The sequence below is a fragment of the Desulfoconvexum algidum genome (assembly GCF_055382125.1).
This window is the reverse complement of sequence record NZ_AP042394.1, coordinates 1,095,338-1,153,008: the sequence shown is the minus strand read 5'-3', so window position 1 is coordinate 1,153,008 and position 57,671 is coordinate 1,095,338. Positions and strand designations below refer to the sequence as shown.

Below are 57,671 nucleotides of genomic sequence, written 5' to 3'. Positions count from 1 at the left end.
TCTGTTCACCCTTTTTTTTATAGCTACCATAGATACTTGTTTTATCGGTATCCCAAGTTGTAAAAATGGTTTGTTCAAGGATATTATTTGTATTTACACCTTGTTTTATAAGGATCTTTGCGACATTTAGGTTAATCCCTTCAATACTATAAGAAGTAGTGACATATCGAAGAAGTTCTTTACATTTTGTTAAATCCGCTTTATCTGAAAGAAAAAGCGCTATTTGCTCTGATGTTATGTGGGCATTTTTTCTATTCTTTTTATTCATTCTTTTAGGAGCAAAGGCGCTAATCAAATCTGAACAACTCAACTTATTAAATATATCGGGTTCAAAATCACCATTCAGATACATAAGTTGAAATGATTTAAAATCTTTACCAACGACATTATTAAATGATCTGTCCGTTATTGCTGAGAAAAGAGCCTTATCACTAATAAATGCCCCCTCTGCAATTAGTTTGGCAACTTTATGATAATTATTGAAATCTTTGTATTTATTATATTTATCAATTCGAACTTGTTTTACCAGTTCCTCGTCCAATTCCGTTTGAGTCTTTGTGGTCGGTTTACCGAGAGGTATTCGCTTTGCTGTATACAGCTGTTTAGGTATTACCCCGTCAAGCGGAGAACTAGCATATAACACAGGTACATACAATATGCTGCCCAGAGTAATTAGGAAACAAGCTATCCTTGAAATATGTATTTTCATATCTTTCCTTGTCATTTTTATTGGTATGTTGCTGATTTAATTTATTAGTACTACAGAACGTCTAACATTCATTTTGAAAAAGGATTCAATGTCCCTCCTGAGCTTTTAGACCTTGGCCACTTGCTCAGCAGTCAGATCATGTGGATCAGTTGCCACGTAAAACGTTGAACCTGCGATCTTATACCCAACGACTCGAACTGGTGTTTTTGATTGGTTCACAGGTTTAACATTTTGTTTGCCGCATTAAAAGCAAGACAACCAAAACCAGACGTGAGGAACATGAGATCAAACCTGGCAACTACATTTTCTATGATGCTGCCTATGCTAAATATAGACGTATGGTTCAAATCTTTGGTACTCTTATCACTTACCTGTTGCTGGCAATCCATTGCCGCAAAAGCTTCAATGAGAAGGTTACCATCAGAAGAGGTCGACAACTGCGAACGGCAATCTTGAATGGGCTTTTCACTGGCGAGGAGAATCCCTCTCCAAGTTCAAACCGGGACAATATTGTCAAAGATCGAAAAAGCACCAAGCACGCAAAAACCTAACCGGTAACTACTGAATTTTAGCGATAATAATGACAATAGAGGATAATTAAGTGTTAATTGTGATGAAAACGTGTGAAAGAATAGAGGTTTCGACGAACCCGGCAAGCCCCATCAGGTCCACGGTCCCCTCTGTGTGTTCCCTACGTTCAAACACCCCCCAGCTGTTTTATCTTGTCATGGGTGAGGCAGAGGCAGACAATGCCGCTGCACTCCAGGATCAGCATGGCCATCTGCTCCTTTGTGATGGTCTCGGCAGGGAAAATGAGATCCCCCTCGTTTTCGCGGTCCTCATCATCCACGAAAAGCACGCCCTTGCCAGATACTAGGGCGGCCATAGCACGCTCCACCCGTTCAATTGAATTGCCGAACTTGGAAATAGACACTTGATTCATACAAAACTCCCTTTTTGTTATAAAACATTACCATAATATCAGGGGAGATGATGGGGTGGGACTGCCCGACAAGGCCCGAGGATGCCAATCCATGACAGCCGTTAAATAAACAAATCCACCGGCCAACCGGAATCTCAAGGTTTGTGCACCACACCGGATCGGCCCTGGTCAAAATATTCCCCTTTCTGAACGGTTATATTTTATCTTAATATATTGTTCAGTTTTCTTACCGCTTCATCATAGTCCTTTGGCTTTTTGGTCAAAATAAGGGTGTCCACTTTCTTCCAGATTTCTTTTTCCCTTCCGGCCAGTCCGTTCAAATGTTTTTCCCTTGCGATGGCCGCTTCCTTTTCTTTGAGTGCTTTTCCCTTTGCTTTCTGTTCAGCTATCTGCCGATCCTTTTTTTTAGTATATGCCTCCGCTTTTTGAAGCATTTTCATTACAGTGCGTGATGCCTTTTTGGTATCTTTTATTGATAGTGTTTTTCGAAACCGCTGTAACAGTTCGTTTCCTATATGAGGATCATTGTCATTGATTAGGAATAAAAATAAAATAAACTGACTATAATTACCCTTTTCCCGGTATCGCTCTATAATTCCACTGCCCCAGACAATCATCAAAAACTATTCTCATGGTTTCTTTAAAATTATCAGCATATTTTCTCCCAGTTTTATAGATTTTTTTTATAATGTGGGCTTTAACTTTTAAACCCGTTAGTGTAGTCGTATTTTCAATCAGTTCTTTTACATAATCATGACTTTTTAGGATGACACCCTTTAAAGATCTTGTAATATGGGGGAATAGCCGATGCTCTACAAGATTCCATTTTGATGTATAAGGAGGAAAATGTGCCATCCTTATTTCTATTCCGATTTCATCTACAAGCTTCTGCAAGTATTCTTTGAAGATATAGTGGTGGCTTGAATTGCTACCACCACCATCTGCAAGTATGAGGATGGAAGTACAATTCGAATATTGAAGTTTGCCATAAACTTCCCACCAGATCCTTATCGAATCACAGGCAAACTCACTTGTATCTTTACTAACCCCAATGTTTACATGGGCTTTGTTAAATTTTAAATCATAAATGGCGTGCGGAATTACTATCCCATCAGCAAGATATGGAAAATCATGATCATAGACTTCAATTACACCCGTAGTATATACATGGCCATCCCTGTATAAATTACCTAAAAGCTCTTTTTTTTTGTGTCCATACTGACAACCGGATTGCCGTCTTTGAGATATTGCTCTTTTAACTGGTTAATTTTTACAAATTGCTCATTACGATTTTTAGAAGTCCCAATGGGCTTATTCTTAAAGGCTTTTCGTTTTGTGAACCCGTGTTTTTTTAACAGCTTTTTAACCACAGTTACGCTGATAATAATTTCCGCCTCTTTCATTTTTACTGCAATTTTTTTGTGGCTTAAATTGGTCCAACGAATTCTTTCATCCATAGGATCCCCAGCGATATGGTCGTCAATAACTTTGAGGAAGACTTCGTCTATATTTTCAATTATTTCTATAACTGGTTTTCGTCCAGCCCCCTTCTTTCGAGTTCTGTCTTTTACAACCATTTCCGGGTTTTTTATTTCAGAGATACCGCGAACTAAGGTATTTCTACTGCAACCAAAAAGTTCAACGATATACGCTTTTCCACCTCTCGGTAATTTTAACGCTTCTATTGCAGCATATGCTCGCCTGTCTTTTTCTGACAGCGTCAAATAAGTCTTTTTGATAAGTTTTTCAATTTCAGCAGGATAAGGTGACAATGGTTTTGGACCAGGTGTTCTTTTTTTTTTCATTAACGGTGCCTCTTAAATTTTTGATAAAGATTGCACCGTAACTATCTCATACTATAATGTAAAAGTCTAGATTTTTATAAGTAATTGATATTTCACGTTATTTTGATCTCCGGGTAGAAGCACCGGTTACCCGGCGCCCCCCCCCACAGAGCCGTACGAGCGGAATTCCCGCATACGGTTCCTCAGTTCCGACTCTTTTCACCAAGCCGAAAGCCAAACAGGTTTCCCCATATGGCGCATAACTTTGCTGTCCACCAGGCTAATACATTTTATGAACTATTCGTGGTTTAGGTAATGGGTACTGCGCTGAAAGATCTTCATATTGGACTTTCCCTTTTTGAGACCGTTGACACAGCCAGTACCTCCAGGCTCTCAGTGTGCTGTAATGTGCATTTGCAATAGCCTTGAAATTGCTAATTACTCCAAAATACTGGTAGTATCCCCTCAACTTGCTACATAGGGTTTTATACTGCGCTTTCAAGGATTTATGCCGATTCTTTTTACACCATTCCCATACACCTTTTTTGAAACGATGAAGACGTTTGCTGGCTGTTTTCTTCATAATTACCCAATAACCCCGACGTGACATTCCCAAGTAAAAGGTGAATCCCAGAAAGTCAAATGTACCCGACTTTTCAACCTGATCATTCTTCTTACCCGGTCGAGCAAAGCGTAATAGCTTTGTCTTGTCTGGATGGAGTTCCAGGCCATACCGGTCAAACCTTTTCCTCATTGCTTCTAAAGCCCTTCTTGCATCAGATTCCAATTCAAAACCTGCTATGAAATCATCTGCAAACCTGATCAAAAAACTACGCGCTTTCATCCTCGGTTGTACTTCGCGAACGTACCAATCATCCAGCACGTAATGAAGAAAAATGTTACTCAATACAGGAGAAATCACACCTCCCTGTGGAGTGCCGGTATCTGATCGGTAGAGTCTTCCCTCTTCCATAACACCAGCTTTTAACCATTTTCCTATCAGACGTATTATCCCACCATCATTGACCCGCAACTTAAGAAAGTCTCTCAAATAGCCATGATCAATGTTGTCAAATAGCCCTGTAATATCTGCACTCAATATCCAATTAGTGTTTGTCCTTATGCACTCTTCCCGTAACTCCTTAATTGCCATGTGTTGATTGTGTCCGGCACGAAATCCATGAGAAAAGTTATAAAAATTTGGCTCATAGATCACGCTAAGTATCATTTCCACTGCTTTTTGAGCTACTTTATCCTCAAAAGCAGGAATACCGATCGGTCTCTGTTTGCCGTTTTCCTTTTCTATCCAGATTCGTTTTACAGGTGTTGCAGCGTATTGACCTCTGCACAATCGCTGATGTAGATTATAGAGGTTTTGATCAAGGTCAACTGCATAGCTTAATGCCGTTACCTTGTCCACACCTGCTGCACTACTTTTCTTGACCCTGCGGAATGCTTCATGCAACATAGCCAGATCAAGTCTGTGAGCCAGTGACGTAAAAGTCATTTCCGGATGTTTCCTTGCCAGTATAGCAATCCCGCTCAGAGATGCATCTCCCACCAATATAGGTGGACTGCCCTTACTTTCAGAGCCAGAGTTGGCACTATTTGTTCTGTGAGTGACCTGTTTCTCAATTGTACGGTTTTGCGTTGATATGGTTTGTGATCTCTGCGTATCTCCCATAATTCCTTCCATACTTACGTTATGCCCAACTTCTCCTTCCCTACAGTGGGTCGCTTGGACGTCACTTCCCCACCTTCTCGATCAGGTACAGTACTCTGATCATCGGTACTATGATCCGCTAAGACTGCCCAAAGTCCATCTCAGGTTTGTTCGCTGTTCACTTTCCGCCCCTGATACCATGCATGTTCAACTTGTTTGTGATTCCAAAAGGCATCCCGAGGATGACTTTTAGACTTATTCAAGGGGTGTTGAACAATCGCCTTGAATACCGGGAAAATTTTGATTAAGGCTTTCCTAAACCTTCATTGTACAGGGAAACTTTGGGCTCTCTCAAGTTCCCGAGTTACCCCTTTGAATACATGCCCTGGTCTGGGACTACGGTGGTGTCCGCCTTGCTTGTCATAGCGCTCAGAGGACTGCTGCCTTCCATCATATATAAAACGTCGGCTTTCATTCTTCATTTTATTTGAAAAAAATCAGAATTTATCCATTGACCACAATAAAATTCTTTTCGAAGCTCAATACAGGGCCTACATTCTTGATCCAGTCCGGCTCAGGACTCCCGTTGCCGGGCTTACCCTCGGACCTTCCTATTGATCTGCTGACTAAGCTTTGATCAAGTGGGACTTACACCCACTGGGTAACAATAACAAATTTCAAAGAGTTTATTTCCTCCTTTCCCGATGTTCCGGGCTTAGCTTGACGCAAATGTAATTGAATTTTTATTCCTTAGCCGAAAAATAATTGTATCTTTTTCACTATTGGGCAACCCACCTATCCAGATTTTTAGTTTTTGATCGTTTTGAACCAATTTTTGTTCTGCAATACTGTTTTCAGCGGATAGCAGTCTGAATCAGGATCTGTTTGCGCTCTTTGAGAAGCTGGATCTGCTTTTCCCTGATGGCAATGGCCTGGTCGATTTTTGTGGTTTTGCAGTCGAGGAAATTTGCGATGGCGGTTTGTTCTTCAGGGGATGGTACTAAAAATGGAATAGACTTCATTCTTGTTTTGGACAAATCCCATTGTCCAATGCGAACACCATCTGATGCACTCCCAAAGAACGAAATATAAAGTCTACTGCGTATTGCAATACTAAAGTAATTGGGAATAATTTCTTTAATGAAGGAAAAGACATAATATGCTGGACTGACTATATCCGGTGTCTTCATCTTGCTGACCATTTCCATTAAGAACAGGAGCTGGCCGTCGCTGGATCTGGGTGCGGCATCCGCATCCTGGGGCTGGCACCAATAATCTTTAAGGGTGACCTTAAACCGCGGATCAATGACGTTGGCCCCATCCTTGATAAATTTCTGTTCACTGGCCCAGCTTTTCCCATAGGGCGGGTTGGAGAGCATGAAATCAAAACTTGTACCTGCAAACTCATCCGTGGAAAGGGTTGAGTTGGGGCGGATAAAGCCGGGATCATTTCCCTTGTGCTTGTATCACATCCCTTAACTGCGGACCAGCCACTTCCAGTGCGAGATTGATAATATCCTGGATATTTTTCCGGCTGTAGTTGGTACCCAGCCAAAAGCCAGGCACCACTTCAACCGAGAACTGCTCAACCAGGTCCGGCCGTCCCGGGTAAAGGTCTGTTCTGTCCTTTGAAAGATACCATCTTTTTCGGCAAGTTCTGAAATATCCAGTTCTAAAAGATCAATTTTATACACCCTTCGTTCATCATATCTGCCCTGTTCACCAGGAAGGTAAAAACTCCATTCCTGGCCGTCCGTCAAAATAGAAAGGTTCTCGACAAGGTGTTTCAGGAAAAGATACGGATAAGCGTCACTTATTTGATCAAACGCCATCTGAACAGACCTAAAATCAGGATCTGCGGACACTTGCACCTGGTATGCGACTGCATCCGGCACATTCAACCACTCAAGTGCAACGGTTTTTTTTCTAAACTCCTCACCTTCCAATGGTTTCTGAATAAACGGGGGCAATGAATTCACCCGTATTCGAAACGCCGCCGCTTTTGACGGCAGACCTTCCAGGCCGTCACTGTCAATACTGCTGGCCTGGCAGTAATAGGCGCCATCTTCAAATATAATTTCAACCGCACTTTCGATACCGGTTTTAATCTGGCTTCCCTGGCTTACGGTCCCATCACAAGGTCAGATATAAAAAAAACAAACAGCAGGGAAAATAAACCCATTGTCTACATCAGGTGTGAATTAATGAAAAGGTGAACCAGAATGCTGGCCGCATAGCCAAGCATTATAACCGGCATCCATTTAAAATGGGCACCAAAGGTATAGATCCCCCTGGCGCTTCCCATCAGGGCGACACCTGCAGCAGATCCTATGGAAAGAAGACTTCCGCCCACACCGGCCGTCAGGGTCACCAGGAGCCACTGGCCATGGGACATGGCAGGATTCATTTTGAGGACGGCAAACATCACCGGAATATTGTCAACAACGGCCGAGAGCCCCCCCACAATGATGTTTGCGGCTGTGGGACCGAGGTCTCCGTACATAAAGGTGGAGACCAGGCCAAGATAACCAAATTGGCCAAGGCCGCCAACACAAAGGGTCACCCCGTAAAAAAAAAGTAGGGTGTCCCACTCTGCCCTGGAGATGCTCTCCATGATGTCAAAAAAGGTCTTTGTCTCCTGGCCCTCGTCCATATCCTCGATGATTTCGATAACCCCTGCCACCTGGCCATTTTCATCCTTGAGAGGAGCTGAAGCAAAATAGAGCCATCTCCCCTTCTCTCCAAGGGACGGGTCAAAATCCGACACCTCATAGGCAGAGTCAAGGAACTTGTTGGGCAAGTTTTTCCCGTGGTAAAACTTGTTGATCCGCTTTTTTGATCCGCTTTCCAAAACCATATCTGCAAGAAGTAGACGTTCTTGGGGATAAAAGGATTTCCACTGATCCCTTGTTCCAATCTTATCCTTAGCAGAAACGCCGGTCAAAGCCTCCATGGCAGAGTTCCAGTGGGTGATTACATGCTCCTTATTCAGGATAAAGGCAGGGGTTGGAAGGTCGTTAATGATCTCCGTGATCTGGGCATGGGTTTTATCCTGAAGAATAGACAAGGAGACCTTGATCGTGCTCTTTTTCCTGGCACCCAGAATGTTATCATAATAAAATATTCTTCCCTCTTTGCGCTTGATGTGGTAACTGAAAAAGCCCAGATATCCAAGGCCCAGCATCATGCCGGCTGCAGGGGGAAGGTGGAGAAAATTATAAAAGCTGACGGCCGTGATAATGGTCAAAAGAAAAAGGCCTATCATAACCCTGGCACCGTATTTCATTTCAACCTTTTCGTTCAGCACCTTTGGAGACGTCTTATCAACGGCAAAGCTCATGCATATGGCAGGCACCAGCCAATTGCTAAGGGCGGGAAGAAAAAGATCAAAAAATTGGAAAAAATTCACCTTTCCATTCTGCCACACCATCAGGGTCGTGATGTCTCCAAACGGCGAGTAAGCACCTCCGGCATTGGCCGCAATAACGATATTGATACATGACAGGGCAACAAATTTCTTGTTGTCACCGCCAACGGACATGATTACCGCACCCATGAGAAGTGCTGTGGTAAGGTTATCGGCCACAGGAGAGATCACAAAAGCCAGCAATCCCGTGATCCAGAACAGAACCCGCAGGGAGAATCCCTTTGACACCAGAAAAGCCCTCAAGGCCTGAAAGACCATCCGCTCCTCCATGGCGTTGATGTAAGTCATGGCGGATAGCAAAAAAAGCAACAACTCTGCATACTCAAGCAGACTGTCCTTGATCGCTTCGTGGGCCGTATGGATATCCCCAATACTGATATAGGCAAGGGCCACCAGAATCCAGATAATGCCGGCAGCAAGGAGCACAGGCTTGCTCTTGCGAAGATGAATAATATTCTCAAGGGGCACCAGAAGATAAGCTGCCACAAAAAACCCGATGCCCAGGTATCCATAAATGGTTCCTGTAAAATCGATCAGTTCAGATGGGCCAGGCATTCCGGTCGAGGCCAAGGCCAGAACCGGGATAGCCAAAAGGCCAGGCAACAGACAAAACACTTTTTTCATATTCAGACTTCCTTTTCAATTCCAGCTCCCCTGGTAAACCAGCAGTGCTGTTTATTCGATATTTTATAAAAAAGCAACACTTTTAGTTCAGGCAAAACTCGCTGACGCTCAAATTCCAATTTTTGATAAATGGTATTGATTTTTTTTTAAAGTTGGCTTGTGAGATCACCTGTGAGCGATACTCAAAATCTGCTCCATTCTAATAATCTTTCATACTTTTCTTGACAAAAAAGAAGTTTTGATCATACAAACCACGGGTGGAAAATTATCCTTTAGAAAAAAAGATGAAAAGATAAGCGGGCAACCTGCGCGATGAATGATGAAACCAGATATGAATAGAAAATTTTCAAACATATTAATTTTTAAAAGTGGATTGGTCGGCCTTCTTTCCGGTTTGGTCGGGGCTCTATTTCATACTTGTATTAACCAAGCAGATAGCTGGCGAAAAACCTTTGTTAATAATATTGACGGATCCATGGGCTTGCTGCTTCTTTTCATCGTGTTGACTTGTGTTGCCGTTGTTCTTTCTGTTTTTCTGGTTCGAAAATTTGCACCGGAGGCAGCAGGTTCCGGGATTCCACAGGTTGAAATCACTTTAAAAGAAAATAAAAAAATCCATTGGCAGCGAATTCTTCCTGTTAAATTTATCGGAGGGGTTCTGGCCATAGGTTCCGGCCTTGTCCTTGGCAGGGAAGGGCCGACAATTCATATGGGAAGCGCCTTTGGTGATATGGTTGGAACACCCCATGATAGATTTCAGCATCATGTTCTGGTGGCAGCAGGGGCTGCTGCCGGGCTTGCCGCTGCTTTTAATGCTCCCCTTGCCGGGCTCATTTTTGTTACAGAAGAGATGCGGGACCATTTCGAATATAATTTTCAATCCCTTATGGCTGTAATATTTGCCAGTTGTATATCCGTCACAGTGGTGCAAATTTTAAATGGCCATCAACCAGACATCCTAAATGCCTCTTTTCAAGCTCCTAAACTTGCAACCTTGCCGCTATTTGCAATTCTTGGCGTGATTTTTGGGCTGCTTGGCACCTTGTTTAATAATCTTATGCTTAAAGGGGTCCTGTTCAGTAAAAAGCAAAAAGGACTCAAACCATATCTGCTTGCCCTTATTATTGCTTTAACTATTACAATTGTCGGATGTTTCCTGCCCAGTGCGGTAGGTGGTGGTCATGCGGCCCTTGAGCTTGCTTTGCACCATGAGTTCAGTACAATAATTTTACTGGCTTTATTTTTTCTTCGTTTTTTGTTTACAATTTTTTCATATGCCATTGGCACCCCGGGTGGTATTTTTGCACCCATGTTAGCGATAGGGACATTCCTGGGGCTTTGGTACGGTCAGTTTGCCGTGGCGTTTTTCCCTGCTTTGGTTGAACATCCCGGGATATTCGCCATTGGCGGCATGGGCGCTTTGTTTGCTGCCACAGTGCAGGCTCCCATTACCGGTATTATTCTCGTTGTGGAAATGACCCGAAGCTATGAACTGATCCTTCCCCTGATGGTGACATGCCTCAGTGCAAGTCTTGTGGCAAATCGTTTGGGGGGGAAACCGATTTACTCTCAGTTGGCAAAAGCGGGATCGGTGGACTCGGTGAATCCAATGGATTCAAAAAATCCATAAAAAGGATTCCCTTATCAGTCCAAAATATCAAGGGCATAGAAATGGCCCTTTGTGCCCGTTTTTCTATTATTTTAATCGGTGGTTCTTTTCCCTTGCAGCAGTATCCTGATTATAAAAACCTGCAAGAATATCATATAGCTCTTTATGATTTTTTTTCATTTTAAGGGGTTTATCAAAAAAATATTCAGTTGCCACGGCAAAAAACTCAGCTTCATTCGTAGCCCCGTAGGGATCAAGGAATGTAGGTTTCCCCTTTTGTGATTTTTCAATTAATGAATTAAATTCCCTTGAGCACACCCTTGACCAGGATTCGTATGATTTTTTATCATGGAGAGCGGGGACACCATCGGCATGTCCGTCAAGCATATCAAGAATATGTGAAAACTCATGGTAAACGACGTTATGACCGTTTTCAGGATGGCGGGCTCCTTTTTTGACCGCATCCCAAACAAGAATGACAGGACCCCGTTTAAATGCCTGGCCAGAAATAGCCACTTCAGATCTGACAAGAAAAGGAGCGGTAGAAAACATACTTTGCCTTGCCTCCGGCACAACCACGGTTGATGGATAAACAAAAATTGTGTGCAAATTTCTATATAAATCATGGGGCAGCCCAAGCAGCAGCATGCACGCTTCAGCTGAGATCACAACACGGATTTCATCTGTGACTTCAAGTCCGTTACAACCCGTAAATATTTTTTCTTCTGCAAACACCTGGACCAATTGTTCAAGATGAATGCGTTCTTCATCATTTAAAAACAGATAATGCAGGACATGTTTTTGAAGGGTCAATCTCCATTCTGCAGGAAAATCTTTTTCAAGAATTTTTTTTCGACGATGATCAGCTATCCAACGAAACATTATGTAATTTCCTTTATTTTTACTAAAAAGAAGCGTTAATCTTTATGGGGTACTAATATTAGTATCATGACAATTAATTTTTTAATTGTTTTTTTTCCCATCGCTTAAAGAAATATTCAAATCCATAGGCAAGAATAAAAATTGCGACAACTACAATTACTCCCAAAAGGTTAGTTGTGTATTGTTGAAACAAAAGTGCAATTAATGCTGTGATACTAATGATTGTAAATCCAATTTTGCCCAGCATAGGATCGGAAGCCACAGCCAATACATACTCCTGTGCCTCTCCGATTTTATCGAAGGAAACAGAACCAACGGTAATTATTGCAAATAGTACATACAAAATCACAACACTGATCGACACCCATGTCGGTGCGGAGATACTGACCCATGAGGGCGATTTAACCATTTTTGGAGTTGATCACCTTCCACCAGAAAAGATGCACGCACAGAAGATAATCAATATCCCGGGCAAGGGAATCAACCGTTCTCGCAGCCTGAATCAGATGGATGGTCCCCAAAAAGTCGTTCATTCGCCAAAGTAAGTTCCCGCCAAGCCAAAAAATCCCCCAAAATACCTTTGGACGGGTGTACGAAGGTATTTTGGGGGATGTACAGGAAAAACAGGCGCTCTCTTTTCTCCATGGGTTAAATCGAAATTTTTCCCTGGTACAGGGTAACCCCCGGCGGAATTTTGTCCAGGGAAAAGCCCTTGGGTTTGGTCATTCTCGGGTCATCAAAGATGGTTTTCAACAGCTGTTCTCTGTGATCCGGGTGGGAAATACTGGCAATGGCAAGCCCCTTGAAGCCGGTGGGCAGATCCCTTAAATCAGCGATACCGTATTCGGTCACAATCACCACCCCGTCGTAGGCAGACGCGGTCAGGGTGATGCCCGAAGGACAGGCCGGAACGATTTTTGATTTACCTCGGTTGGTAATGCTTTTCATGGCAATGATGGGAGTGCCGTATCGTTTATGACTCAGGGCTCTGACAAAGTCAGGTTGCCCGCCCACCCCGCCGTAATACCGTGAGGGGTCGATAAAATCTGCCCAGACATTGCCGCTCAAATCTACCCCAATGGCGGTGTTGACGGAAAGGAAGGGGCCGCAGGCCTGAATTTTCAGGGCGGAGTTGGTATACATGCACGGCCGCATCTGGACCTGGGATCGCATATTCACATAGTCATAGAGGTCCTGGGAGCCCATGATCAGGCTGGTGGTACTATAGCCTGTATTTATTTTCTTGGCCTTGTTGGTGATGATCCCTTTTTTCTGAAGATACATGAGGCCATCCCCATAGAGTTCAGTCTGGGTCCCCAGGTTTTTGTAGCCCGAGGTGGCAATGGTCCCCACCACAGCGTCGGGAATTTTGCCCAGGCCCACCTGGAGGGTCATGCCATCCTCTAAAAAGTGTTCGGTGATCATCTCTCCGATGCGGCGTTCTTCATTGCCAAGATTTTCAAAATCAGGCGCATCAAATGTATAGACCGGCTGGATATCCTTTTCAATCAAATAGTCAATATCCTGGGCTGAGATGACGCTTTGTCCCTGGGTAAAGGGCATGGACGGATCCAGTTCGGCAATGACAAGGGTGGCAGTCTCAAGGGCGGCGTGGATGGCATCCACAGAAAGTCCCATGCTGTACTCACCGGTTTGGTCGTTTTTTCTCACCTTCATGATCACCAGGTCAATTTCATATCCACATCCTTTGCCCATGAGTCGGTCCATATTGCCAAGGGTACAGGGCAGGTAATAGGCACGGCCTTCATCGGCGGCTCGTCTGACATCCCCCACGGAAAAGATGGAATAGGCCTTTATGCGGTCCTGGAGCCCCTCTTCCACATAGGGAACCGGTCCTTGAAGCAGGATATGGATCATCTTCATGAAGGGAAGTTGCCCAGCATCATTTTTAATAAAATCGGTTAATGCCTCAATGCTGGCGGTGGGGGTGGCGGAATTGGATCCGATATAGCAATTGATGTTTTCCCGGTTTCCCAGGTGTTCCATGATTTTCTCACCGATCTCTTTTAATTTTATGATGGCGGGTGGTCTGTTCATATGATTCCTCTTGTCTGTTTTTCAGAATGCAAGACTACGCATAATTTATGACAAAACAGGCTTGATTTTTTTATGGGGGGTTCATGATCGATTTTGATTTCATTACATAGCATTCTGATTTTCAGTATATAGCGGAAAATAAAATGGAGCAAGATGGAATTTTCCAGACAGATCAAGGCCAGGGGTTAGTGATCAATCCTCGGCCTTGACCCGGTACCAGGCGGCATACATGCAGGGCAGCACCAGAAGGGTCAGGATGGTGGCACCGAAAAGCCCGCCGCCAATGGATACGGCCATGGGACCCCAGAATTGATCCAGGGCCAGTGGGAGCATCCCTAAAATGGCGGCCGCGGCCGTTAGCATGATGGGGCGGAAGCGCAGCACGGCCGCATTGATGACGGCATGGTAGCGGGTCTCCCCGGCCCTGAGCTGCCGGTGAATCTGGTCCATGAGGATGACCGAGTTACGGATAATGATGCCGGACAGCGCCAGAATGCCTAACTGGGCCAGAAATCCCATGGGCATGTGAAAGGTCAGAAGCGAGGCTATGACCCCAATGATACCTAAGGGCGCCGTCAACAGAGTCAAAATTACACCTGAGATATCCTGAAGCTGGATCATCAGAATGATGACAATGATCATGAACATGGCCGGGGCCATGGCAAGAATAAAGGCTGTGGCCTGGCGGCTGCGTTCGGTAATGCCGCCGATGTCGATGTCATAGCCCTGGGGAAGATCTTTTCTGACCTGTTTGAGAGCCGAGTAAACAGCCAGTGTTTCATCGTTGCCCGTGGTGCCGGCAACGGTTTCGGCCTGGACAGTGATGGTGGGGGTGAGATTCCGCCGCCATATCAGCCCCTCTTCAGTACCAAAGCTGATGAAGGCGATCTGCTCTAAGGGGATGCTGCGTCCCTGGCCAATATATATGGGCAAAGTTTTGATGTCCGACAACGACCGGCGGTCCGCCGCATCCAGACGCAGGTCAATTTCAACGGTTTTGTCGTTCTGCCGGAACTGGCTCACCGGAATGCCCGAAATCTGGGACTGGATCGCCAGGGCAAGATCTGTGCTGTTGATCCCCAAAACCCTTGCCTTGTCCTGATCAACGTTTAAGCGCAATATCTTGGTTTTTTCATACCAGTTGAAGTTGATATGGCGCAGGTGAGGATTTGCCGTCATCACACGGCCCACCTTTTGGGCGATCTTCCTGACCTTGCCGTAGTCCGGGCCTGAAACCCTTAGCATGACGGGGTAAGGCTCTGGCGGTCCAAGCTGCAGGGTCTTTAAATGGCCGCGCACCATGGGAAACGAGGTGTCAAGAATCCCCAAAATTTCCTTTTCAAGCTGTTTTCTCTGGTCCAGTCCCTTGGCCACGATGACGAACTGGGCAAAATTGGACCGGGGCTGGACCGGGTCAAAGGTGAGGACGAACCTGGGGGCGCCAAATCCCACGTAGCTGGCAAAATGGTCAATGTGGGGGCTGGACGCTATGGCCCTGGCAAAGGCCTGTGCCTGACGGTCCGTGGCTGCAATGGACGCCCCTTCGGGAAGGGTCAGCTCCACGACCAGCTCCGGGCGGACAGAGTTGGGAAAAAATTCGTGTTTGACGAATTTGAACCCATATACGGCGCATCCAAACCCGGCTGCGGTCAGGAGGAGAACAACGGTTTTGTGGTGCAGGCACCCCACCAGCACCCGTTTAAAGCCCCGGTAAAAGGCCTTGTCATAGATGTCCTCAGAATCCGTTGTTCCCTCGGGTTTTGATTTGATCAGGTAGCAGCCCAACAAGGGCGTAACCATGATTGAGACCACCCACGAGATGAGCAGGGCAATGGTGATGACCGGAAAGATGCTCTTGCAGAACTCCGCGGACATGCCTTTGGAAAAGCCGATGGGGGTAAATCCGGCACAGGTGATCAGGGTGCCGGCAAGCATGGGAAAGGCCGTGACAGTGTAGGCAAAGGCTGCGGCCTTTACCTTTTCCCATCCCTGTTCCAACTTCACGGACATCATCTCCACGGCAATGATGGCGTCATCCACCAAAAGGCCTAGGGAGATAATCAGGGCGCCCAGAGAGACCCGGTGAAGGTCAATGCCGGCCATTTTCATAACCAGGAAAGTGGCAGCCACCACCAGGGGGATGCACAGTGCCACCACCATGCCTGAACGCAACCCTAAGCTCAGGAAACTGACCACAAGGATGATGGCGATGGCCTCTGCCAGCGTTTTCACGAACTCGTCAATGGAATCTTTTACCACCCGGGGCTGGTTGGCCACCTGATGGATAAAAAAGCCCAGGGGCAGGTCCTTTTCCATGCGTGAAAAGGTTGTGTCAAGGGCCTGCCCAAGTTTCAGGACGTTGCCGCCCTTTTCCATGGACACGGCAATACCGATGGCGGGCGCCCCGTTATAGTACATCTTGGGATCGGCCGGGTCGGCATAGCCCCGTCGGATTTTTGCCATGTCCCCCAGGCGGAAGGTCCGGTCAAGGGCACGGATCGGCATGTTTTCCAGGGCCAAAAGGTCGTTAAAAAGCCCTGTAACACGCAAAAATACCTTGTCGTCAGCGGTTTCAAGCATGCCCGACGGCGTCATGGTGTTCTGTTTTTTGATCAACGCCGCCGCAAGCAAAGGATCAATGCCCAGCCGGGCCAGTTTTTGGCTGTCCATCTCGATGAATATTTTTTCGGGTTGTACCCCGATAAGTTCCACCTTTTTGACACTTTCCATGCGAAGCAGGGTCTGACGGATTTGTTCGGCCTGTACCCGAATTTCTTCGTAGGAGAACCCGTCAGAGGTCAGGGCGTAGATATTGCCATAGACATCATCGAACCGGTCGTTGAAATAAGGCCCGCGGATACCTTGGGGCAGATCGTCTTTCATATTGCTGACCATGTTGCGGACCTCAAGCCAGGTGGGGCGGATCTTTTCAGGGTTGATGGTCTCCTTGAGATGCACGAATATGACCGACTGCTGGGGCCTGGAATAGCTTTCCAGATAGTCCAGGCCCGGGGTGTCCTGGAGTCGTTTTTCGATCTTGTCCGTGACCTGCTGCTCCATGGAAACAGCCGATGCACCGGGCCATCCCACGGCCACAACCATCTCCCGGATGGTGAAGTCCGGGTCCTCCATGCGACCCATCTGCCCATAGGCAACGACACCGGCAACGGCCGAAAGGATGATGAAAAACCAGATGAGCTGCCTGTGGTTGAGGGACCACTTGGTCAGGTTAAAGTGGCTCATCGAACATCCTCTTTAACACGGATTTTATCACCGCAAAACAGCTTGTGAACGCCTGCAGTGACAATTTTCTCCCCAGGTTCAAGCCCCTGTTTCACCTCAATCCGGTCGGTGCCGTCTATGTCGCCCAGGACGACCTGCCGCTGTGTGACCCGATCTTCCTTGATGACCCACACGGTTGGATTTTCTGCTGTCTGGTAAACGGCTGAAATGGGAATCAAAAGCCTGCCGCGGACGGCCTCGTCCTGAATAACCGAGGCGGTCATGCCCAGTCTGATGCCCGGTGGGGGGCTGATCAGGGAAATTATAGCCCTGTAGGTCCGGGTAACAGGGTCAGCCACGGGGGAGATCACCCTGGCCTGCCCCTGGACCTCAACATCTTCCAGGGCCCAAAAGGTCACCTTGAACCGGGCGCCCCTGGCAAAGAAGGCAATCCGGTTTTCCGGGATATCAATGGCGACTTCCTTTTGCCCCCCTTTGGCCATGATCACCACGGGCTGGCCCGCCCCTACCACCTGCCCGGCTTCCGCGCGGACATCCAGCACCACCCCCGGGGCATCGGCCTTCAGATTACAATAAGAAAGCTGATTACTGGCCTGGGTGTGCTGGGCCCTGGCCTGTTTCACAAGGGACAGGGCCGAGTCGTGAGCGTTCTGGTACCGGTCCAGTTCAGCCTTGCTCATAAAATCTTGTTCATACAGGGCCTTAAACCGCCGGAGCTGATCCTCTGCCAGGGTGAACTGGGACTGGGCTGCGGCAAGCTGGGCACGGCTGGCGTCAACGGCCTGCCTGATATTGCTTGGATCCACCTGCATCAGGATATCCCCAGCCTTGACCACGCTTCCCGCATCCACACGGCGGGCAATGACTTTGCCCGGAACTCGAAAGGCCAGCCCGATTTCAAAACGGCCGATCACCTCGCCGGAATAAACATGGGACGGTTTGTCCAAAAGGCTGCCCACGGTCATGGCCTTGACGATGGGCAAGGAAGCCGGGACTGAAGCAATAGTTTCCTTCAGGGGATTGTTGCAACCGGCAACAAAGAGTTGAAACAGCAGCAAAAAAGGGATGCATCCTGCAATAATAGGGTTCTTCAAGAATCGGCACACAAAAATATACTCCTTCCAAGGGCCCGTTCCAATTTGGAAACGGAGATATTGTACATGCTCAAGGCACGGATATGGTTGGTTCTGGCCCGGGTCATGGAGACCTCGGCGTCCAGGCGTTCAAGGGAGGTGCTCAGGCCCACTTTGTACCGGGTCCGGGCGGCGTTCAGGGTTTCCTGGGCTGTGGCAATGGAACTTTGGGCCACCTCTACGGATTCCCGAGCGGCCTGGGCGTTCCGAAATGCTTGTTCCACCTTCAGTCGGATGCCCCGCTCAAGCTGCTTTTTAGCAATTTTGGCCTTTTGAAGTTCATGGCGGGCCAAGGCCACCTGATGGCTGACCCTGCCGTAATCGTAGAGTTTGAGGGTGGCCACAAGCCCCACCTCGGCAGAGGGTGCAATGTTTTCAGGTTCAAAGTGGTGGGCACTGCCCACAAGGGCCACCGTGGGCAGATGGCCGCTTAGGGCCAGGGCCACCTGATCTTCGGCCATCTGGATTCTGGCATCCATGGCAGAAAGTTCCGGGCGGCGGGCCAGGGCCTCTTGTGCAAGGGCGTTAAGGTCATCTAAAAAAAGGTCCAAAGGCGGCTGCCCCCCAAAGGTGTACTGGGTTGAAAAATCCACCCCCATGGTGTAGTTGAGGGCGGTTCTGGCAAGGGTGAAATTGTTAGCTGCAAGGAGCTGCTGCTGTTTCAAATCGGACAGCTTTTCTTTGGCCCTGAGTACGTCCAGTCTCGGCACGATTTCCATTCTGTGGTAAACTTTGGCCTCCTTGAGGTGATCTTCCATGCTGGCCACAGCATCGTTCAAGGCACGGGCCATCTGCTCGGTGAGCAGAACGGTGAAATAGGCTTTCTTAACGGCCAGGGCCAGATCCTGGTCCTCTTTTTTCAGGGTATACCTTGCATTGTCCCTTGCGGCCTCGGCCATCTTTTTGACGGCGGTCAGCCTGCCGCCCGTGTAGAGGGGCTGGGTCAGTTCCACGGCTATTCCATAATAGGTGCGGCTGTCGTCGGGCATGTCCATGGTCGAAACCAGGCCCGATGTTAAGGTGGACAGGGCATTGTTCAATTCTACCATCCCCTGTTCAAGCTGCACCAAGGTAGGCTGATCGTCGTACCGGTATATGCCGCTTTCAAGGGTCACCATGGGACCGAATGCACAAAGGGCCTGGGCCACACGATCCTGGGCAATGTCCACATCCCCCTTTGCCAATTTACGGGGCAAACTGTTTTCCATGGCGATTTGAACCGCCCTGTCCACTGTCAATGCTGGGGAGCTGTCGGCTAAGGCGGAGCAGTGACTGCCCAAGGCGAAAACCAGAACGGCAAAAGCAATGGTGTAACTATAATATTTCATGTGGTCTCTCATCTCATTTTTAGCAGGCGGTCCAGGGGCCTTTTATTTCCACAACCATGGGTAAGGGTTAAAATTAAACAAGCGGTTAAACTATTCAGTTCAACTGTTTTGTCAACTCACGAAACCATTTTTTTTTCATGGGACTGGAAAAAGGCATCTCCAAATAAACCCAAAACAGGTTTGACCACAAACAAATGTGATAAAACCTGTCAACGGCCCGGATCAGGGACTTAAAGGATAAGCCCCTGTCAGTGATTTTATTCTTCTATTTTACCTGTCTTTAGCCGTTTTTCAAAAATTGACTTTAATTTGTAAAGATCCTGCTGAACTTCAAATACACCATGCCAATGGGCATAGTCAGGTGCACCCATGGCACCCCCTTGTCTCATTCGTCTTCCCTCATGATGCCAGAGGTGATAGAGAATCTTTTGAAATTCATCATCCCAGGGATTGGCTTTCAGAAGTTTTTTCTCAGCAAGTTCCGTCTTCATGGCCAATGCCGGCTCCCAGTATCCTTCATTGTATAACTCGACATTGGCATCTGCCTGCTCAAAGAAATTGTCAGCATGCAAGGTACTGTGACAATTGCTGCAAACTGACTTCATTTTCTCTCGACCCTCAATACCTTCTCCGGTAAGTGGGTTCAAAGGATCAGATGAATTTCGAACAAGGGACTTGGGTAACCAAAGATTCCATTTGAGTCTCTCAGAGATATTATGGGTGGTCTCAAGGGCTCCGATGCCACTTATATGACAAACAGTACAGGTGGGTGCGCGATAGTCACCGGGTTCCCATGCATCAGGAGCGCTGGCGTAATTCCAGGTACTCCCCTCTGAGTTATAAATATGTCCGTGTTTACTATTATTAAAGATTTCAATATCCGGATGATCAGGACCAAGGTGGCAGGAGGCACATGCTGCTGGTTTTCTTGCTTCAGCAATACTAAACTTATGCCGTGTATGACAGACCGTACAATTACCCACTGAGCCATCAGGATAGGTAGTTCCGACACCGGCTGCCGGCCATGTTTCCTTGGTTGGCCTACCGTCTGCACCAAGTTTAAGCTCCGAGCCATGACATTGCATACACCCTGACATATCAGACGTGCTTTTAAATTTCTCTATCCCCTGACCTTCATGGGTGGCAATCAGAGACGTCATACCTTTGAAATTTCTTCCGTCGGGGGAGTGGTATTGAATACTTGCGCGGGCATGACCACTTTTACTGAATTGATCAACCTCTGAAGCATGGCATCTTCCACAGGTCTTTGGGGTAACAACCACAGACATGTAGACATCGGTTCCTTTCACACCAGGACAACTCTGGGAAGCCATTGGAGACCCCTTATCCACACCATGGCAATCAATACAGGAAACATTTACATGTCCATGACGGCTGTTCTTCCAGTCTGAGACAATGCCTGGCTGTTTTTGCGCATGACACTCAATGCACGTTTTCCCCTCGGCGGTTAATCCGCGTTCAACCTTTAAAGTTCTTACATCACTTTCCATTGCAAAAGCAGATGAAAAAGACCCCACAGTAAAGGCCATCACCAGCAATAATCTTAACATTTTTTCTCCCTCTAATTTTTTTTTGTCAGAAAATCTTTAATATGTTTATGACCCACATTCTCATGACATTTAATACAGGATGGGACTTTTCCTGACAAAAAGTCCTTATGCGCCAGGTATGCCTTGGGAATATCATAACGAATGACACTAAGGTCATGACATTTGAGACAACCAGAGGTGTAGGTAAAGTTTTCTTTATGCTTTAAATTATCAATCCAATCAAACGAATCGGCCCAGAAGATTTCTCCCAAAATATCTTTTGCTCCTGTATATGCCTTCGCCGTCACATAATGAAGGGCATTGTCGTGGGGCAGATGACAGTCTGCGCATTTCGCCGAGAATCCATTTTTATTATTCCCACCGTGAATATTCTCCTTATAAGCGAGCGCTGCCCCCTCCATGGAATGGCATGAGGAACAAAATTCCTGTCCGGATGTAAGTTCAATCATTTCGGCAGCCCCCAAGGACATGACAAGTCCTAGAATGACACCACAAAATATCAGTAACGTAATTTTCCTCATGGATTTCCCTGGTTATCAAAAAAGTGGAGAGGCAAAACATAATTTCGCAAATTTTATAAAGCTGTCCCTTTTACTTGTATTTACCTTAAAAGTAAAAGCTTATTTTAATATTTTTGAAAAAAAAGAAAATGCCTTAAATAAAAACCGAACAGCACTCCGATTCGCAGAGCAAAAGGGTCATTTGGAACGTCATTAAAAAATATCTCCAATCAAGTATGGCTGATAATGATGCCATACCCGGCGCCAATATTGCGGTACAGGCTTATGGAGACTTTCTCAATTTCAACCCTCATCTGCATGACAAAGGCCGGATTCGATCAATTTTGATTTTACGATTGCTTCAAAGATTTCCAATTTCTCATAAACATCTTTGGGGATATTTAAAATCGTTTTATTCCTCCTCAGGCCTGGAGGCATTAGTTTTCTATCTTACTTCTTCTCTGGTTCAGGAGCTTTGGAAGCCTTCATATTCCCCGTGTCAGTGTTTACCCTCATGACAGCGCTTGCAAGGGTAACATCTTTAATAGCGGCCATAAAGACGTCTCTTGTGACTTTCTCAGAGGGGTTTTTAAATTGCGGCTCAGCATCCAGGGCATAGACATTATAGATGTATGTCTTAAGGCCTGGCCCATGTGAACATGAAGGTTCAAAATCCGGCGTTCCATGTTCATTAAGACCAAGTTTTCCAAACTTTGAGTCTTTTACGCCAGCGTTTTGCGGAAGGCTGTGTGTTGTTGCAGGGATACCCCACATAATCCAGTAAAACTTGGCACCCTTTTCAGCGTAGTCTGGTGGTTTATGCCATACAACAATAGCAAATCCTTTTGTTCCTTTTGGTTCTCCGCTCCACTCGAGTGGTGGTGATTGACCAGAGAGGTTGCAGGTGTATTCAGCTGGTAATGTGCCGTTATCTTCACATGCTGCCCAGCTCCCGCTATCATTCTTATTTGCCGGTATTCTTAGCGTGAAGCAAGAGCTTTTACCTGGGCCATAGTAGGTGCCAGAGACTTTGTCGGTAAAATAACCTGGAGGTGCAGGGCCGGCACCGGTTTGCGCTATTCCGATGCTGGCAAATGTTATAGCCAGGAATGATACGGTAAAAACCATGGCACTGACGACACAAAAGTGTTTAAGCTGTTTTTTCATTTGTTTTTTCTCCTTACTTTTAAGAAATGGGGTTAGTGGGAATTTTTTCGACCTGTGCGGTTAATTTTACTCAGATTAACGAAATTGATGCAATAAGTATCGATAATTGTGAAAAATCAGTTTTGCGGACAGCACACCCGGCGATTCGTGAAGCCGTTTGCAAGCATCTTTCCAAAATTTCAAAAAAAAGCTTGTGGAAAAGTAGAAGCAAACCAGAAAATAATCCTTAATTCCCGACATTACAAAGTGGACGGAAAAGTTGGCAGATTCGAATTTTCAACTCACAGTGTTGTAAATGGAAACACCGAAAAAGAAGGTGCGGGTCTGATCAATTACATGGAGCGTAAAACAAAAACCATACTTTCACAGAACAATTTTACAGAAGATGGTTGTTATCAGGGAGACGATCAGACATATTTACAACACATACCAGCAAAGCTTGCTCAAAAAATGGTAACGAAAGCTGCTGAGAATTTTTCCGACAATTATGCTGTGGCCGACATTTTGAACAATCCCGTATATTATGAAGACCCTGAACAGACAGTCAACATATCCATTGATGACGTTAATGTAAAAAAACAGGAGGAGACGCGCGCTCGGAAAGACAATCCTGAAAAAAGGAGGCGTAAGTATGTTTATAATACTGTTGTTCACATTGGAAACGGCCAAGAAATCTATACATTAAATGGATACGGTATGAAAACGGTTTTAAGTTATCTGATAGCCTTTTTAATCAATAATGGATTACCGGGAAATCGATTTCAGTTTTTTACCGATGGTCACACAACATTGAATAAAACAATAATCAACTCTTTCCGCTGGTATAAGAATGTGGGAATCATCCTTGACTGGTACCATCTTGAGAAGAAGTGCAAGGAGCAACTAAGCATGGCCTTGAAAGGACGAGAAATTCGAAATCAGGTATTAATAATAACAGCTTTAAAAAGAAACAATGAAAGTAAGAAATGGTTTCAAAAAAGAGAACTCAGTTTTAAATTGGCTGCATAAACTTTTATCGGGTTAACCGAACAGGTCGGAATATTCAAGCTGTGCGCTTTTGTGTGGTACAGAACACACCCGATAAATCTTTTCGGATGGGTATTCAAGGATGTTCACCTGGATATTTAACAGCCTATCCAGGTTCAACACCTTTATCGAAGTATGGATTTTCTGCTCAAACATAAAAAAATGATCCAGGAAAAATTTTCTGGGCAACTGCACAGCTGATGAATCATACAGTGGATCTGATATCGTTGGATACCGCAAACACAGATTTTTTGGACGGGATTTTTCGTTGTAGGTTGAGTTTTAGGGCATTTTTATTTGCTGAATAGAGTTACAAAGAATCAAACTATATTCGAAATTTCAGCTTTGACCACTGGTATATGCTGCAGGTGCTGCAACCGGCATCTAAAGCAAATTCGACCCGCGAAATATCCGGGCCACCCATGCCGGTTCTCATAGACATATTTTAAATCGGAACCCGTCACCATAAAATTATGATTTCAATTGCCCCGGGATTGCCCTATAATATTTATTTTTATTCCTTATTATCGCACAGGAAACACGGAACTATGAGTCAAAAAAACAATAAAAATACCGTCACCGGGGTCAGGCAAAAGGCTGAAGAACTGATATATACTTACATGAATGTAGCCTCGGCTCTTTTTTGGAGAATCGATATTATAGGGCATAAAATCAAGTACTTCAACAATTACATGGTACCGGGGCTTGGTGCTGAAACCGGCCTGTTACTCAAGGATATGGAATATTCCCGGAAAGTGATTCTTGAAGATGATTTCCCGGGTTTCCAGGCGTTCATGGACGCTGTAAAAAGACAAAAATCCGCCTCGGTACTGGTGAGGGTAAAAACCCAAAACAGCACCCTGAAATGGTTGAGAATCTCGGGATACCCCGATCCTTGCAGAACGGCATGTTGTTTTGGCTCCATTTCTGAGGACACCGAACTGATAAATGGGATGCTGGCTTGCAAAAGCGGTGCATCCTCTATAAAAAACAGGCTCAATTTATTTGACACCCCCGTATTCCTTGCCCGGTTCAGCGACAGGAAAATTGTGGCAGCGAATAAAGCGGCCTTAGCCTGTTTTCATTATACCGTGGATGATATTTCTTTGCTCGGCCTGGAGGATTTATTTTCAGTGGCTGGGCATCCCCAGCTGCACGGCATTTATGAAAGTCTGATTTTCGAACATAAATGGAATGGTAACATCCTTCTGGAATGCAAAAATAAGACTCACTTTTCCGGTCAGGCCGCCATCCGGGCCATCTGCGATTCAGGAGAAAACCTGCTTTGGATTTCCATACGCAATCTGAAAAAAGAACAATTTCTGGAGGATCATCCCGGGGGGCAAGACAAGACTTCGTGTAAAAAAACGGTGCTCCGCAAAATTGGTAGGACCAAAAATTTACAAGAATTGCTTTCCGTGATACTCGAAAATCAGCCCCTGCCAAATCTTGCCGACGCCCTGTTATGCTCCCGGGTAGATATACCCCAAAACCGGGTGTCTGTCTATGGATCAGGCTCAGGGTTTGACGGCCTAACGCCGGGTTCCACCCACCCCTATGTGGGGTCCGTTGCTGAAAATATTTTAAATTTCAAATTAAGCCACCTCATTGTGAAGGAAACATCGGAAAGCATCAAACCGATTGACTGGGCCCTGTTCATACCCATGGGCGTACGTTCCTATTATGCCAAACCCTTTTATGAAAACAATACCCTGCACACCGTGCTGATATTCTGCTCGTCAAAATCCGATATGTTTGATGAAGAAAACATCCTGCCATACCAGGCGCTTTTGCCCGCATTTTTGAAGGGGCTTGAAAAATTTAAAAATTAGCCAGCCCTTCCCCCTGCTGCTGCCCATCCGTCTTAATGGGTTTTCAATTTCCTTATTTTGGTTCAACCAATTTTATAGAATTAATATCTTTTAAAAAACTATTTGACTTTATCTATAAAAAAGGCCTATATGGTCCAACCAAATAACAAAAAAGGTACAACCAATTGCAAAAAAAACGGCCCAAAAAAATAATATCAGAAAATATTCTGGCTTTAATTGAAGACAACCAGCTGAAGATCGGTGAAAAACTGCCGCCGGAGCGGAAGCTTTCACAAATGCTGTCATCCTCCAGAAATACGGTGAGAGAAGCCATAAGAATGCTTGAGATCAGAGGCCGTGTAAAGACAAAATCAGGCAGCGGCTGTTTTATAACAAGCCTTGAAGATACTGCAGACTGGGCCAGCCTCCGGGGAGATGCTGATACAAAGGTTCTCAAAGAACATATGCAGGCCATAGCCGCCATAGAGCCGCTTATCGTCTCCCAGGCCGTGGAAAATTCATCGCCTGAGGATATTAAATCTCTCAAACAGATCATGGCCCAATTGGGCAACGCCATCATCAATCACGACACGCCCGAAATCGTCAATGAAATGATCGAATTTACCAGGCGTGTGTCAAAAATCAGCGGCAACAGATTCTTCATGCTCATCATCCGGGAAATGGACTTAGAAAGACAGATACTTTCAAAGATTTTGTCCAAATGCAGTCCAGAAAGGGTTCAGGACATTTTTAAAACCCATGTTGAAGTCGTCAATTGCTTCCAGCACAGGGATGCAAAATTGGCCACAGAACTATTCACCGCCGGCCGTGAACTGCGGCATCAAATCTATTGGGAGAATGTCCGTTGAAAATGGCATCCGATCATGGGGATACGAGGATGCAGCGCCGAGATTTTTTTAAAAATATTGTCGCAAGGACTCTGGACGTGATCCATCCCAAAAATGACCCGGCGCCACTGTCAGAAAACGATCTATTCACCCAGGCCATGCGCCTGGGGATAGACCCTGCAACACAAGCGCCTGACCAGTTAAGGCAGACTGTTGAACGCATGCTTAAAGAGGAAACACCCCCCGGCAGCTCCCCTTCCGTATAAATCCAATACCCCATAATGGTTTAATTTCTCTGGCAGAATCTGCCGGACGATTGTCAATATATTTTTATCGGCAAAATAGAAGAGCTGTATTCTTCGGCCATCATGGATTCACTGGGAGCCACCGGTCAATAGCAATATATTTCAAAGAGGAGACGTTTTTATGGAAAGAGACAAAGTCAGTTATCTTGAAAGCAGAAAGCTTGTAAAAAGGTGGCGGGGGCCCTTGCCGGCCCTGATCAATACACTTTTTATGGCCGTTATTTTTTATGCAACCTGGTGGATTTTTCAAGACCCCCGGGGCATCATGCGCATGTACACGCCATATGTGGGATACATGGTATGCCGATGGCTGTTGATCTTGTTTATCTGGGTCGCCTATATTTTTGATTTCTGGCCCTTTAAAAGATCCTGGCTGGACAAGACCCATCCCCTGATAAAGTCAATGGTTTTGCTGGCCTTCAGTGTGGTGGCCATGGTCTTGCTTATCAAGGTTTTTTTCATAGAGATTCTGGGAAACTTCGGCATTGCCTATTTTGACCCGGCGCGTCTGACCAGTATGGGAATCACAGATTTTTATGCCATTGAATATGCGGCAGAGGCCATCATGATGTTTGCCGCAATCGCGTCATGGATCAGCCCCAGCTGGGTTTTGGCCTGTGAGAATGCGCCCTGGCAGACCCTTCCCCAGCCGGCCCGGGGAATTACCATTGTCCTGGTGACCTTTTTGATCAGCATGATCATATATTTTCTGACCATGCATTCGCACATGGCCATCCTTTTCTATCCCTGGCAAAAATTTACCGCAATCTGCCCCCCCTATTGGGAGGCCTTCGCCAACACGGTGTCCGGTAATTTTCATATCGCCTGGATCATGTGCTGCACCGTTGTGGTATGGCAGTATGAAACCATCTGGGAACGGTATCCATTTAACTTGATAAAAACCAACTGGCTCAGGCGTACGGCCTCATTTTTCGGCATTATTATCATTGCCGTTTCAATGGCGTTCTTTCTTTATTTTTGTGAAGAGTTGGCCTGGGGCGAGGCCATCAGGGGAACACGGCGGCTTATGGCACCGGACTGGAGATGGCTACACGTGGGTGAGATGGCGATTTTCTGGCTCTGCCCCTCCCTGTTCTTAAATTTTTACTGCGGCAACTGGCCCACAAAGTTCAGCCGGCCGGTGAACGTGATGCTCAGGACCTTTTTAACTGCATTTGCAGCAGTTGTGCTGTACATTGTTTATTATAAGACCTCTCACCTTTTTCTCGGAACCCAGAAAGGCTTTTCCCATCCCCAGCAGTTCCCCATGATTCCGGTGATCTGGCTGATCAACATCTTTTTAATCAACGTCTGGTTTATGGACGGATGGCCGGGATGGAAAGCCGAGCCTAAAACCGATGCTGAAATTCTGGAAATGGAGTCCAAAGTAATTGCAACGGATGTCAAATGGACCCCTAAATTCGGAAAAGGCCTCATTTTCGGGATTGCCGGCGGGATTGCCGTCTATTTCATGGTAATCAATTTTATTCCCTGGTTTTCAAAAGTTTATACCATTATCAACTGATGATGCGGTGCGCCCGGGCCATATCAGCCTGCCCGGGCGGCCTGAAAAATATATAAAAAGGAGAGATTTTCATGTCTGAAGAAAAAAATAATGACGTTTCAAGGCGCGACTTTGTAAAGGGCGCCGCCACAGGTGTCTGCGCAGGTGCATTTGCCACCATGGGGCTTTATTCCTATTCGCCCATGGCCAAAAAGAATCTGACCAAAACCAAACGGCTGGGCCAGGACTTCGGGGTGGTGAAAAAAGTTAAAATTACCAATATTTCCGAAACCAGCTGGTTCAGCAACGCCACTTTGATCGGTGATATCCATGATGCCGGCGGACTGCTGGTCAACCAGTACGAGATGAACTGGCCGCCCTTCGGCAATGGCAAGGGAAGTGCCAAAGGCTCCTATGAAAGCGGGATCGCAACCATCAAAGATCTTATCCCCCACGATCTTGAAAAAGCCTGGCAGATCCAGGAAGGATTGGCACTGCACCCCGAGAATGCAGGAGGCTTTTCATGTCTTATTGAGGTGGAGGAACTCAACGGCAAGACCCATAAATACCTGCTCGACACCGGCTGGTCATACACATTTACCGATGAGGCATTCAAACGCGAAGGCATTGACAAAATGCTTGAGAATCATGAAATAGAAGCCTTGTTCATTTCCCATGAACATTGGGACCATTTTTGGGGTCTTCCGGTGACAATGAAATACGATCCCACCATTCCCATCTATATCCAGGACGGATTTTATGATGAGGGCATTCAATACATCAAAGATTCTGGACACAAGGGCCCGCTTCATTCCTATACAGATGCGGTAAATTCAGTGATTCCCGGCATGGTTGCCCTGAAGTTTGATATCCCCATCATCAACCGGGCATTCGGGGAAATTTCCCTTGCCTTTAATGTTAAAGACAAGGGGCTGGCTCTGGTCAGCGGCTGCTGCCACCAGGGGATCCTAAAATTTGCAGATCTTGCATACTCAAGGCTTAAATACGATAATGACCGGTTCTACGGAATTTACGGGGGACTTCATATCTCTCCTTTTGATGACTGGGATCCAAAGTACGATGACCTTGTGATCTCTCTTGGCAAGTGGGGATTTGAAAAAATCGGGTGCAACCATTGCACCGGCCACTTGACCGCCAAAAAATTTATCGAGGCAGGATACCCTGTGGTCAGGGGTACGGCCCGGTTCAGATCTTCCTCTAAAGACTATCTTGGCAACGGAGACAAGATCACCTTCAGCGCATAACCCATAAACTTCCGGGGCTGGCCTTTTGGCCGGTCCCCGGAAAACGGAAAATAAAAATGAATACCGATATTGCCGGGAAACTAGGTCATGTAAGGCCCTCGAATCTTATGAGCGCCCCTGAACAAGGGGCGCCCCAGCTTTTTATTAATATGATCACCCGGGCCTGTTATTCCAAAAAATTCAAACGATTATCCGGGTGGAAGGGGATGAGTCGGACCCACAGTTCGGCAGCCGCCTGGACCTTCAAAATCAAAAACCGGCCGGGCATATACGGGGTCAGCCATGTCAGGACTCAAAAAAAAACCGACCGCCAGGTTTCTGAATTCATGATCTGTTATTTTCCCGGCCCTGACGAAGCAATGCTTGATGTCATGAACCTTGGGGCTGCAATGGCCGTACATCGGCCTGGGTATCTTGAAACAGTCAGGGACTTTATTTCACAAGAACAGATGATTGCCTTGTTTTCTACGGGACGGATGCACATGGCCCTTGGCAATGATGAACAATCATTGTCTTTTTCCCTTACCGCCCCCTTGAAAAAACAGATTATCTGCCGGGACGGCATAAAAAATCCGGATTCTCCCCAGGACGAATACCTCATTGCCCCGGGGGGATATGAAGAAAATTTCCCAGGCTTTGATGTTTGCATGGATCTGTTTTCAGCCATCTGTGCAGCCGCAACCTTTAATATAGAGGCCCCCCCGGTTTACTATGAACGCCTGGAAAAAACAGGAGAAGTCATATCCTACGATGCCGGCGGGCAAATATCTTATTTAAAAACAAACCAGGCACCGGACATAACCTTAAATCTGGGCTACGGGCACAGTTCTGTGTGGGAAAAAAATCCCGCCGCTAGCGGTAAAAAATGTCTGCGCCGTTCAACCTGGCGCCAAGGAAAGGCCTATCCTGAATCTGTGGCCCACATGTTTTGGTGGCAGGCCCATGACCTGGACGATGACAAATTAGATAAGAGCAGTATCCAGGTATGGGACAAACGGCCCCAGCTGATTGTGCTCACCGGTTTTTTGGGATCGGGCAAAACCAGCCTTGTGCAAAATTTTGTGGAATACCATACCAGCCGGAATCATTTTGTGGCTGTCATCCAGAATGAAATTGGCGAGACCGGCCTGGATGGCAAGCTCCTTGAAAACAGCTGCAATGTGATTGAAATGGACGAAGGCTGTGTGTGCTGCACCCTTTCCGGCCGTCTTTTTGCAGGTGTTAAAGAGTTGATGGAGACCTTTACCCCCGAGGCAATCATTCTTGAAACCACAGGCCTTGCAAACCCCTTTAACCTGTTGGCTGAAATTGAAGAACTCAACGAAATTGTACGTCTGGATTCCATCACAACGGTGGTTGACTGCAAAAATGCGCTTGCCAACCTTGATGAATATGAAATCGCCCGGGATCAGATCAGGGCGGCAGACATTGTCATCTTCAATAAAACAGACCTGGCCCTTCCAAACAAGATAGACCTTCTGGGCCAACGGGTGAAAACGCTCAACCCGCGAGCCGTGACGGTCAAAACAACTTTCGGAGACCTGAACCCTGCCCTGCTGTACAATGACAGTATGAAACCGGTCCCGAATTTGGCTGGCCGACCCGATTCAACCGGCGTGTTTCCCTGTGTAAACGGCAGTGGTACTTTACATGTCTGTCATCAAGAGGAAGGCATCTCTTCGATTAAAATTAGTTTTGACGGGCCGGTAAACCGGTCAGAATTTGTGGCGGCCCTGGATGCGCTGCCCCCGGGAATACTCAGGGTAAAAGGACTTGTACGGTTCAGCGATGCCCATGATGTCGAAGTCTGCCAGTACGTCGGCGGCCGAATTGATTTTTCAAAACATGACAGCCCATATCCTGACACAGGTTTTGTGGTGATCATCGGAAAGCATCTCAACGCTTTAGTATTGCCCAAAATTTTAAGTTCTTATTGTTCTGCTTAATCTAGGCCAATTGTGGGTCGGCAATCATACCCCCAGCCGGTCAAGGGCATAACATGTTGTGCCCTTGACAACCTTTTATTCACTACCGTTATTTTCTTGGCTGTTACTATTTTCTTGAACATTGGTAGATTGGCTACCGCCCTCCTGCTCACCTCCATTGTCCTGCCCACTTCCTTGATTAGGATATCGATTCTGTTGATTTGTTAAACACAGGTACACTATGCGGAGATTTTTTATGAACAGTCATCGTTACGGAAAATTTCAATCCATATGGGATTTTATGAATAAATTTATTAGCCTTTTTAAAGGTCCTTATGGATCATCAAAGGTTCTCGACAAGGTGTTTCAGGAAAAGATACGGATAAGCGTCACCTTTGCAAATAATTACTTGCTTTGAGGAAAGGCGCGCTCTGCCGTGGACAGAAAGCTGGAATGGACCGAACCCTGAAATAATAATCAAAAAATTCATCCATTTGAATATTCTTACCAACCCCTTTTATTTGATCAAACGCCATCTGAACAGACCTAAAATCAGGATCTGCGGACACTTGCACCTGGTGTGCGACTGCATCCGGAACATTCAATCACTCAAGTGCAACGGTTTTTTTTCTAAACTCCTCACCTTCCAATGGTTTCTGAATAAACGGGGGCAATGGATTCACCCGTATTCGAAACGCCGCCGCTTTTGACGGCAGACCTTCCAGGCCGTCACTGTCAATACTGCTGGCCTGGCAGTAATAGGCGCCATCTTCCAGGCGGTCCAGGCGGAATGCTTCTGATGGGTTGATAACCTGCGTTTTTACAACATTTTTACCCAAAGGATCTATGGACAGCATGATCCGGCTGGCAACAGCCTTTTCAACCCGGGTCAGCCTGAATTCGAACGGCAAGGTTTGATAAAACGTCTTTAAGTCAAGTACAGAGGGCGGGGCAAGCAATTTCCGGGGGGGGGATGCCAAGGCGTTTCCCTTCTTTACAAGGATCCCCTCACCCTGCCCCAAATTGACTTCTTGTCCTCTACCGGTTACCCCTACAATACCTGAAAGGACCTCTGTCCTTGTGATATCATCTCCCCCGCACAGTCACCCGGAACTCTGTTCCCCGGGCTGCAGAAACAGCTGACGGGGTTTGAATTTCAAATCGAGCTTCCCTGGCTTACGGTATCTCCCATCACAAGGTCAGTCCAATCACTGCTGCCGGGCGGCCGGTACATGACCTGTCCGTTGATAAAGGAGACTGCCCCGTCAATGGGGGTTCCTTTGAGCAGGATCGCAGGAATTCGCAAGAACGATCCGGGATAAATCCTGTGCGGGTTGTCCAGGTGGTTGATGCGGGCAATTATTTTCCAATCGCCAGGGGACTCAAGATATTTTTCACAGATATTGATCAGATTATCATTTTTTAAAACTGTCACGGTGATTTATTTTTCGCCAGCTGGGTCTGCATATGCGATAAAAATTGCCGTAAAAAAAAGACTGAAATCCATCATCATAGAAAATACATGCCGCAGGAATACTTGTAAAAAAATTAATGTTAAAAACTTCGTAAAGCGAAAATTTAAACTGTGTTATGCTGTCTTCTTGATATCACATAAAAAGAGCGTCTTTCAGGGGAGAGATTGCCTGTCATGAATAGAAATCGATCGTTTGATGCAGGATATTTTTCCACTGCCTCTTTGTAAAAGAGTCAAACCATCCATTTCCTGCACGGTTTAGTAACGATCTTATGAGATCTGTAATCATTTCTTCATCATCAACAATTAAGATGTTTTCAATCCAGACAAGAGGTAACTCTTTTATTTTTTGTAATGCGTCCGGTCTGTTCTCCACTGACATCAGAAAGCGCTCAATTTCCTTAACATGGGACTGTATTCTATCCACTGGATATTTAAATTCACTGGTTTTATTTTTAAAAAAATTAATTGCATAGAGAAAAATGTCATTCCATTCTGAAAGTTCAAGTTCGACAATCTTGTCGATTAATATAAAAAAAACAAACAGCAGGGAAAATAAACCCATTGTCTACATCAGGTGTGAATTAATGAAAAGGTGAACCAGAATGCTGGCCGCATAGCCAAGCATTATAACCGGCATCCATTTAAAATGGGCACCAAAGGTATAGATCCCCCTGGCGCTTCCCATCAGGGCGACACCTGCAGCAGATCCTATGGAAAGAAGACTTCCGCCCACGCCGGCCGTCAGGGTCACCAGGAGCCACTGGCCATGGGACATGGCAGGATTCATCTTGAGGACGGCAAACATCACCGGGATATTGTCAACAACGGCCGAGAGACCCCCCACAATAATGTTTGCGGCTGTGGGACCGAGGTCTCCGTACATAAAGGTGGAGACCAGGCTAAGATAGCCAAATTGGCCAAGGCCGCCAACACAAAGGGTCACCCCGTAAAAGAAAAGCAGGGTGTCCCACTCTGCCCTGGAGATGCTCTCCATGATGTCAAAAAAGGTCTTTGTCTCCTGGCCCTCGTCCATATCCTCGATGATTTCGATAACCCCTGCCACCTGGCCATTTTCATCCTTGAGAGGAGCTGAAGCAAAATAGAGCCATCTCCCCTTTTCTCCAAGGGACGGGTCAAAATCCGACACCTCATAGGCAGAGTCAAGGAACTTGTTGGGCAAGTTTTTCCCGTGGTAAAACTTGTTGATCCGCTTTTTTGATCCGCTTTCCAAAACCATATCTGCAAGAAGTAGACGTTCTTGGGGATAAAAGGATTTCCACTGATCCCTTGTTCCAATCTTATCCTTAGCAGAAACGCCGGTCAAAGCCTCCATGGCAGAGTTCCAGTGGGTGATTACATGCTCCTTATTCAGGATAAAGGCAGGGGTTGGAAGGTCGTTAATGATCTCCGTGATCTGGGCATGGGTTTTATCCTGAAGAATAGACAAGGAGACCTTGATCGTGCTCTTTTTCCTGGCACCCAGAATGTTATCATAATAAAATATTCTTCCCTCTTTGCGCTTGATGTGGTAACTGAAAAAGCCCAGATATCCAAGGCCCAGCATCATGCCGGCTGCAGGGGGAAGGTGGAGAAAATTATGAAAGCTGACGGCCGTGATAATGGTCAAAAGAAAAAGGCCTATCATAACCCTGGCACCGTATTTCATTTCAACCTTTTCGTTCAGCACCTTTGGAGACGTCTTATCAACGGCAAAGCTCATGCATATGGCAGGCACCAGCCAATTGCTAAGGGCGGGAAGAAAAAGATCAAAAAATTGGAAAAAATTCACCTTTCCATTCTGCCACACCATCAGGGTCGTGATGTCTCCAAACGGCGAGTAAGCACCTCCGGCATTGGCCGCAATAACGATATTGATACATGACAGGGCAACAAATTTCTTGTTGTCACCGCCAACGGACATGATTACCGCACCCATGAGAAGTGCTGTGGTAAGGTTATCGGCCACAGGAGAGATCACAAAAGCCAGCAATCCCGTGATCCAGAACAGAACCCGCAGGGAGAATCCCTTTGACACCAGAAAAGCCCTCAAGGCCTGAAAGACCATCCGCTCCTCCATGGCGTTGATGTAAGTCATGGCGGATAGCAAAAAAAGCAACAACTCTGCATACTCAAGCAGACTGTCCTTGATCGCTTCGTGGGCCGTATGGATATCCCCAATACTGATATAGGCAAGGGCCACCAGAATCCAGATAATGCCGGCAGCAAGGAGCACAGGCTTGCTCTTGCGAAGATGAATAATATTCTCAAGGGGCACCAGAAGATAAGCTGCCACAAAAAACCCGATGCCCAGGTATCCATAAATGGTTCCTGTAAAATCGATCAGTTCAGATGGGCCAGGCATTCCGGTCGAGGCCAAGGCCAGAACCGGGATAGCCAAAAGGCCAGGCAACAGACAAAACACTTTTTTCATATTCAGACTTCCTTTTCAATTCCAGCGCCCCTGGTAAACCAGCAGTGGTGTCTATTCGATATTTTATAAAAAAGCAACACTTTTAGTTCAGGCAAAACTCGCTGACGCTCAAATTCCAATTTTTGATAAATGGTATTGATTTTTTTTTAAAGTTGGCTTGTGGGATCACCTGTGAGCGATACTCAAAATCTGCTCCATTTTAATAATCTTTCATACTTTTCTTGACAAAAAAGAAGTTTCGATCATACAAACCATGAGTGGAAAATTATCCTTTAGAAAAAAAGATGAAAAGATAAGCGGGCAACCTGCGCGATGAATGATGAAACCAGATATGAATAGAAAATTTTCAAACATATTAATTTTTAAAAGTGGATTGGTCGGCCTTCTTTCCGGTTTGGTCGGGGCTCTATTTCATACTTGTATTAACCAAGCAGATAGCTGGCGAAAAACCTTTGTTAATAATATTGACGGATCCATGGGCTTGCTGCTTCTTTTCATCGTGTTGACTTGTGTTGCCGTTATTCTTTCTGTTTTTCTGGTTCGAAAATTTGCACCGGAGGCAGCAGGTTCCGGGATTCCACAGGTTGAAATCACTTTAAAAGAAAATAAAAAAATCCATTGGCAGCGAATTCTTCCTGTTAAATTTATCGGAGGGGTTCTGGCCATAGGTTCCGGCCTTGTCCTTGGCAGGGAAGGGCCGACAATTCATATGGGAAGCGCCTTTGGTGATATGGTTGGAACACCCCATGATAGATTTCAGCATCATGTTCTGGTGGCAGCAGGGGCTGCTGCCGGGCTTGCCGCTGCTTTTAATGCCCCCCTTGCCGGGCTCATTTTTGTTACAGAAGAGATGCGGGACCATTTCGAATATAATTTTCAATCCCTTATGGCTGTAATATTTGCCAGTTGTATATCCGTCACAGTGGTGCAAATTTTAAATGGCCATCAACCAGACATCCTAAATGCCTCTTTTCAAGCTCCTAAACTTGCAACCTTGCCGCTATTTGCAATTCTTGGCGTGATTTTTGGGTTGCTTGGCACCTTGTTTAATAATCTTATGCTTAAAGGGGTCCTGTTCAGTAAAAAGCAAAAAGGACTCAAACCATATCTGCTTGCCCTTATTATTGCTTTAACTATTACCATTGTCGGATGTTTCCTGCCCAGTGCGGTAGGTGGTGGTCATGCGGCCCTTGAGCTTGCTTTGCACCATGAGTTCAGTACAATAATTTTGCTGGCTTTATTTTTTCTTCGTTTTTTGTTTACAATTTTTTCATATGCCATTGGCACCCCGGGTGGTATTTTTGCACCCATGTTAGCGATAGGGACATTCCTGGGGCTTTGGTACGGTCAGTTTGCCGTGGCGTTTTTCCCTGCTTTGGTTGAACATCCCGGGATATTCGCCATTGGCGGCATGGGCGCTTTGTTTGCTGCCACAGTGCAGGCTCCCATTACCGGTATTGTTCTCGTTGTGGAAATGACCCGAAGCTATGAACTGATCCTTCCCCTGATGGTGACATGCCTCAGTGCAAGTCTTGTGGCAAATCGTTTGGGGGGGAAACCGATTTACTCTCAGTTGGCAAAAGCGGGATCGGTGGACTCGGTGAATCCAATGGATTCAAAAAATCCATAAAAAGAATTCCCTTATCAGTCCAAAATATCAAGGGCATAGAAATGGCCCTTTGTGCCCGTTTTTCTATTATTTTAATCCTACAGCGTCAAAATTTGGTTGGATTATAGAAAAAAGTTGTTTAAGGGGAATAATGTGGCGCCCGACTTTTTGCTGCAGCAGCAATTCTTCTCTGCATCTGATCCGTTCTGATTAACTTCCGATCTTCTGTCGGAAGTGATGCTGTTTCGATTATAGGAGCCTTTAAATTTGAGTAGTAGTCGGTGCGACTTTTGACATCTCGATGTTTCCTTACTTTATTCATATCTAACGAAGAAAAAGCCTCATGAAGCTGATCAATAGATCCACACAAGATTAAAACATAATCTGAACATTTTAAATTGTAAATCAAGGCTGCTTCAGGCGGCAAATGTTCAAAGTCCTGGGTTAATATTTTTCTGCCGCTTCGACGTCGTTCTTTTTGTTTCATTCCACGAAAGAATCTTTCAAGTATGTTGTTTGTCCGATCCACGAGGCGGATATCTCCGTCTGTATCATCGGGCAGTTTAATCACATGCCCCCATAAGTAATCACCATGATTTTTAAAATGGCGTAATATCAGATCAATTGCACTACGGCGATCCTTTGCAGGCCCACGTTTGGGACGATATTCTTTGAGAGACAACTCTAAATTTTCAACCTGTTTTTGGATATCCTGCAACTTTGTTTCCGACTGATCTGGTGGAGAATTTTCTTTGATTTCCTTTTTATAATCTTTTTTGGACTTTTTGGGTGAAAGTCTTAAAGCTTCTCGCAAGTCATCGAGTAGCACGGCACGGGAGCGCAGGCGCCGAACGGTCTGTCGGAAAGGAACTTCGGATGCAGCTGGCCCGAGAATACCGTGAAGACGTTTGAGATATTTTAGTACATTTGGATCGGAAGGTTTGCTATGGATAAAGGCATCTACGGCCCTTCGTACCTCCTTGCACCGATCGTATAGATCAAGGAAAGGTCTGTCAAAAGGATAATCGTATCCTGTGCCGTCGGCTTTAAAATCAAGAATCCGTTGGGTAAGAGTTCGTACTACAGCAACACCGGCCATTCCACTCGGAATACGGTGATCCACATCAACCTTTTCTTGCCATGCCTTTACCTCTTCACGGGCATCATTGATTTGGGTTCCCAGTTTACGACCAAGCTCTCGGCTTAATACCCGAAGTTTTGGACGAATTTTGTAACGTTTGAAAAGTTTCCGTAACTCCCCATATGCAGGATCAAGCAGGTCTTTACCAATATCCTTGAGAAAGTGAAGATGGCAGGCCAGAACAGGAATGTTTAACTCCAATTGTTCCACAAGAGCATTGGCCGCAGGAATCATTGCCCGGCCAAGATCCCGCATAATTGAGCAGGGTGAACCAAACCGGTTCACAACCTCTTGAAGGCACGGTAAAATCGCATCGGCATTTTCGGTCGGAATCTTCCAAGAGCCGAGCACCCATTGCCGCCAGCCGGAAAATACAACGAGCATTGTGCCTCTGCCATCCTCCCCTGTGGCGTCAATATGGAGCGGCCAACCACCGTCACTGACCATTGCATCTTGAAGTTGATCAGAACGGCTATTATGGAGTTCACGTATATATCCCAAAAAGAGCTTTGCCAAATTGCTTATCGTTCCTGAGGATACAGATATTCCGTGTTCATGGAGAAGCGCCGAACGTATTTCTTCTCTCTGGCGATGATAAAGGAAACGCTGGAGCCCAACGAAAGTCATCACATCATAACCAATACCCATCCCTGGGATGAGATGCTTGGTGAGTGAGGCCGCCCTGCGTGTAACCAGCTTTCCAGAATCATAACGGCATCTGTTTGCGCAAACATGAACGGTCTCCTAAGCTTTGAAATACCCTTGTGATATGGTTCTAACAAGATGAGGCACAGATTTTTGAACATGCCATGACCCACCGCAAACAGGGCAATGCAAAGGCTTATCACAGACCGGGATGAGAGTGCCGAAAGTGCGTATCATGAGCCGATGATTCCTCTCGTTCAAAAATTTGAGTTTACTTTTCAAAGATTCAAGCAGCTTGAGGCTGATTACAGAATTTTTTTTTCTAAGGGTATTCCATACTGCTTAAATATCTGTTCAACTTGCTTGTTGCTGATAAGCATTCCCCTATTGGAAAGCCTTTTTGCAACTAATGAAGGGGAAATCTCTATCTTTCCCCCATGGATGGTTTCAATAAGGACTTCTATAACTATTGTGTCGGATACCACCGTGACATCCCTAACCGATTTAGTGACTGCTGTTCTTTGCCGGTTAATTTGTTCTGTCGCCTTGCCATGCTCCGGCGCCACATATAAAAATGATTTCTCAATACGCTCACGACCAACCAGGCCCTCTTTTACCAGGCCAAGCAATGAATTATAAACTTTGATACGCAATAATTGACTTAGCTCCAAGTGAGTAATGCCGGCTGAGGATCCGCACACTAATTCGATGATTGTAGCCTTTAGTGTTCCAAACCTGGAGAAACCGATCTCTTGGTAAAACCATAATCCATTTTCGTCAAACTGCGGAATATTCGTGAACGTGTAATACTTCCCGGCATGTGAAAAACTAGAAAAATATCCTATTTCTTTCAAACGCCGAAAAATACTCATTCGAGATTGTGTTTGAAGAATTTTGAATAATGCACTCATGTTCACGACCTGTTGTTTAAGGAAAATTTTTTGTAATGATTTTAACGACTCAGATTTAGTAAGCATCGGGCACCCTTGATACAATTATGATTAAATTCATAAACTATCATAATTGTATCAAAAAATGAGCCGAACTGCAAACCCGAATTATATAAAATCAATAGGTTACAAAAATTTGGTAACTGATTTAGTGGAAATAGTGATACAATGAGTACTCTTTTGAAGGGTGAATTAACTATATTTTAAGGTAGTTACAAAATCCAACCAAATTTTGACGCTGTAGTTTTAATCGGTGGTTCTTTTCCCTTGCAGCAGTATCCTGATTATAAAAACCTGCAAGAATATCATATAACTCTTTATGATTTTTTTTCATTTTAAGGGGTTTATCAAAAAAATATTCAGTTGCCACGGCAAAAAATTCAGCTTCATTCGTAGCCCCGTAGGGATCAAGAAATGTAGGTTTCCCCTTTTGTGATTTTTCAATTAATGAATTAAATTCCCTTGAGCACACCCTTGACCAGGATTCGTATGATTTTTTATCATAGAGAGTGGGAACACCATCGGCATGTCCGTCAAGCATATCAAGAATATGTGAAAACTCATGGTAAACGACGTTATGACCGTTTTCAGGATGGCGGGCTCCTTTTTTGACCGCATCCCAAACAAGAATGACAGGACCCCGTTTAAATGCCTGACCAGAAATAGCCACTTCAGATCTGACAAGAAAAGGAGCGGTAGAAAACATACTTTGCCTTGCCTCCGGCACAACCACGGTTGATGGATAAACAAAAATTGTGTGCACGTTTCTATATAAATCATGGGGCAGCCCAAGCAGCAGCATACAGGCTTCAGCTGAAATCACAACACGGATTTCATCTGTGACTTCAAGTCCGTTACAACCCGTAAATATTTTTTCTTCTGCAAACACCTGAACCAATTGTTCAAGATGAATGCGTTCATCATTATTTAAAAACAGATAATGTGCGACATGTTTTTGAAGGATCAATCTCCATTCAGTAGGAAAATCCTTTTGAAGAATTTTTTTTCGACGAGAGTCAGCTAACCATTGGAACACTAGGTAATTTCCTTTGTATTATAAAATAATAGGGTTATCCTTTGTGCTTACCCTATTATTTTTGTGGTAACAAGATTATATCTTATATGTTTAAGATAGAATAGGAAGACGTTTTTTGTCAATAAAAGTATGAAAAAGATTTACTGCATTTTATGGACATGTTGCAGGGATCGGAATCGGCAATTTCGGCTATTACCTGGCCCTCCGGCAAGGAGGCATCAACGATATCGGTTCTGGCACTTGATGTTTCGATCAACGGGTTGTACAATCTCATCTCAAAGACCCGTGTGGGAGCCAATGGGATGGTATTTTTGTTTGAAGGCGACACATCGGTTTACCATCCGGCGAACAAGGAAACAGCAACAGGGAACAACCGCTTCTCAACTCACCATACAGATGTAGCGTCCGCCAATGTGCGTGATGCCCACTTTGCCAATGATGTTAGGTGCCTCATCAGCCAGGGCGAAGGGGCCACCCTGGAATTTAAATCCACCTTGCGCATGAACATTAAGACAGGAAAAAATGACAAGAGCATCGAAATGGCCTGGATGAAATCAGTCTCCGCGCTTATGAACACCAGCGGCGGAATGATTGTTCTCGGTGTTAATGTTAATGGCAAGGTGATCGGGACAGCTCTGGACGGATTTGAAAACCAAGATAAATGCCGACTTCATTTCACAAAGACGCCTTTCCAGTTGCCGGCAATCATCCCGGTGACGCTCAATAAGACAGCTGGTGCGGATAAGGCCGGCGCGGCAAGATAACGCGGCTGCCAGATCGGATTAAATTTCTCCTTATACGCGTGCAGTCCTTCAAAATTATAAAAATTATCTCCATACTTAAAGACAGCATTCCCGATTTTGTGCCACATCGGTGCCAGGGGATGCTTCTCAAATCCAGACAGAGGCGACATGCCAAGATTGAACCATTGATACCCCTGGGATTTCCCCCACAGCATGAGCTGGATGAACAGGTATTCCATGATCCCCCCGGGTGAGTCCGGTGTATACCGCATCAGGTCTACGGACAGCTCTTCCTTGTTGTCAGTCTCCCACAGATTGGCAAAGGCAAGAATGGTATCTCCCTGCATGATCACTCCGCATCGGCTGCGGCAAAGATAGCTTTCCGAGAAAAAACCAAGAGAAAAGCCCTTTTCATTGGCTTTTCTCGTTTTCAGCCAGGCTTCCGAAACCTGATGCAACCCGTCCATTCGGGCTTTCACCTGGTCGCATCCCAGGATAACAAATTCCAGGCCCAGTTTGGATAACTTGTTATTTGTCCCGCGCAGCCTGGACCGTTTGCCGCCTTTCAGGTCAAACTCCGGTAACGACACCCGTGCTTCCTCGCCCAGCTTGATCAGCACCATCCCGAGATCAAGGTAAAGGGGCAGATTTTCTTTAGAAACCTGGTAAAATGCAATCCTGGCACCGTTTTTGTCTGCTGCCTCCCGGAATTGCCAGGCCAGGGCCTCGTGGCTTTCGGGGATGCCCACAGGGTCCCCCATTGCAATCCAATATTTTGACGTTGTGCCGTACATCAGAAAGGACTCCCGGTTCCTCCCCCACAGAATGGTTTTATCCCCGATCAGGGCAAGATGACTCTGGGTCTCCAGAGCTTTGTAAACAATAGGTTCCAGTTCATTGATTTCTTTTGGGGTTGGCAGATGTGCTGTTTCCGGCCGTACCCGCAACAGGCGGTAGACACAAAATGACAGCACCATCACTGCCAGCACAAGCGATGACCTTAAAAATCTTGGCGCATCGCCGTTATAGGCAAACCGCCACCAAAGGTCATTGGTGTATTCAACATGTTTGTAAGAAAAAAGTCCGATCCATAGGGTGCCCAAGATAACAATGCTCACAAAGGCAAGCCATGACCAGGAAAAAGGCATGGTGATTAATGAGGATTTACGGTAAAAAAAACGCCGGGATGGCAGAAAAAGAAGCATCAATATTCCCAGGACCAGGGCTTCCTGCCAGTCAAATCCCTTCAATAGGGAGGCGATGCCACCTGCTGTCAGCAGCACAAGGATACCGAAATAGGCCGCATCAATACGCAGCCGCACGGCCCGTGCCATGAACAACAGCAACAGGCCGACCATGCTGCCGATCAAATGGGACGTTTCCACCACTGACAGCGGCAGCGTTTCATACAGCCATTTCAAGGCACCGCTATCGGTTGGCGTTGATCCGGAAACCAGCAGCAATCCGCCTGACAGAGCCAGCAGGATTGAAAAAATATGGGGAATGCCCCAGGAGAGATACCCGAGAGTGGCCTGGGTGTTTTTTTTTACTAGGGTACGGTGCTGCAAAAGCTCATAGGAGATTAACCCGGCCCCGGAGATGGCAAGCGGAACAAAATAATAGACAAGCCGGAACACGAGCAATGCCGCAAAAACAGATGATGCCGGGATGCTGCTCCCCAGAAGGTAGAGAAAGGTTCCTTCAAATACGCCGAGGCCGCCTGGAATCTGACTGAACAGCCCCAGAATCTGGGCGGTAATATAGACTGCAAGAAAAGAGTAAAACGAAATGTCTGCATGAACGTGCAGGAATATATATAAAATCAAAGAACTTAAAATCAGATCGAGCATGGCAATGGCTGTCTGGGCCAGCGTGAGGCCAGGGCCCGGCAGGAAGAGTTCCATTCCCCTGATAATGAACGGCTTTTTTCGCAGCAGAATGATGGACCAGTAGACAACCAGGGCTGCCAGAGATGCCCGGGCAAGCCACTGAATAATTTGTGCCAGTGGCAATGACGGGTCTATCAGGCGGGTTGAGGTCACTGTCGTTATGCCGAAAAGTGTTGTGGCCCCCAGTATATACATCAGGCTGATAAACAGGGAGAATTTAATGATATCCATACCAGTCAGTCCCCACTGGCTGTAGAAGCGGTACCGCATGGAAGACCCGCTGATCAGTGCCTGACCTGTATTGTTGCTGATGGAAAAACTGATCAAAGAGGCCAGGATTAAATTTTTCGGCAACACGGTCCTGCCCAGATACCGGAGTGCTAAAAAATCATACCCGGTCAGAAAAAGGTAATTAATTCCCGTCAACAGGATACCCAGCAGGATGACGGACATGGGCAGTTGCTCAAGACCGGTAAAGATTTCAGCAATGGTATGCAGTTTGAGTTCATGGTGAACGATCAGTATGGCTACCAGGAACAGAAAAATGCCTATATATGGGGTAATCCGGTGGAAAATTTGTTTAATCATGCGCTTTTCCTTTATAATTTGGCATCAAATCCGCGGGATGCCCTTGCCTAAAACATATTTTTATACCGGGGCAGGGAATCGTAATACGATGCGTTAAAGGGTTCCCGGCTTTTGCACTCTTTAAATATTTTGGATTGGCATTCTTTACAATAGGGGTGCCTCTGTTTTCCAATAATTGTGGCTATGGCTTCGCGCTTGTGCTCGAAAATATGCGATTGACCGATTTTGTCTGTCAGGCCGGCCTCTGCAACAAAATTGCAGACCTTGGGCTTCATGTTCGAAAAATAGAGGCCGCCGTGTTTCTCTTTGAGTTGGGTGGCTATTTGAATGAACATTTCCGCCCCTGAAAGATCTATGAAGTTAATTCCCTCGCAGACGACCAGTATATTCAGAGCCCCCTCTTTTTTAATTATTTCTTCAAATTTGTTTTGTATGTTGTTGACCGAACCGAAGTAGATGGACATGTCGATGCGCACAATTCTCAGGCATGGACACTGGATAAGGTCCTTTTTACCTGCATAGGTCAATTGTCGTGAAGGGGTCTCGGGATCTGGAAAAAGGGTTATGATATCCGGGGATGAGGTTCTGGAAAGAAAAAGAACCAGCGACAGGAAGACACCGATATAGATGGCAAACTCAAGTTCCAGAAAGAGAGTTGCAAGGAAGGTCACGAGCAGTGTGGCGGTTTCGGAACGGCTGATATGGAGAATGGTTTTTACATGGTGAAAATCGATGAGGTTGTAAGCCACAAGAAGAATCACGCCGCCCATGGATGCAATGGGGAGCCAGGCCGTAAGGGGAGCAATGAGCAGCACGAGCAGCATCAGGATAAGTGCGGCAAAAATGGCGGACATGGGCGTTTTTGCTCCGGCAGAATAGTTGATTCCTGAGCGGGTGAATGATCCGGAACCTGCATAGCTTGAAAAGAAACATCCCACAATATTCGAGAGTCCCTGGCCGGTGAACTCCTGGTTGCCGTCAATCCTTTGCAGGGATTTTGCGGCAACAGATCGTGATATGGATACGGCTTCGATCAGACCCAGGAGAGCGACAGCAAAGGCCTCGGGTGCCAGTTGACGGATGACGGAAATTGAAAAATAGGGGGAAGAGAGTGGCGGCAGATGTGAGGGAATTTCACCCAGCAAAGCGACTCCGTGCTCGGATCCCTTCATTATAAAGCATGCGATGCTCCCGGCGACCATTCCAAAGAGCAGATTGGGTGCGCCGGGCCATAGGCGTTTGGAGAGGATGGCAGTGAAAAGAGTGATGGCCGCAATGGTGATGACAAAGCCATTTATCTGGGGCAGTTGGCTGAGGATATTGATCCAGGTGTGAATAAATGACTCTCCCCGGGACAGTGAAAGGCCCAGGACATGCTTCATCTGGCTGGTTGCAATGAGGATTGCTGCCCCTGCGGTAAAACCGGTGACAACGGTATGGGAAACAAAATTGACCAGAGTGCCTAATTTTGCAAGCCCGAATGCGAGTTGAAACATGCCGGCGAGAAAGGTGAGAGTGAGTGCCAGTTTGATAAACTCCGGGCTTCCAGGGGTCGCTAATTGACTGACGGCTGAAAAAACGACAATGGATATAGCCGTGGTCGGTCCTGAAATCAGATGGAGAGAGGAACCGAACAGGGCAGCGATCAGTGGTGTTACCATGGCTGTATAGAGTCCATATTGGGGCGGCAGGCCTGCGATGGTTGCAAAAGCGACCCCCTGTGGGAGAACGATGACAGCCCCTGTAAGACCGGCAATCAGATCGGCCTTTAGAGACTCTTTTTTAACAAGTGGCAGCCATTTTAAAAATGGGAATAGTCTGCGTAGCAATTTTAACTTCCTTTACATCTAATGTGTCTAATGGAAACAATAGGCTCTCATAAATGGCAGTCGGCCGGAACAGAACGTGTCGGGTTTTAAAAAATAACTTTCTTCAAGTCGGGTATTGGTCCGTGTCATTTAACATTGAGGGAGTTATCGCTTCCGGAGCCCTCATGTGATGGATAAATTGCGGTCAAAAGCAGATGGTGTCAGCAAGGTGCCGTTGGCTATTATTTTGCCCAAAAATGTACGTCCTGCAAGGGCGTAGGTGTGAAATTTGAGCAACCCAAATTCCATGGGGGCAAGTTATTAACATAAATGAAAGATTAAGACAAGTCGAAAAAGGTCTTTTCAAGATAGCCCCCTTTGTCATGATAGATGTCGGTATACCATGAAGGTCAAGCAGGCTCAATCAGCTGGACTATGCTGTATCCGTTATGAGAGTAAACCACCTTGAGCTGAATCCGTAAAGAGCGGGATTTCGACATTATCCCGGTTTGATTCCATCATCATCTGCTTTGGAAAAGTCAAACAAAGTCCAAACATTTCCAAATTGTAATGTCCCCGTAATGTTTGTGTCATATTTGTGATCTATAGTGAAAAAAATAGACAAACAACATATGACCTCACTAACTTAGAAGGAGATATTCATGGCTGTAGATGTAAAACAGATTGGGGAGAGAGTTGTTCAGGAGAGTTCGCTTATCAGCCGAATACGGACGGAAATCCACAAGGTTATTGTGGGGCAGGAAATTCTCATCGATAGACTTCTGCTGGCGCTGCTTTGCAATAATCATGTGCTCATCGAAGGGGTACCGGGCCTTGCCAAAACCCTTACGGTTACCACCCTGGCCAAAATGCTCCAGGCCAGTTTTTCCAGGATACAGTTCACACCGGACCTGCTGCCGGCGGATGTGGTAGGCACCCTGATATACAACCCCAAAACCGGTGAATTTGCAACCCAGAAAGGCCCCATATTTGCCAACATTGTCCTTGCAGATGAAATTAACAGGGCCCCGGCAAAGGTGCAGAGCGCACTTCTGGAAGCCATGCAGGAGCACCAGGTCACCATGGGAGGCATCAATTACAAACTGGATGATCCCTTCCTGGTTCTGGCAACCCAGAACCCCATCGAGCAGGAGGGAACCTATCCCCTTCCCGAAGCCCAGGTAGACCGGTTCATGCTCAAGCTCAAGATCACCTATCCCAGCAAAATTGAAGAACATGCCATCCTGAAGAAAATGGCAAGATCGGCGCCAAAAATGGAAGTGGAGCCCATTGTCACCCCGGAGGATATCCGGCGTATGCGGGGGTTGGCAGATGAGATATTTATGGACGAAAAGATTGAAGAGTATATTGTCAATCTGGTGGAGGCCACACGGAATCCATCGGCTTATGATCTGGATATCGATCAGCATATTCGATATGGTGCGTCCCCACGTGCGACCATTTTCCTTGCCATGGCAGCAAAGGCCAATGCGTTTATAGAGGGCCGGGGGTATGTGACACCCCAGGACGTTAAAACTATTGCCATGGACGTATTGAGGCATAGGGTTGTCATCACCTATGAAGCAGAAGCTGAAGAGCTTACATCTGAAGATATCATCGAAAAAATTCTCAGGACCGTGGATGTGCCATGATACCCAAGGAGCTTGCCAAGAAAATTCGTTACATACAGATCTACACCAGCAAAGCGGTCAATGACTCCCTTGCCGGCGAATATGAAAGCATGTTCAAGGGACGGGGCATGGAATTTGACGAAGTGCGGGAATATCAAGTCGGAGATGACGTCCGTTCCATTGATTGGAATGTGACGGCGCGCATGGGAGAGCCTTACGTAAAACGCTATGTTGAAGAGAGAGAACTCACCGTCATGTTCATGGTGGATCTGTCCGCTTCAGGGGCCTTCGGCAGCAGCGGTCAGACCAAAAATGAGGTGGCCGCCGAGCTGTGCGCCCTTCTGGCATTTTCAGCAATAAAAAATAACGACAAGGTTGGATTGATTGTCTTTACAGACCAGGTGGAAATGTTCATCCCACCGGCCAAGGGGACCACCCATGTTCTGAGGCTGATCCGGGAACTTCTGAGTTTTTCCCCCGGCCAGAAGGATACGGATATTTCAGCAGCGATTGAGTATCTGGGACGTATCACCACCCAAAAAAGCGTCGTATTTCTTGTTTCCGATTTCCTTGGGGAAAATTTTGAAAACCAGATGCGGGTGCTGGGCAAGAGACATGATCTCATTGCCATTTCCATAACAGATCCCAGGGAAATTTGCCTTCCCGATGTGGGGCTGATTGAACTGGAAGACGCCGAGAGCGGAGAACGGATACTGATCGATACCGGAAGCGCTGCCGTCCGAAATAGATATAACACCTTTGGCACAGACAAACAAAAACAGTTAAAGGCACTTTTTCGTTCCATGGCTGTGGACCACCTTTCAATCCTGACAGGACAAAATTATCTAAGAAAGATTGTCGGTTTTTTCAGAACCCGGGAACGGAGATTACGGAGATAAAACAATGACTCAAAAGCTGAATTTAAGCCTTCCGAAAAGAGGCTTTCTTGCAGGAATGCTGATCATCGCCACCCTTCTTGCCATGTTTGTCCTAGCATCATGCCGTGACCATGAAAGCGCCGCCATTGCACCCAAAAAGACAATTGATGATTCGGGGATTCACAAAACCTACGAACGCGGTCCTGCAACCCTTGCCATTGACCTTGATCATGCAAAAATCACCATCGCAGATCGGTTAACCCTTACCCTATCCATGACCATTGATGAAGATTATCAATTTGAGCTCCCGGGGTTTGGCGAGAAACTTGAACAATTCGGAATTGTCGATTACCATACCTCCCAGCCGGTACTCACCGGTGGAAATCGGAAAAAGATCAGCCGAACCTATATTTTAGAGCCGTTTCTCTCGGGCGAGTATAAAATTCCCCCCATGGCGGTTCTCTTCTGGAAGATGGGTGAAAAGACAGACCCGCATAAAATTGAGACAGAAGAGCTGATGGTAAGGGTGACCTCCCTCCTTCCCGAAAAAATGGCCGGTATGAAAATACATGATATTGTCCCTCCCCTCCCCCTTCCCCGTTCATATAAGATGTGGATGACGGCAGGTGTCGGGGGAGGGGTATTGATTCTCATCATTCTTGGGGCAATGATCCTATATAAAAAGAAAAAAGCCAAGAACTCTGTTCAGAAGAAACAAATCCCAGCCCATGAACTGGCTTACATGGAACTTTCAAAGCTGATGGAACAGGAGCTGATAGAAAAAGGGGAAATCAAACTTTTCTACCACCAGATATCCGATATTCTTCGCCGGTATATAGAAAAAAGATTCGGGCTTTGTGCCCCGGAGCAGACAACCGAAGAGTTTTTATCCAGTTTGAAAGGAAGCAAGGGGTTTATAACTCACTACAATTCACTTTTAAAAAGTTTTCTGTCGGGTTGCGATCTGGTCAAATTTGCCGAACATCAGCCTTCCAGCGAAGACATTCAGTTAATGTTTGATTCGTGCAAGGCGTTTATATTCCAAACCGAAGAACAACAGGAAAAGAAAGAGTAGACTATGCATTTTGAATCACCATGGGCGTTTTTACTATTACTTGTGATCCCCCTTTTACCATGGATAGGTCGGTATAAATCCCAAAGGGGCGCTTTAAAGTTTCCCTCCATCAAAACTGCTGAACGGGTCGGGAAGACACTGCGGCAGAGGGCTGCCCCACTGGCGTCTGCCCTGCAGATTTTGGCGCTAATCTGTCTTGTCATAGCCGTTGCAAGACCCCAGACCGGCCGTGAAAAAATACGGGATATCAGCAAGGGAGTTGCCATTGAAATGGTCATGGACCGCTCGGGCAGCATGGCTGCGGAGATGGCGTATAAGGGTGCCAATATGAATCGACTGGAGGTTGTTAAACAGGTTTTTAAAGATTTTGCCATGGGGGATGACCATCTCCTTACAGGAAGGCCCAATGATCTTGTGGGGATGATCTGTTTTGCCAGATATCCCGATACAACCTGTCCTTTAACCCTTGCCCACGGCGCCCTGCCCCAGTTTCTAAAAAGTGTAAAACTTGTTCAGACCCGGGAAGAAGACGGGACAAACATCGGGGATGCCTTGGCCCTGGCAGCGGCCCGCCTTAAGACGGCTGAGGAGGGGCTTGCAAAACAAAATAAGGATATAAAAAAGAGGTATAAAATCAAGAGCAAGGTCATCATCCTTTTATCCGATGGAGAAAACAACTGCGGTAAGCGTGATCCTGTTCAGGCGGCAGAGCTGGCAAAAGAATGGGGAATCAAGGTTTACACCATCGCCATCGGCGGCGGGGATGCCGTGGCCTCTATTAAAACACCCTTTGGTATCTATAAGGTTCCTGTGGCGCACAAAGTCGATACATCGGCATTAAAAGCAGTTGCAGAAAAAACAGGCGGTTTTTTCAGCCAGGCAAAGGATGCCAAAGCCCTCCATGAAATCTATGAGAAAATAGACAAAATGGAAAAGAGCGAAATTGAATCCGTGCGATTTGTGGATTATCAGGAGGCATTCATCCCCTTTGCATTGGTTGGCCTCATTTTACTCATCGGTTCAATCATATTAAACAATACAATATTCAGGAAAATTCCATGAGTGGTATAAAACTTCAAACGCTCAACATGCTCTATCTGTTGTGGCTGATCCCCCCCCTGATTGCCCTGTATATTTATGCGCGGCAGAAAAGGAGCAAGGCCCTTGCTGTTTTCATTGAATCCGGATTACACGGCAGACTCACTCTTTCGGTCAGCCACACGAAAAGAGCCTGGAAGGCCGCTCTTTTGATCACAGCCGCTGTTTTTATCATCCTGGCCATGACCCGGCCGGGATGGAATCAGCGCCCGGTTTCCATTGAGCGGAGCGGGAGGGATGTTGTGTTCCTCCTGGATGTATCCAAAAGCATGCTGGCTCAGGACCTTGTGCCAAACCGGCTGGAACGGGCAAAACTGGCCATCCTGGATTGTATTGACAGGCTGGAAGGAGATCGTGTGGGGATCGTTGTTTTCGCAGGAAGTGCCGCAATCAAATGTCCCCTGACCCTTGATTACGGCTTTTTTCGTATGATGCTGAACAATATTTCAACCCAGAGTATTGCCCGTGGCGGAACGATTATTGGAGATGCCCTGCGTAAGGTGCTCACTGACGGGTTTGATGACCAGGACAAAGAGTTCAAAGATATCATCCTTATAACAGATGGTGAGGACCATGACAGTTTCCCCATTGAAGCGGCTAAAAAAGCCGGTGAAAAAGGGGTGAGGCTTATTGCCATCGGGTTAGGGGATGAAAACGAAGGCAGGCGCATCCCCATTACAACGAAAGAAGGGCAAAAAACATTTTTAAAATATAAGGGCCAGGAGATTTGGACAAAACTGGATGCCGACACCTTGAGGAAGATGGTAAATGCGACCCCGGGCGGCAAATACTTGAATGTGGCAACGGGCACCATTGATCTCGGAAACGTTTATACGACCCTCATCAGAAGTGCGGAAAAGAAAAAACTTACCTCTGAGACCATTAAACGCTACGAGGAAAAATTTCAAATATTTCTAACCATTGCGTTGATTCTCATTTGCATTGAAATGGGAATGAGTGAACGAAAACAGGAACAAAAGAAAAATGCGTAATCCTTTATATTCATTTTTTGTCATGACAGCTTTGCTGCTCATTCCTTTCCAGGCCCAGGCCAGGTCTGAACAAAGCCTGGTGGATAAGGGAAACAAAGCCTATGCCACGGAAAAATATGACAAGGCACTTGAAGCCTATTCAGAGGCCGGAGTGGATCTGCCGGAATCCGCCCTTATCTATTTTAACAAAGGTGCGGTTTATTACCAGCAAAAGGAGTTCAGCAAGGCAAAGCAGGCCTTTAATCAGGCTGCCTTGAAAAGTAAAACCACAACACTTGAAGCAAAATGCAGATTCAATCTCGGACTGTGTGCCTTCCGTGAAGCCCAGCGTCAAATGGACAGCGATCTTGACAAGGCCCTGGAAGACTGTGGCACAAGCATTCACCATTTTCAGGAGACACTTAAGCTGAATCCGGATTTTAAGGAAGCTGCCGAGAATATAGAGGTGGTTCGACTCTCCATGAAATCTATCCTGGATAAAGTGAATAAACAAAAACAAGCAGCAAAAAAACAGCAGGAAGCCATGAAAAAATCTGCTGAACAGATTAAAAAATTGATAAAAGAACAGCAGGAGCTGCTGGACAGCAACCGATATTTTTCCGATGAATCCGATGGAGAGGGTCAGAAAGGGAAGTCTGGTGATCTAAAAAAGAAACTATCCGATCTGGCGGAAGCCCAAAAACGTCTTGCACAAGAAACCGGGGAGACCGCAAAGAAAAGAGCCCCTTCCGGACAATCGAAGGCCTCGCCCCAGGTAAAGCCCGATCCTGTGAAAGAACATCTTGAAGCAGCTGTTTCAGAACAGAATTCCGCCGCAGAACACCTGGGAAAAAGCAACCCCAAGCCGGCGTTAACGGATCAAAAAGCGGCTGTGGAGGCGCTTAAAAAAGCACTGGAATCTCTTGGCAAAGGGCAAGACTTGAAACAGGGCCAAAAAGAAAGCCAGAACAATAAAAATACAGGTAACGATAAAAAGACAGGTAACGATAAAAAAACAGGTAACGATAAAAACAAGGATCAGGGTCAGCGTCCAAAAGAAAACAACAAAGGGGAGCAGACCCCACAAAAAGATGTAAAATCTGCCGAAAAACCGGCAGAACAAGATAAGCCAAAGCAGACGGAACAAATGGCACAACAGCCTGACCATGCCCGTCAGATATTAGATGAGGAGCAGCGCAATAAAAACCTGCGTAACACGCACCCGGCAGGGGAATTTCGTAAAGTTGACAAGGACTGGTAATGAAACGAACATTAGAGACAGCCTTTATATTTGCGTTGATAATAATTGCCTTTTTTTCCCAGACAGCCTCAGGTGAACCACTTTTGGCCAATGCAGTGGTTGAGAAAACCACCGTTTTTATGGGGGAACCCTTTATTTTCCAGATTCAGGTTTCAGGCAGTGAAAATCCAGAAAGACCTGATCTAACCAGAATTTCAGAATTTTTTGTTGCCGACCAGGGCGGAAGTCAAAACAATCGTTCATCCATGACCATAATAGACGGTCAAATGACCCGGGAAAGTACCATGGGGTATGTTTTTTCATACCAGCTCACCCCCAAACGGACGGGCCGCCTCCAAATCCCTTCCATTACGGTTCGTGCAGACCATCAACGTATCCAAACCGCACCCATTGAAATTAATGTTCAAAAGCCCTATGAAACCGACAATTTCAAACTGCGGCTCGGGCTTTCAAAAACCACCTGCTACAGAGGGGAACCCATCACGCTGACGGTAACCTGGTATTTAGGAAGTGATGTAAAGGGATTTGATGTCACCCTTCCTTTGCTGGAAGAAAAGGAAAGTTTTTATTTTATCAATCCGGAAGTGGATACCAACTCCGGCGGCAAATTTTATCGGATTCCCCTCGCCGGCGGCGATGCCGTTGGTGAAAAAGGGGAAAAACGACTCAATGGTAAAGATTATGCAACCATCACATTCCAAAAAATCCTGATTCCCAGGAAAACGGGCAATATCACCATCGAACCCGCCACCGTTCTGTGTGAAGTGTTGTCCGGTTATAAAAAAGGGAGGGATAGATTTAATAACGATTTTTTCTCGGATTTTTTTGATAACAATTTTTCCGGAAACAGCCGGCAGGGGGTTTATCAAAAAGTAGCTGTCCCCTCCAACACCACCCATCTCAAGGTTTTAGAAGTACCGGAAAAGGGAAAGCCGGCAGGATTCGCAGGTCTTGTGGGGGAATATAAAATCAAGGCAGATGCCGGGCCCACAGACATCAGCGTTGGGGATCCCATCACCTTGAAACTGACATTAAGCGGTCCGGATTATCTGGACTCTGTCACCCTGCCGCCTTTAAATCAACAGGCCGCTCTTATAAAGAATTTCAAAATTCCCAGGGAGAGGGCTGTGGGTGAAATCTCAGGGAAAACAAAAATATTCACCCAGACAATCCGCCCCTTAAGAGCCGGTATAAAAGAGATTCCCTCCATTTTGGTGCCCTATTTTGACACAAAAACCGGCAAATACGAAGTTGCAAGAACAGATCCCATTGAGGTTACGGTCAAATCCGCAAGGGTGGTGACGGCCATGGACGCCGAGGGGAAGACCCAGACGGTTTTGGAGAACAATGAGGTGGAGACCTGGACAAATGGCATTGGCTATAATTACGAAGACCTGGACGTCATTGAAGACCAAAATTTCGGCCTGGCAGCATGGCTTAAATCTCCGGTTCTCCTCTGCATGACCCTGATACCGCCCATCATCTATTTTCTGATTCTTCTGGGCAATCTGTTTATGACACGATTAAATGCCGACCCGCTGGCATCCCGGGCCAGAAGAGCCCAAGTCCGGCTGAAAGCCCGTCTTAAAGATGCCGGGAGCCAAACCTCGGCTGAAACCTGCTGTGATAAAATTTTGGACTCCTTTCGACAATACCTGGGAGATAAACTCAGAATACCCGCCGGCGCATTGACCTTTAATGATGTCGGAAAATCCCTTGAAGAAAAAAAGATTGATGGAGATTCAATCAAAAAGATAAAAGCATTGTTTGATGGATGTGAAGCCGGCCGGTATGCCGGTGGCTCAGGTAAATTGGACACTTCCTTCCTGATTGCGCAAGCCCTGGACCTTGTCAAACTGCTGGAGAAAAAACTTTAATGAAACGATTATCTATCCATAAAATATCAAAAAAAGTCGGGCCGTTTTTGATCATTATCGGTATTTTAGCAGGCTGTTTTTCATCCCCCCTTCTGGGTGCAGATGCTGGCAAACCGGATATTAAAACCCTTTACCATCAAGGGATAAAACTGTTCCGGGACGCCAATACCATGGCCGTAACAGACCCTCTTAAGGCACAGACCCTTTACAAAAAAGCATTGATGCGGTTTGAGCGCATTGTAAAAGAGGGAAATATCCATAACGGGAAACTGTATTACGATATCGGGAATATCTATTTCAGGACAGAAGATATCGGCCGGGCTATCCTGAACTATCGCCGGGCCCGGTTATTTATTCCAAACGATCAGAATCTGCAACAAAACCTTGATTTTGCCAGGGCCAACCGCATTGACCACATCGAGGAAAAACAGAAAACACAGATCTTGAAAACACTCTTTTTCTGGCACTACGACCTGTCCACCAGAACACGGGTCTTTATCTTCTCCTCGTTTTTCATGCTCCTGTGGATTTTTGCAACAATCCGTATTTTTTCCCGGAGAACGTTTACCGCATGGTGCCTCGCTGTCACAGCTGGTTTAGCTCTGCTGTTTGCAGGCTCTCTCATGACCGAGCATATCGCTCAACAAAAAGAGATACCCGGTGTTGTCATCACCCCTGAGGTGATTGCCAGGAAAGGCAATAGCAAAACCTATGAGCAAAGTTTCAAAGAGCCCCTTCATGCCGGAACCGAATTTACCCTTATTGAAAAGAGAGGAGACTGGTATCATATCAAACTTATGGATTCACGAAAATGCTGGGTGTATAGGAGAGGTGTTGAACTTGTTTTAAACAGCGTCGAAAATTAAATATTCAAGGAAACAGCAACCCCATCCGCAACCATGATCCACCTGAGATAGAACCTGTTTATATTCCTGAATTAACATATGTTGAAGATTTAGATTATGCTAATTCAGGCTCCCAGATTCCAGTATTTGACACCTTTTGGAGCTGATATTTTTAAAATTGCGTTGAGGGATTACAGGTGTCCTATACTCAGATTTAGCCATAATTTAACTTTCCCAGCTTATTTTTGATGTAATCAATTTTCCGGGCTAATATTTATTTTCCGTTTTGAGTGGTCTTTCCCCCCCCCCCCAACCCAACAATAACACAACATGTTGTGTTATTGTTGGGTTGGGGGGATATTTTTTAGGCTTAGAAAAAAAAGTTCCTATCCTTTGTCAAAATTCCATCGTATTAGAAATTAATCTGCCATTTGATCCCGGCATAGTTCAGCTTGGACTGGTCGTCCTGTTTGAAATCACACTGGCCGATTTCCGGAGTGAGAAATACACCAGGAGCCAGAAAAATTGTGAGCTGAAGGTAGACCGCCAAACAGTCGTCTGTTGATGCGCCGTATGTATCAAGCTTGGTCGATACATACCCGCACCCAGCCTCGGTGTAAAGCCCTTTTCTGATCTCATACCCAACCACAGCCAGCCAGCATAGACTGTCTTTGTCCGTTATCTTTGTACCGTCCCAGCGGGACAGGCCAAAGCCATCTCCGTCCAGATCGGCGGTCCCGGCATTGTTGATCGTTGACCACAGCTTGGTGCTAACCAAAATATTGGCCATGTTCCCCACATTCTGCCCGCCCCAGATATTCCCTTTAAAATAGGCAGCACCTAAATTCAGCTGTCCGCCAACGCCGAGCACATAGGATTCGACCTCCCAGCTTGCCCCGTCTTTGTTGACATCGAAGGTCTGATAACCGGCAGCCACACCTAAGTGTCCCCAATTGAAATTGTGTTTGTATTTGGCCTGGATGCTGGGAATGCGCACGGTTGTGTCAGGCTGATCGACACTGGTTGGTGTTACGTAAACCAGGGTGTTGGGTTCAACAGCTGCGATTTTGAATTCACCAAGTTGAAGCTGGATCATGGCTTTTCTGTCACCATAAAGCATGCCAAAATAACTCATATTGGTATCACCTTTGTTGAATCCGTTAACATTGTACACTTGGTTGGAGTATGGAAAAATTAGCGGGGTGTAATTTTTGCCCACGCCCAGGGACCCTGCCCCAAAATTCCATTCCCCCCAGAGGATACGGACATTGGCCTTACCACCCAGGGCACCGTATTCAAACTGGCCTTTCAAAGAGTCACTGACGTTTACTTTACCCCCGATCCTGGCATTCCCGGTTATATTCTGCTCATAATTTTCCGTATCCGGTCCGTTCGTAAGTCCTAACGCTGCAGACGAGGATGTAAATGAATCTTTTTCAAACTGAGTGTAAAAAGTAGAAACACGGGCTGATCCGTAAAAGTTCCATTCGGCCGCAGCCGCAATACTAGGAAAAAACGACACACAAAAAAAAATAACGATTAATCTTTTCATCTTCCCTCCTGTTGGTACTGGTTTTCCGTCCTGTTAAATATTGCCCCGGGGCAAACCGCAGTCCCAAAAATATCGTGAACTGCGTTGCCGAAATTTGATTTTCAGCATGACAAGACCACAACATTACCTTGACCTGTTCCTTTTAATCAGGTTAGGGTAAACAAGATTTTGGCATGCACCATACCATACGGTATGGTATAGCTATAGAGATCAAGTTCTAATGTCAAGAAAAAGGATGGTTTTATGAATAAAAAAATACCCCAGGCAAAAGCTGTCTGGCTGAAACAGGGTTTAAAAACTCTTGAGGAAAAGGGTCCTGGTGCTTTATCCATTGACTATGTTGCAGGCAGGATCGGAAAAACCAAGGGATCGTTTTATTTCCATTTTAAAAACCGGGAACAGTATATCACTGAACTGCTTGTCTATTTTGAACGTCTTTATCCGCTTGTTCCCCTGGAAAAAGATTTGGAAACTGAACAAAGACTGGCCTATGTGAGCGATTTGAGAAAGCGGGCCTTCAATGTGCCGCCCGGGCTTGAAATCGCCATCCGAGCCTGGTCCCAGCACAATGAACTTGTCAAAAATTTTCAGGACCGCATCGATCAGAACCGGCTGGGTTTTTCTTACAGGAATTATATTCAGGCAGGGTTTGATAAAGATGATGCCCGCATCAAGTCCTACAGGACCTATGCCATATATATCGGTCTACAGCAGATTCGCAGTCTGCATACCGAAGAAGAGTTCAAAAAAATATCCAAAGCCGTATTTCTTCCTCCGCCTGCAATACAAAAGTGATCTATAGTGGCCCTCAAAAACAGGAAACAGATAGCAAGAGCCTTTA

Annotated in this window: 48 protein-coding genes and 1 pseudogene (2 of these 49 running past the window's edge); 21 read left to right on the top strand and 28 right to left on the bottom strand. The window is 46.0% G+C overall.

From position 1 onward, the window contains the following. The 8 genes and pseudogenes from ACZ45G_RS05245 to nhaD (ACZ45G_RS05210) all read right to left on the bottom strand — a co-directional run. Positions 1-709: the 5' end (the start) of a hypothetical protein gene (locus ACZ45G_RS05245; RefSeq protein ID WP_464175703.1), read on the bottom strand. Its footprint begins 1,166 nt before the window's first position; 709 of the gene's 1,875 nt are visible here — the first part of the coding sequence; the start codon lies at positions 707-709; its stop codon lies beyond the left edge, outside the window. A 697-nt stretch (positions 710-1,406) separates the two neighbouring features. Further along, on the bottom strand, positions 1,407-1,652 hold the full coding sequence (locus ACZ45G_RS05240) for a 3,4-dihydroxy-2-butanone-4-phosphate synthase (RefSeq protein ID WP_464175701.1): 246 nt from the start codon (positions 1,650-1,652) through the stop codon (positions 1,407-1,409). A 200-nt stretch (positions 1,653-1,852) separates the two neighbouring features. Continuing rightward, positions 1,853-2,092, bottom strand: coding sequence for a hypothetical protein (locus tag ACZ45G_RS05235; protein ID WP_464175699.1), 240 nt, complete (start codon positions 2,090-2,092; stop codon positions 1,853-1,855). Positions 2,093-2,219: 127 nt separating this feature from the next. Next, a pseudogene (locus ACZ45G_RS05230) lies at positions 2,220-3,109 on the bottom strand (ISAzo13 family transposase). Positions 3,110-3,716: 607 nt separating this feature from the next. Beyond that, positions 3,717-5,120, bottom strand: a complete 1,404-nt coding sequence (gene ltrA / locus ACZ45G_RS05225) for a group II intron reverse transcriptase/maturase (protein ID WP_464175697.1) — start codon at positions 5,118-5,120, stop codon at positions 3,717-3,719. 833 nt (positions 5,121-5,953) lie between these two features. After that, positions 5,954-6,478: a hypothetical protein gene (locus tag ACZ45G_RS05220; protein ID WP_464175695.1), complete on the bottom strand. Its 525-nt coding sequence runs from the start codon at positions 6,476-6,478 to the stop codon at positions 5,954-5,956. 96 nt (positions 6,479-6,574) lie between these two features. Then, positions 6,575-7,069, bottom strand: a complete 495-nt coding sequence (locus ACZ45G_RS05215) for a hypothetical protein (RefSeq protein ID WP_464175693.1) — start codon at positions 7,067-7,069, stop codon at positions 6,575-6,577. 215 nt (positions 7,070-7,284) lie between these two features. Next, on the bottom strand, positions 7,285-9,150 hold the full coding sequence (gene nhaD / locus ACZ45G_RS05210) for a sodium:proton antiporter NhaD (RefSeq protein ID WP_464175691.1): 1,866 nt from the start codon (positions 9,148-9,150) through the stop codon (positions 7,285-7,287). A gap of 331 nt (positions 9,151-9,481) precedes the next feature. Between nhaD (ACZ45G_RS05210) and clcA (ACZ45G_RS05205) the strand changes: the two genes are divergently transcribed. Further along, complete coding sequence (gene clcA / locus ACZ45G_RS05205; RefSeq protein ID WP_464175689.1) at positions 9,482-10,780, top strand: H(+)/Cl(-) exchange transporter ClcA; 1,299 nt, start codon at positions 9,482-9,484, stop codon at positions 10,778-10,780. A 66-nt stretch (positions 10,781-10,846) separates the two neighbouring features. On the opposite strand, the gene ACZ45G_RS05200 is transcribed toward clcA (ACZ45G_RS05205), so the two are convergent. The 9 genes from ACZ45G_RS05200 to ACZ45G_RS05160 all read right to left on the bottom strand — a co-directional run bounded on the left by ACZ45G_RS05200 (position 10,847) and on the right by ACZ45G_RS05160 (position 21,444). Further along, positions 10,847-11,641 (bottom strand): M90 family metallopeptidase, encoded by a 795-nt coding sequence (locus tag ACZ45G_RS05200; RefSeq protein ID WP_464175687.1) that lies wholly within the window; start codon positions 11,639-11,641, stop codon positions 10,847-10,849. A gap of 73 nt (positions 11,642-11,714) precedes the next feature. Then, positions 11,715-12,050, bottom strand: a complete 336-nt coding sequence (locus ACZ45G_RS05195) for a hypothetical protein (RefSeq protein WP_464175685.1) — start codon at positions 12,048-12,050, stop codon at positions 11,715-11,717. After that, positions 12,043-12,174, bottom strand: coding sequence for a hypothetical protein (locus ACZ45G_RS05190; protein ID WP_464175683.1), 132 nt, complete (start codon positions 12,172-12,174; stop codon positions 12,043-12,045). Before ACZ45G_RS05190 ends, ACZ45G_RS05195 begins: the two co-directional genes overlap by 8 nt. 115 nt (positions 12,175-12,289) lie before the next feature. Continuing rightward, a complete protein-coding gene (locus tag ACZ45G_RS05185; RefSeq protein WP_464175681.1) occupies positions 12,290-13,699 on the bottom strand; it encodes an acetyl-CoA hydrolase/transferase family protein in 1,410 nt (469 codons plus the stop codon). A gap of 192 nt (positions 13,700-13,891) precedes the next feature. Continuing rightward, positions 13,892-16,942, bottom strand: a complete 3,051-nt coding sequence (locus ACZ45G_RS05180) for an efflux RND transporter permease subunit (RefSeq protein WP_464175679.1) — start codon at positions 16,940-16,942, stop codon at positions 13,892-13,894. Next, on the bottom strand, positions 16,939-18,000 hold the full coding sequence (locus tag ACZ45G_RS05175; protein ID WP_464175677.1) for an efflux RND transporter periplasmic adaptor subunit: 1,062 nt from the start codon (positions 17,998-18,000) through the stop codon (positions 16,939-16,941). The genes ACZ45G_RS05180 and ACZ45G_RS05175 overlap by 4 nt, the downstream gene beginning before the upstream one ends. A 32-nt stretch (positions 18,001-18,032) precedes the next feature. Further along, entirely contained in the window at positions 18,033-19,403 is a 1,371-nt protein-coding gene (locus ACZ45G_RS05170) for a TolC family protein (protein WP_464175675.1), read from the bottom strand. A gap of 257 nt (positions 19,404-19,660) precedes the next feature. Further along, complete coding sequence (locus tag ACZ45G_RS05165; protein WP_464175673.1) at positions 19,661-20,974, bottom strand: multiheme c-type cytochrome; 1,314 nt, start codon at positions 20,972-20,974, stop codon at positions 19,661-19,663. An 11-nt stretch (positions 20,975-20,985) separates the two neighbouring features. Further along, positions 20,986-21,444, bottom strand: a complete 459-nt coding sequence (locus ACZ45G_RS05160; RefSeq protein WP_464179877.1) for a cytochrome c3 family protein — start codon at positions 21,442-21,444, stop codon at positions 20,986-20,988. Positions 21,445-21,457: 13 nt separating this feature from the next. Between ACZ45G_RS05160 and ACZ45G_RS05155 the strand changes: the two genes are divergently transcribed. Further along, the gene (locus tag ACZ45G_RS05155) at positions 21,458-21,691 is read left to right on the top strand and encodes a hypothetical protein (protein ID WP_464180069.1); all 234 of its coding nucleotides are present in this window, start codon (positions 21,458-21,460) and stop codon (positions 21,689-21,691) included. A 233-nt stretch (positions 21,692-21,924) separates the two neighbouring features. Here the strand turns inward: ACZ45G_RS05155 and ACZ45G_RS05150 are convergent, their stop codons facing one another. Beyond that, positions 21,925-22,641, bottom strand: a complete 717-nt coding sequence (locus ACZ45G_RS05150) for a YbhB/YbcL family Raf kinase inhibitor-like protein (protein ID WP_464175671.1) — start codon at positions 22,639-22,641, stop codon at positions 21,925-21,927. A gap of 147 nt (positions 22,642-22,788) precedes the next feature. Between ACZ45G_RS05150 and ACZ45G_RS05145 the strand changes: the two genes are divergently transcribed. The 7 genes from ACZ45G_RS05145 to ACZ45G_RS05115 all read left to right on the top strand — a co-directional run bounded on the left by ACZ45G_RS05145 (position 22,789) and on the right by ACZ45G_RS05115 (position 31,346). Further along, complete coding sequence (locus ACZ45G_RS05145) at positions 22,789-23,649, top strand: hypothetical protein (RefSeq protein WP_464175669.1); 861 nt, start codon at positions 22,789-22,791, stop codon at positions 23,647-23,649. A 566-nt stretch (positions 23,650-24,215) separates the two neighbouring features. Further along, the gene (locus ACZ45G_RS05140) at positions 24,216-25,499 is read left to right on the top strand and encodes a PAS domain-containing protein (protein ID WP_464175667.1); all 1,284 of its coding nucleotides are present in this window, start codon (positions 24,216-24,218) and stop codon (positions 25,497-25,499) included. A gap of 164 nt (positions 25,500-25,663) precedes the next feature. After that, on the top strand, positions 25,664-26,347 hold the full coding sequence (locus tag ACZ45G_RS05135) for a FadR/GntR family transcriptional regulator (RefSeq protein WP_464175665.1): 684 nt from the start codon (positions 25,664-25,666) through the stop codon (positions 26,345-26,347). A gap of 2 nt (positions 26,348-26,349) precedes the next feature. Next, positions 26,350-26,592 (top strand): hypothetical protein, encoded by a 243-nt coding sequence (locus tag ACZ45G_RS05130; RefSeq protein ID WP_464175663.1) that lies wholly within the window; start codon positions 26,350-26,352, stop codon positions 26,590-26,592. A gap of 160 nt (positions 26,593-26,752) precedes the next feature. Then, the gene (locus ACZ45G_RS05125) at positions 26,753-28,156 is read left to right on the top strand and encodes a hypothetical protein (protein ID WP_464175661.1); all 1,404 of its coding nucleotides are present in this window, start codon (positions 26,753-26,755) and stop codon (positions 28,154-28,156) included. Positions 28,157-28,227: 71 nt separating this feature from the next. Beyond that, positions 28,228-29,400 carry an MBL fold metallo-hydrolase gene (locus ACZ45G_RS05120; protein WP_464175659.1) on the top strand — a complete coding sequence of 391 codons (1,173 nt, stop codon included), beginning with the start codon at positions 28,228-28,230 and terminating at the stop codon, positions 29,398-29,400. A 56-nt stretch (positions 29,401-29,456) separates the two neighbouring features. Then, positions 29,457-31,346 carry a CobW family GTP-binding protein gene (locus ACZ45G_RS05115; protein WP_464175656.1) on the top strand — a complete coding sequence of 630 codons (1,890 nt, stop codon included), beginning with the start codon at positions 29,457-29,459 and terminating at the stop codon, positions 31,344-31,346. Between the two features lie 584 nt (positions 31,347-31,930). Here the strand turns inward: ACZ45G_RS05115 and ACZ45G_RS05110 are convergent. From ACZ45G_RS05110 to nhaD (ACZ45G_RS05095), 4 genes are all read right to left on the bottom strand, one after another. Further along, positions 31,931-32,305, bottom strand: coding sequence for a hypothetical protein (locus ACZ45G_RS05110; protein WP_464175654.1), 375 nt, complete (start codon positions 32,303-32,305; stop codon positions 31,931-31,933). 176 nt (positions 32,306-32,481) lie between these two features. Further along, positions 32,482-32,760 (bottom strand): LysM peptidoglycan-binding domain-containing protein, encoded by a 279-nt coding sequence (locus ACZ45G_RS05105; RefSeq protein ID WP_464175652.1) that lies wholly within the window; start codon positions 32,758-32,760, stop codon positions 32,482-32,484. Between the two features lie 211 nt (positions 32,761-32,971). Beyond that, a complete protein-coding gene (locus ACZ45G_RS05100) occupies positions 32,972-33,364 on the bottom strand; it encodes a hypothetical protein (protein WP_464175650.1) in 393 nt (130 codons plus the stop codon). A gap of 3 nt (positions 33,365-33,367) precedes the next feature. After that, positions 33,368-35,233: a sodium:proton antiporter NhaD gene (gene nhaD, locus ACZ45G_RS05095; RefSeq protein ID WP_464175648.1), complete on the bottom strand. Its 1,866-nt coding sequence runs from the start codon at positions 35,231-35,233 to the stop codon at positions 33,368-33,370. Positions 35,234-35,564: 331 nt separating this feature from the next. Here nhaD (ACZ45G_RS05095) and clcA (ACZ45G_RS05090) point away from each other — a divergent pair, with 331 nt between their 5' ends. Then, entirely contained in the window at positions 35,565-36,863 is a 1,299-nt protein-coding gene (clcA, locus tag ACZ45G_RS05090) for a H(+)/Cl(-) exchange transporter ClcA (protein WP_464175646.1), read from the top strand. A gap of 118 nt (positions 36,864-36,981) precedes the next feature. On the opposite strand, the gene ACZ45G_RS05085 is transcribed toward clcA (ACZ45G_RS05090), so the two are convergent. From ACZ45G_RS05085 to ACZ45G_RS05075, 3 genes are all read right to left on the bottom strand, one after another. Continuing rightward, positions 36,982-38,631 (bottom strand): hypothetical protein, encoded by a 1,650-nt coding sequence (locus ACZ45G_RS05085; protein WP_464175644.1) that lies wholly within the window; start codon positions 38,629-38,631, stop codon positions 36,982-36,984. Between the two features lie 302 nt (positions 38,632-38,933). Further along, positions 38,934-39,605 (bottom strand): hypothetical protein, encoded by a 672-nt coding sequence (locus ACZ45G_RS05080; RefSeq protein ID WP_464175642.1) that lies wholly within the window; start codon positions 39,603-39,605, stop codon positions 38,934-38,936. Between the two features lie 169 nt (positions 39,606-39,774). Further along, on the bottom strand, positions 39,775-40,614 hold the full coding sequence (locus tag ACZ45G_RS05075) for a M90 family metallopeptidase (RefSeq protein WP_464175640.1): 840 nt from the start codon (positions 40,612-40,614) through the stop codon (positions 39,775-39,777). Between the two features lie 152 nt (positions 40,615-40,766). Between ACZ45G_RS05075 and ACZ45G_RS05070 the strand changes: the two genes are divergently transcribed. After that, entirely contained in the window at positions 40,767-41,378 is a 612-nt protein-coding gene (locus ACZ45G_RS05070; protein WP_464175638.1) for an ATP-binding protein, read from the top strand. On the opposite strand, the gene mprF is transcribed toward ACZ45G_RS05070, so the two are convergent. Together mprF and ACZ45G_RS05060 are read right to left on the bottom strand one after the other, a co-directional pair. Then, on the bottom strand, positions 41,285-43,834 hold the full coding sequence (gene mprF, locus ACZ45G_RS05065; protein WP_464175636.1) for a bifunctional lysylphosphatidylglycerol flippase/synthetase MprF: 2,550 nt from the start codon (positions 43,832-43,834) through the stop codon (positions 41,285-41,287). The genes ACZ45G_RS05070 and mprF overlap by 94 nt on opposite strands. Before the next feature lie 47 nt (positions 43,835-43,881). Next, positions 43,882-45,663, bottom strand: coding sequence for a SulP family inorganic anion transporter (locus ACZ45G_RS05060; RefSeq protein ID WP_464175634.1), 1,782 nt, complete (start codon positions 45,661-45,663; stop codon positions 43,882-43,884). A gap of 641 nt (positions 45,664-46,304) precedes the next feature. On the opposite strand from ACZ45G_RS05060, the gene ACZ45G_RS05055 reads away from it, so the two are divergent. From ACZ45G_RS05055 to ACZ45G_RS05020, 8 genes are read left to right on the top strand one after another with little or no spacing between them, the layout of a single operon-like run. Beyond that, positions 46,305-47,294, top strand: a complete 990-nt coding sequence (locus ACZ45G_RS05055; protein ID WP_464175632.1) for an AAA family ATPase — start codon at positions 46,305-46,307, stop codon at positions 47,292-47,294. After that, positions 47,291-48,172: a DUF58 domain-containing protein gene (locus ACZ45G_RS05050; RefSeq protein ID WP_464175630.1), complete on the top strand. Its 882-nt coding sequence runs from the start codon at positions 47,291-47,293 to the stop codon at positions 48,170-48,172. The genes ACZ45G_RS05055 and ACZ45G_RS05050 overlap by 4 nt, the downstream gene beginning before the upstream one ends. A gap of 4 nt (positions 48,173-48,176) precedes the next feature. Further along, positions 48,177-49,226 (top strand): hypothetical protein, encoded by a 1,050-nt coding sequence (locus ACZ45G_RS05045; RefSeq protein WP_464175628.1) that lies wholly within the window; start codon positions 48,177-48,179, stop codon positions 49,224-49,226. 3 nt (positions 49,227-49,229) lie between these two features. Continuing rightward, positions 49,230-50,288 (top strand): vWA domain-containing protein, encoded by a 1,059-nt coding sequence (locus ACZ45G_RS05040; RefSeq protein WP_464175626.1) that lies wholly within the window; start codon positions 49,230-49,232, stop codon positions 50,286-50,288. Next, complete coding sequence (locus ACZ45G_RS05035) at positions 50,285-51,316, top strand: VWA domain-containing protein (protein ID WP_464175624.1); 1,032 nt, start codon at positions 50,285-50,287, stop codon at positions 51,314-51,316. Before ACZ45G_RS05040 ends, ACZ45G_RS05035 begins: the two co-directional genes overlap by 4 nt. Then, positions 51,309-52,556, top strand: a complete 1,248-nt coding sequence (locus ACZ45G_RS05030) for a tetratricopeptide repeat protein (protein ID WP_464175622.1) — start codon at positions 51,309-51,311, stop codon at positions 52,554-52,556. The genes ACZ45G_RS05035 and ACZ45G_RS05030 overlap by 8 nt, the downstream gene beginning before the upstream one ends. Continuing rightward, positions 52,556-54,433 (top strand): BatD family protein, encoded by a 1,878-nt coding sequence (locus tag ACZ45G_RS05025; RefSeq protein ID WP_464175620.1) that lies wholly within the window; start codon positions 52,556-52,558, stop codon positions 54,431-54,433. The genes ACZ45G_RS05030 and ACZ45G_RS05025 overlap by 1 nt, the downstream gene beginning before the upstream one ends. Continuing rightward, a complete protein-coding gene (locus ACZ45G_RS05020) occupies positions 54,433-55,299 on the top strand; it encodes a hypothetical protein (RefSeq protein WP_464175618.1) in 867 nt (288 codons plus the stop codon). The genes ACZ45G_RS05025 and ACZ45G_RS05020 overlap by 1 nt, the downstream gene beginning before the upstream one ends. Before the next feature lie 391 nt (positions 55,300-55,690). Here the strand turns inward: ACZ45G_RS05020 and ACZ45G_RS05015 are convergent, their stop codons facing one another. Next, on the bottom strand, positions 55,691-56,830 hold the full coding sequence (locus tag ACZ45G_RS05015) for a hypothetical protein (protein ID WP_464175616.1): 1,140 nt from the start codon (positions 56,828-56,830) through the stop codon (positions 55,691-55,693). 243 nt (positions 56,831-57,073) lie between these two features. Between ACZ45G_RS05015 and ACZ45G_RS05010 the strand changes: the two genes are divergently transcribed. Together ACZ45G_RS05010 and ACZ45G_RS05005 are read left to right on the top strand one after the other, a co-directional pair. Beyond that, complete coding sequence (locus ACZ45G_RS05010; RefSeq protein ID WP_464175614.1) at positions 57,074-57,625, top strand: TetR/AcrR family transcriptional regulator; 552 nt, start codon at positions 57,074-57,076, stop codon at positions 57,623-57,625. A 6-nt stretch (positions 57,626-57,631) separates the two neighbouring features. After that, positions 57,632-57,671, top strand: partial view of a transposase gene (locus tag ACZ45G_RS05005; RefSeq protein ID WP_464175612.1) — the 5' end (the start) only. It continues 332 nt past the right edge of the window; 40 of the gene's 372 nt are visible here — the first part of the coding sequence; it begins with the start codon at positions 57,632-57,634; its stop codon lies beyond the right edge, outside the window.

Coding starts and splice junctions, on each gene's coding strand:
- ACZ45G_RS05240 (WP_464175701.1), bottom strand. CDS start 1,652: ATGAATCAAGTGTCTATTTCCAAGTTCGGCAATTCAATTGAACGGGTG.
- ACZ45G_RS05235 (WP_464175699.1), bottom strand. CDS start 2,092: ATGAAAATGCTTCAAAAAGCGGAGGCATATACTAAAAAAAAGGATCGG.
- ltrA (WP_464175697.1), bottom strand. CDS start 5,120: ATGGGAGATACGCAGAGATCACAAACCATATCAACGCAAAACCGTACA.
- ACZ45G_RS05220 (WP_464175695.1), bottom strand. CDS start 6,478: ATGCTCTCCAACCCGCCCTATGGGAAAAGCTGGGCCAGTGAACAGAAA.
- nhaD (WP_464175691.1), bottom strand. CDS start 9,150: ATGAAAAAAGTGTTTTGTCTGTTGCCTGGCCTTTTGGCTATCCCGGTT.
- clcA (WP_464175689.1), top strand. CDS start 9,482: ATGAATAGAAAATTTTCAAACATATTAATTTTTAAAAGTGGATTGGTC.
- ACZ45G_RS05200 (WP_464175687.1), bottom strand. CDS start 11,641: ATGTTTCGTTGGATAGCTGATCATCGTCGAAAAAAAATTCTTGAAAAA.
- ACZ45G_RS05195 (WP_464175685.1), bottom strand. CDS start 12,050: ATGGTTAAATCGCCCTCATGGGTCAGTATCTCCGCACCGACATGGGTG.
- ACZ45G_RS05190 (WP_464175683.1), bottom strand. CDS start 12,174: ATGAACGACTTTTTGGGGACCATCCATCTGATTCAGGCTGCGAGAACG.
- ACZ45G_RS05185 (WP_464175681.1), bottom strand. CDS start 13,699: ATGAACAGACCACCCGCCATCATAAAATTAAAAGAGATCGGTGAGAAA.
- ACZ45G_RS05180 (WP_464175679.1), bottom strand. CDS start 16,942: ATGAGCCACTTTAACCTGACCAAGTGGTCCCTCAACCACAGGCAGCTC.
- ACZ45G_RS05170 (WP_464175675.1), bottom strand. CDS start 19,403: ATGAAATATTATAGTTACACCATTGCTTTTGCCGTTCTGGTTTTCGCC.
- ACZ45G_RS05165 (WP_464175673.1), bottom strand. CDS start 20,974: ATGTTAAGATTATTGCTGGTGATGGCCTTTACTGTGGGGTCTTTTTCA.
- ACZ45G_RS05160 (WP_464179877.1), bottom strand. CDS start 21,444: ATGTCCTTGGGGGCTGCCGAAATGATTGAACTTACATCCGGACAGGAA.
- ACZ45G_RS05155 (WP_464180069.1), top strand. CDS start 21,458: ATGACACCACAAAATATCAGTAACGTAATTTTCCTCATGGATTTCCCT.
- ACZ45G_RS05150 (WP_464175671.1), bottom strand. CDS start 22,641: ATGAAAAAACAGCTTAAACACTTTTGTGTCGTCAGTGCCATGGTTTTT.
- ACZ45G_RS05140 (WP_464175667.1), top strand. CDS start 24,216: ATGAGTCAAAAAAACAATAAAAATACCGTCACCGGGGTCAGGCAAAAG.
- ACZ45G_RS05130 (WP_464175663.1), top strand. CDS start 26,350: ATGGCATCCGATCATGGGGATACGAGGATGCAGCGCCGAGATTTTTTT.
- ACZ45G_RS05125 (WP_464175661.1), top strand. CDS start 26,753: ATGGAAAGAGACAAAGTCAGTTATCTTGAAAGCAGAAAGCTTGTAAAA.
- ACZ45G_RS05120 (WP_464175659.1), top strand. CDS start 28,228: ATGTCTGAAGAAAAAAATAATGACGTTTCAAGGCGCGACTTTGTAAAG.
- ACZ45G_RS05115 (WP_464175656.1), top strand. CDS start 29,457: ATGAATACCGATATTGCCGGGAAACTAGGTCATGTAAGGCCCTCGAAT.
- ACZ45G_RS05100 (WP_464175650.1), bottom strand. CDS start 33,364: ATGGGTTTATTTTCCCTGCTGTTTGTTTTTTTTATATTAATCGACAAG.
- nhaD (WP_464175648.1), bottom strand. CDS start 35,233: ATGAAAAAAGTGTTTTGTCTGTTGCCTGGCCTTTTGGCTATCCCGGTT.
- clcA (WP_464175646.1), top strand. CDS start 35,565: ATGAATAGAAAATTTTCAAACATATTAATTTTTAAAAGTGGATTGGTC.
- ACZ45G_RS05085 (WP_464175644.1), bottom strand. CDS start 38,631: ATGGGTATTGGTTATGATGTGATGACTTTCGTTGGGCTCCAGCGTTTC.
- ACZ45G_RS05080 (WP_464175642.1), bottom strand. CDS start 39,605: ATGCTTACTAAATCTGAGTCGTTAAAATCATTACAAAAAATTTTCCTT.
- ACZ45G_RS05070 (WP_464175638.1), top strand. CDS start 40,767: ATGGACATGTTGCAGGGATCGGAATCGGCAATTTCGGCTATTACCTGG.
- mprF (WP_464175636.1), bottom strand. CDS start 43,834: ATGATTAAACAAATTTTCCACCGGATTACCCCATATATAGGCATTTTT.
- ACZ45G_RS05055 (WP_464175632.1), top strand. CDS start 46,305: ATGGCTGTAGATGTAAAACAGATTGGGGAGAGAGTTGTTCAGGAGAGT.
- ACZ45G_RS05050 (WP_464175630.1), top strand. CDS start 47,291: ATGATACCCAAGGAGCTTGCCAAGAAAATTCGTTACATACAGATCTAC.
- ACZ45G_RS05045 (WP_464175628.1), top strand. CDS start 48,177: ATGACTCAAAAGCTGAATTTAAGCCTTCCGAAAAGAGGCTTTCTTGCA.
- ACZ45G_RS05040 (WP_464175626.1), top strand. CDS start 49,230: ATGCATTTTGAATCACCATGGGCGTTTTTACTATTACTTGTGATCCCC.
- ACZ45G_RS05035 (WP_464175624.1), top strand. CDS start 50,285: ATGAGTGGTATAAAACTTCAAACGCTCAACATGCTCTATCTGTTGTGG.
- ACZ45G_RS05030 (WP_464175622.1), top strand. CDS start 51,309: ATGCGTAATCCTTTATATTCATTTTTTGTCATGACAGCTTTGCTGCTC.
- ACZ45G_RS05025 (WP_464175620.1), top strand. CDS start 52,556: ATGAAACGAACATTAGAGACAGCCTTTATATTTGCGTTGATAATAATT.
- ACZ45G_RS05020 (WP_464175618.1), top strand. CDS start 54,433: ATGAAACGATTATCTATCCATAAAATATCAAAAAAAGTCGGGCCGTTT.
- ACZ45G_RS05015 (WP_464175616.1), bottom strand. CDS start 56,830: ATGAAAAGATTAATCGTTATTTTTTTTTGTGTGTCGTTTTTTCCTAGT.
- ACZ45G_RS05010 (WP_464175614.1), top strand. CDS start 57,074: ATGAATAAAAAAATACCCCAGGCAAAAGCTGTCTGGCTGAAACAGGGT.